Source organism: Streptomyces zinciresistens K42, from assembly GCF_000225525.1.
Taxonomy (GTDB): Bacteria; Actinomycetota; Actinomycetes; order Streptomycetales; family Streptomycetaceae; genus Streptomyces; species Streptomyces zinciresistens.
Genome location: NZ_AGBF01000047.1, coordinates 1 through 41,558, shown reverse-complemented (window position 1 = coordinate 41,558; position 41,558 = coordinate 1). Strand labels below are relative to the sequence as shown.

At 73.0% G+C, this 41,558-nt stretch carries 38 protein-coding genes and 7 pseudogenes; 29 read left to right on the top strand and 16 right to left on the bottom strand.

Annotated features, from left to right (window positions below; translation table 11 throughout):
* The 4 genes and pseudogenes from SZN_RS40050 to SZN_RS16295 form a co-directional block, all read left to right on the top strand.
* A pseudogene (locus SZN_RS40050) lies at nt 1-170 on the top strand (biotin synthase BioB); the annotation flags it as partial.
* The gene (locus SZN_RS16305; RefSeq protein ID WP_007496289.1) at nt 163-1,443 is read left to right on the top strand and encodes an adenosylmethionine--8-amino-7-oxononanoate transaminase; all 1,281 of its coding nucleotides are present in this window, start codon (nt 163-165) and stop codon (nt 1,441-1,443) included. The pseudogene SZN_RS40050 and the gene SZN_RS16305, both read left to right, overlap by 8 nt.
* A 1-nt stretch (nt 1,444) precedes the next feature.
* Nucleotides 1,445-2,164: a dethiobiotin synthase gene (gene bioD / locus SZN_RS16300; protein ID WP_007496288.1), complete on the top strand. Its 720-nt coding sequence runs from the start codon at nt 1,445-1,447 to the stop codon at nt 2,162-2,164.
* Between the two features lie 336 nt (nt 2,165-2,500).
* Entirely contained in the window at nt 2,501-3,187 is a 687-nt protein-coding gene (locus SZN_RS16295; RefSeq protein WP_007496286.1) for a class I SAM-dependent methyltransferase, read from the top strand.
* A gap of 27 nt (nt 3,188-3,214) precedes the next feature.
* On the opposite strand, the gene SZN_RS16290 is transcribed toward SZN_RS16295, so the two are convergent.
* Together SZN_RS16290 and SZN_RS16285 are read right to left on the bottom strand one after the other, a co-directional pair.
* Complete coding sequence (locus tag SZN_RS16290) at nt 3,215-3,589, bottom strand: hypothetical protein (protein WP_007496284.1); 375 nt, start codon at nt 3,587-3,589, stop codon at nt 3,215-3,217.
* A gap of 4 nt (nt 3,590-3,593) precedes the next feature.
* Nucleotides 3,594-3,833, bottom strand: a complete 240-nt coding sequence (locus SZN_RS16285; RefSeq protein ID WP_043731044.1) for a hypothetical protein — start codon at nt 3,831-3,833, stop codon at nt 3,594-3,596.
* Between the two features lie 206 nt (nt 3,834-4,039).
* On the opposite strand from SZN_RS16285, the pseudogene SZN_RS43610 reads away from it, so the two are divergent.
* The 7 genes and pseudogenes from SZN_RS43610 to mug form a co-directional block, all read left to right on the top strand.
* Nucleotides 4,040-4,240 (top strand): annotated as a pseudogene (locus SZN_RS43610) (ABC transporter ATP-binding protein); the annotation flags it as partial.
* Between the two features lie 400 nt (nt 4,241-4,640).
* Complete coding sequence (locus tag SZN_RS16280) at nt 4,641-5,066, top strand: GNAT family N-acetyltransferase (RefSeq protein ID WP_007496280.1); 426 nt, start codon at nt 4,641-4,643, stop codon at nt 5,064-5,066.
* A 176-nt stretch (nt 5,067-5,242) separates the two neighbouring features.
* Nucleotides 5,243-6,598, top strand: a complete 1,356-nt coding sequence (locus SZN_RS16275) for a hemolysin family protein (protein ID WP_007496279.1) — start codon at nt 5,243-5,245, stop codon at nt 6,596-6,598.
* Nucleotides 6,595-7,608 carry a hemolysin family protein gene (locus tag SZN_RS16270; RefSeq protein WP_007496276.1) on the top strand — a complete coding sequence of 338 codons (1,014 nt, stop codon included), beginning with the start codon at nt 6,595-6,597 and terminating at the stop codon, nt 7,606-7,608. Before SZN_RS16275 ends, SZN_RS16270 begins: the two co-directional genes overlap by 4 nt.
* 71 nt (nt 7,609-7,679) lie before the next feature.
* Nucleotides 7,680-8,522 (top strand): SGNH/GDSL hydrolase family protein, encoded by an 843-nt coding sequence (locus SZN_RS16265; protein WP_050815074.1) that lies wholly within the window; start codon nt 7,680-7,682, stop codon nt 8,520-8,522.
* A 73-nt stretch (nt 8,523-8,595) separates the two neighbouring features.
* The gene (purB, locus tag SZN_RS16260; protein ID WP_007496272.1) at nt 8,596-10,038 is read left to right on the top strand and encodes an adenylosuccinate lyase; all 1,443 of its coding nucleotides are present in this window, start codon (nt 8,596-8,598) and stop codon (nt 10,036-10,038) included.
* Between the two features lie 13 nt (nt 10,039-10,051).
* Nucleotides 10,052-10,631 (top strand): annotated as a pseudogene (gene mug, locus SZN_RS16255) (G/U mismatch-specific DNA glycosylase).
* A gap of 36 nt (nt 10,632-10,667) precedes the next feature.
* On the opposite strand, the gene SZN_RS16250 reads toward mug, so the two are convergent.
* Both SZN_RS16250 and SZN_RS16245 read right to left on the bottom strand, forming a co-directional pair.
* Entirely contained in the window at nt 10,668-11,387 is a 720-nt protein-coding gene (locus SZN_RS16250; RefSeq protein WP_007496270.1) for a 5-formyltetrahydrofolate cyclo-ligase, read from the bottom strand.
* A 13-nt stretch (nt 11,388-11,400) separates the two neighbouring features.
* Nucleotides 11,401-12,558, bottom strand: a complete 1,158-nt coding sequence (locus SZN_RS16245; protein WP_007496268.1) for an NsdA family TPR-like regulatory protein — start codon at nt 12,556-12,558, stop codon at nt 11,401-11,403.
* A gap of 219 nt (nt 12,559-12,777) precedes the next feature.
* On the opposite strand from SZN_RS16245, the gene SZN_RS16240 reads away from it, so the two are divergent.
* The 5 genes and pseudogenes from SZN_RS16240 to SZN_RS38705 all read left to right on the top strand — a co-directional run.
* Nucleotides 12,778-13,122: a recombinase family protein gene (locus SZN_RS16240; RefSeq protein ID WP_007496266.1), complete on the top strand. Its 345-nt coding sequence runs from the start codon at nt 12,778-12,780 to the stop codon at nt 13,120-13,122.
* Nucleotides 13,119-13,730 carry an ATP-binding protein gene (locus SZN_RS16235; RefSeq protein ID WP_007496264.1) on the top strand — a complete coding sequence of 204 codons (612 nt, stop codon included), beginning with the start codon at nt 13,119-13,121 and terminating at the stop codon, nt 13,728-13,730. The genes SZN_RS16240 and SZN_RS16235 overlap by 4 nt, the downstream gene beginning before the upstream one ends.
* Nucleotides 13,731-13,785: 55 nt before the next feature.
* Nucleotides 13,786-13,947 (top strand): hypothetical protein, encoded by a 162-nt coding sequence (locus tag SZN_RS41420; protein WP_007496262.1) that lies wholly within the window; start codon nt 13,786-13,788, stop codon nt 13,945-13,947.
* Between the two features lie 196 nt (nt 13,948-14,143).
* Nucleotides 14,144-15,613, top strand: coding sequence for an IS1380 family transposase (locus SZN_RS16230; RefSeq protein WP_341865582.1), 1,470 nt, complete (start codon nt 14,144-14,146; stop codon nt 15,611-15,613).
* 174 nt (nt 15,614-15,787) lie between these two features.
* Nucleotides 15,788-16,042, top strand: a pseudogene (locus tag SZN_RS38705) (transposase family protein); the annotation flags it as partial.
* A 37-nt stretch (nt 16,043-16,079) separates the two neighbouring features.
* Here the strand turns inward: SZN_RS38705 and SZN_RS16220 are convergent.
* The gene (locus SZN_RS16220) at nt 16,080-16,487 is read right to left on the bottom strand and encodes a transposase family protein (RefSeq protein ID WP_007496257.1); all 408 of its coding nucleotides are present in this window, start codon (nt 16,485-16,487) and stop codon (nt 16,080-16,082) included.
* Between the two features lie 35 nt (nt 16,488-16,522).
* On the opposite strand from SZN_RS16220, the gene SZN_RS16215 reads away from it, so the two are divergent.
* Complete coding sequence (locus SZN_RS16215; RefSeq protein ID WP_007496256.1) at nt 16,523-16,795, top strand: hypothetical protein; 273 nt, start codon at nt 16,523-16,525, stop codon at nt 16,793-16,795.
* Between the two features lie 348 nt (nt 16,796-17,143).
* Here SZN_RS16215 and SZN_RS16210 read toward each other — a convergent pair whose 3' ends face one another.
* The 3 genes from SZN_RS16210 to SZN_RS16200 are packed head-to-tail and all read right to left on the bottom strand — an operon-like array spanning nt 17,144 to nt 19,247.
* Nucleotides 17,144-17,557 (bottom strand): hypothetical protein, encoded by a 414-nt coding sequence (locus tag SZN_RS16210; RefSeq protein WP_007496254.1) that lies wholly within the window; start codon nt 17,555-17,557, stop codon nt 17,144-17,146.
* 41 nt (nt 17,558-17,598) lie between these two features.
* Complete coding sequence (locus SZN_RS16205; protein ID WP_007496253.1) at nt 17,599-18,324, bottom strand: ABC transporter permease; 726 nt, start codon at nt 18,322-18,324, stop codon at nt 17,599-17,601.
* Nucleotides 18,321-19,247, bottom strand: coding sequence for an ATP-binding cassette domain-containing protein (locus SZN_RS16200; protein ID WP_007496252.1), 927 nt, complete (start codon nt 19,245-19,247; stop codon nt 18,321-18,323). The genes SZN_RS16205 and SZN_RS16200 overlap by 4 nt, the downstream gene beginning before the upstream one ends.
* Before the next feature lie 107 nt (nt 19,248-19,354).
* On the opposite strand from SZN_RS16200, the gene SZN_RS16195 reads away from it, so the two are divergent.
* Complete coding sequence (locus tag SZN_RS16195; RefSeq protein ID WP_007496251.1) at nt 19,355-20,527, top strand: sensor histidine kinase; 1,173 nt, start codon at nt 19,355-19,357, stop codon at nt 20,525-20,527.
* Between the two features lies 1 nt (nt 20,528).
* On the opposite strand, the pseudogene SZN_RS38700 reads toward SZN_RS16195, so the two are convergent.
* A pseudogene (locus tag SZN_RS38700) lies at nt 20,529-21,488 on the bottom strand (IS481 family transposase).
* Between the two features lie 132 nt (nt 21,489-21,620).
* Entirely contained in the window at nt 21,621-22,103 is a 483-nt protein-coding gene (locus tag SZN_RS16190) for an SRPBCC family protein (protein WP_007496250.1), read from the bottom strand.
* Nucleotides 22,104-22,207: 104 nt separating this feature from the next.
* On the opposite strand from SZN_RS16190, the gene SZN_RS16185 reads away from it, so the two are divergent.
* The 3 genes from SZN_RS16185 to SZN_RS16175 all read left to right on the top strand — a co-directional run bounded on the left by SZN_RS16185 (nt 22,208) and on the right by SZN_RS16175 (nt 25,009).
* A complete protein-coding gene (locus SZN_RS16185; RefSeq protein WP_244313367.1) occupies nt 22,208-22,951 on the top strand; it encodes a TetR family transcriptional regulator in 744 nt (247 codons plus the stop codon).
* An 83-nt stretch (nt 22,952-23,034) separates the two neighbouring features.
* Complete coding sequence (locus SZN_RS16180) at nt 23,035-23,700, top strand: response regulator (RefSeq protein ID WP_007496248.1); 666 nt, start codon at nt 23,035-23,037, stop codon at nt 23,698-23,700.
* A 151-nt stretch (nt 23,701-23,851) separates the two neighbouring features.
* Nucleotides 23,852-25,009 (top strand): ROK family protein, encoded by a 1,158-nt coding sequence (locus SZN_RS16175; protein ID WP_007496247.1) that lies wholly within the window; start codon nt 23,852-23,854, stop codon nt 25,007-25,009.
* Between the two features lie 58 nt (nt 25,010-25,067).
* On the opposite strand, the gene SZN_RS16170 is transcribed toward SZN_RS16175, so the two are convergent.
* Complete coding sequence (locus tag SZN_RS16170) at nt 25,068-25,829, bottom strand: GntR family transcriptional regulator (RefSeq protein ID WP_043731036.1); 762 nt, start codon at nt 25,827-25,829, stop codon at nt 25,068-25,070.
* A gap of 242 nt (nt 25,830-26,071) precedes the next feature.
* Here SZN_RS16170 and SZN_RS16165 point away from each other — a divergent pair, with 242 nt between their 5' ends.
* The 5 genes from SZN_RS16165 (at nt 26,072) to SZN_RS16145 (ending at nt 34,821) form a co-directional block, all read left to right on the top strand.
* The gene (locus tag SZN_RS16165) at nt 26,072-26,902 is read left to right on the top strand and encodes an alpha/beta fold hydrolase (RefSeq protein WP_007496245.1); all 831 of its coding nucleotides are present in this window, start codon (nt 26,072-26,074) and stop codon (nt 26,900-26,902) included.
* A gap of 403 nt (nt 26,903-27,305) precedes the next feature.
* A complete protein-coding gene (locus SZN_RS16160; protein WP_007496244.1) occupies nt 27,306-28,880 on the top strand; it encodes an alkaline phosphatase D family protein in 1,575 nt (524 codons plus the stop codon).
* Between the two features lie 207 nt (nt 28,881-29,087).
* Nucleotides 29,088-30,494 carry an SWIM zinc finger family protein gene (locus SZN_RS16155; protein ID WP_078508646.1) on the top strand — a complete coding sequence of 469 codons (1,407 nt, stop codon included), beginning with the start codon at nt 29,088-29,090 and terminating at the stop codon, nt 30,492-30,494.
* Nucleotides 30,494-33,157, top strand: a complete 2,664-nt coding sequence (locus tag SZN_RS16150) for a DUF7825 domain-containing protein (RefSeq protein ID WP_007496240.1) — start codon at nt 30,494-30,496, stop codon at nt 33,155-33,157. Before SZN_RS16155 ends, SZN_RS16150 begins: the two co-directional genes overlap by 1 nt.
* Nucleotides 33,158-33,294: 137 nt before the next feature.
* Nucleotides 33,295-34,821, top strand: coding sequence for a GNAT family N-acetyltransferase (locus SZN_RS16145; protein WP_050815070.1), 1,527 nt, complete (start codon nt 33,295-33,297; stop codon nt 34,819-34,821).
* A gap of 517 nt (nt 34,822-35,338) precedes the next feature.
* Here SZN_RS16145 and SZN_RS16140 read toward each other — a convergent pair.
* Nucleotides 35,339-36,538 (bottom strand): trans-sulfuration enzyme family protein, encoded by a 1,200-nt coding sequence (locus tag SZN_RS16140; RefSeq protein ID WP_007496236.1) that lies wholly within the window; start codon nt 36,536-36,538, stop codon nt 35,339-35,341.
* Nucleotides 36,539-36,648: 110 nt separating this feature from the next.
* On the opposite strand from SZN_RS16140, the gene SZN_RS16135 reads away from it, so the two are divergent.
* Nucleotides 36,649-37,155: an Lrp/AsnC family transcriptional regulator gene (locus tag SZN_RS16135; protein WP_007496234.1), complete on the top strand. Its 507-nt coding sequence runs from the start codon at nt 36,649-36,651 to the stop codon at nt 37,153-37,155.
* 64 nt (nt 37,156-37,219) lie between these two features.
* Nucleotides 37,220-38,908: a DUF885 domain-containing protein gene (locus tag SZN_RS16130; protein WP_043731049.1), complete on the top strand. Its 1,689-nt coding sequence runs from the start codon at nt 37,220-37,222 to the stop codon at nt 38,906-38,908.
* A gap of 21 nt (nt 38,909-38,929) precedes the next feature.
* Here the strand turns inward: SZN_RS16130 and SZN_RS16125 are convergent, their stop codons facing one another.
* The 3 genes and pseudogenes from SZN_RS16125 to SZN_RS42595 form a co-directional block, all read right to left on the bottom strand.
* The gene (locus SZN_RS16125; protein ID WP_007496229.1) at nt 38,930-39,763 is read right to left on the bottom strand and encodes an SDR family oxidoreductase; all 834 of its coding nucleotides are present in this window, start codon (nt 39,761-39,763) and stop codon (nt 38,930-38,932) included.
* 92 nt (nt 39,764-39,855) lie between these two features.
* The gene (locus SZN_RS16120; protein WP_007496227.1) at nt 39,856-40,371 is read right to left on the bottom strand and encodes an immunity 21 family protein; all 516 of its coding nucleotides are present in this window, start codon (nt 40,369-40,371) and stop codon (nt 39,856-39,858) included.
* A gap of 57 nt (nt 40,372-40,428) precedes the next feature.
* A pseudogene (locus tag SZN_RS42595) lies at nt 40,429-40,708 on the bottom strand (rhodanese-like domain-containing protein); the annotation flags it as partial.
* Between the two features lie 11 nt (nt 40,709-40,719).
* On the opposite strand from SZN_RS42595, the pseudogene SZN_RS42590 reads away from it, so the two are divergent.
* Nucleotides 40,720-40,878, top strand: a pseudogene (locus tag SZN_RS42590) (Lrp/AsnC family transcriptional regulator); the annotation flags it as partial.
* Here SZN_RS42590 and SZN_RS16110 read toward each other — a convergent pair.
* Nucleotides 40,872-41,558 (bottom strand): SbcC/MukB-like Walker B domain-containing protein (locus SZN_RS16110; RefSeq protein ID WP_007496224.1); only part of this gene is annotated, 687 nt, incomplete at its 5' end. The pseudogene SZN_RS42590 and the gene SZN_RS16110 overlap by 7 nt on opposite strands.

Here is a 41,558-nt window from a genome sequence, read left to right as displayed (position 1 = left end):
GCGGGGGATGCGGGACGCACGAGGGCACGGGCACGGGGGTGTGCGGGACGCACGAGGGCACGGGGGTGTGCGCGGCGGCGTCGGCCCCGGCCCCCGCCGGTGAGGCGCGCACCGACCTGGTCGCCGTGCGCCGCCGCGGCGCCGGTACGGACCTCGCGCCCAATGCCTGACCCGACCGTCGCCGACCTGCTGGCGCTCGACCGGCGGCACGTGTGGCACCCGTACGGTCCGATGCCCGGCCGGATCGAGCCGCTCGTCGTGGAGTCGGCGAGCGGCGTGCGGCTGCGGCTCGCGGGCGGCGCGGGCGAGCTGGTGGACGGGATGTCGTCGTGGTGGTCGGCCATCCACGGCTACAACCACCCGGTGCTCAACGAGGCGGCGCGCGAGCAGCTGGCGCGGATGAGCCATGTCATGTTCGGCGGACTCACGCACGAGCCCGCCGTACGGCTGGCGAAGCTCCTTGTCGACATGTCACCCGAGGGGCTGGAGCACGTCTTCCTCGCCGACTCCGGTTCGGTGTCGGTCGAGGTCGCGGTCAAGATGTGCCTGCAGTACTGGCGTTCGATGGGCCGGCCCGGCAAGCAGCGGCTGCTGACCTGGCGCGGCGGCTACCACGGGGACACCTGGCAGCCGATGTCCGTGTGCGACCCCGAGGGCGGGATGCACGAGCTGTGGAGCGGTCTGCTCCCGCGGCAGGTGTTCGCCGATCCGCCGCCCGCGCAGTACGAGGAGTCCTACGCGGAGCACCTGCGCGCGCTGGTCGAGCGGCACGCCGGCGAACTGGCCGCGGTCGTCGTCGAACCGGTCGTGCAGGGCGCGGGCGGTATGCGGTTCCACTCCCCCGGCTATCTGCGGGTGCTGCGGGAGGCGTGCGACGCGCACGGCGTGCTGCTGGTCCTCGACGAGATCGCCACCGGGTTCGGCCGCACGGGCGCGCTGTTCGCGGCGGAGCACGCGGGCGTCACCCCGGACGTCATGTGCGTGGGCAAGGCGCTGACCGGCGGCTATCTGACGATGGCCGCGACGCTGTGCACGTCCCGGGTGGCCGACGGCATCTCGCGGGGGGAGGTGCCGGTGCTCGCGCACGGGCCGACCTTCATGGGCAATCCGCTGGCGGCCGCCGTCGCCCGCGCCTCGATAGAACTGCTGCTCGCCCAGGACTGGCGGGCCGAGGTCGGCCGGATCGAGACGGGGCTGCGGACGGGGCTCGCGCCCGCGGCGGACCTCCCGGGGGTCAAGGACGTGCGGGTCCTGGGCGCGATCGGGGTGGTCCAGCTGGACCACGAGGTGGACATGCGGGCGGCGACGGCGGCCGCGGTGCGCGAGGGCGTGTGGCTGCGGCCGTTCCGCGACCTCGTCTACACGATGCCGCCGTACGTCACGGGCGACGCGGACGTCGCACGGATCGCCCGCGCGGTGTGCGCGGCGGCGCGGGAGGGCTGACATGGCGGTACTGGTCGTCACGGGCACGGGGACCGAGGTCGGCAAGACGGTCACGACCGCCGCCGTCGCGGCGGCGGCGGTGGGCGCCGGGCGCTCGGTCGCGGTGCTGAAGGCCGCGCAGACCGGTGTAGGGCCGGACGAGCCCGGGGACGCGCAGGAGGTCGCGCGGCTCGCGGGCGGGGTCACCGTCGACGAACTCGCCCGCTACCCGGAGCCGTTGGCGCCGGCCACGGCGGCACTGCGAGCGGGACGCGCCCCGGTCCGCCCGCGCGAGATCGCCGAGGCCGCCGCGAAGCTGGCCGCCGGGCACGACCTGGTGCTGGTGGAGGGGGCGGGCGGGCTGCTGGTCCGCTTCGACGCGGCGGGCGGCACGCTGGCGGACGCCGCCGAGCTGCTGGCGGCGCCGGTCCTGGTGGTGGCGTCGGCGGGTCTGGGCACCCTGAACACCACGGAACTGACGGCACGTGAACTGCGCGGCCGGAACCTCGACCTGCTGGGCCTGGTGATCGGCAGCTGGCCGGGCACACCGGACCTGGCCTCGCGCTGCAACGTGGCGGACCTGCCGGAGGTGGCGGGGGCGCCGCTGCTGGGCGCGGTGCCCGCGGGCGCGGGCGCGCTGGCACCGGCCGACTTCCGCACGGCGGCGCCGGGCTGGCTGGCCCCGCGGCTGTTCGGCACCTGGGACGCGGACGGGTTCCGGGAACGCGCGGCGCGGCACTGAGCCCGGGGACGTACGGGCGGGTGGAGGCGCGTCCCTCGCGGCCGACCCGGCAGAAGGACCTGGCGCGGCCGGCTCCGCCGACGGACCCCGCACGGGCCGGCGCCCTTCGGCGGGCGGGCTTCCGGCCGGCCACCGGGCCCGCGTTCCAGGGGCCGGTGGCCGGAACGGGCGGCTCAGGGGAACCCACCGTCCGTCCACCGCCCGGCACCCCGCGAGCCGCCGCCCCGCCCGGGGTCGCACCTCCGGGCGGCGCACCCGCCCCCGCCACGGCGGGGGTGCGGCGGGGCCGGTACGGGGGAGAATCGGAGGGAGACCCGACCTGCCCGGGAGGTTCCCATGGCCCTGCGGTCCGCCGGCTCCGGCAAGGCGTCGCCGGACGCCGTGCACCATCCCCTGTTCGCCCGCTGCTACGCCCGGATGAGCGTGAGCGCGGAGACCCGGATGGGCATGGGCGACCTGCGCGCACGACTGCTGGCCGGGCTGTCCGGCCGGGTGATCGAGATCGGCGCGGGCAACGGCCTGAACTTCGCGCACTACCCGCGTACCGTCTCCGAGGTCGTCGCCGTCGAACCGGAGCGCCTGCTGCGGAAGTTGGCGGTCGACTCGGCGCTGCGCGCGGCGGTTCCGGTGGACGTCGCGCCGGGCACGGCGGAGGCACTGCCCGTCAAGAGCGAGCGCTTCGACGCGGTCGTGCTCTCCCTCGTCCTGTGCAGTGTGCGGGACGTACCGCGGGCCCTCGGCGAGGTGCGCCGGGTGCTGCGGCCCGGCGGCGTCGTACGGTACTTCGAGCACGGCCGGGGCGGCGGGCGCGCGATGCTGCTGACCCAGCGCGCACTCGACCGTACGGTGTGGCCGCTGATCAGCGGCGGCTGCCATGTCTCGCGCGACCCGGTCGGGGCACTGCGGGCGGCCGGCTTCGAACTCGGCCCCCACCGGCGGGTGATGATGCCCGAGAACGGGCCCGTGCTGCCGTCGTCGTACTGCTCGCTGGGTACGGCGTGGCGGCCCGCCGCGGGCGGCTGACCGCTCGTCACCGCCGCCGCCCGCTCCTCACAGCGTCCACTGGCGCAGTTCGCCGGCGATGTCCTGCACGGACGCGTCGCCCGACTTCACCAGCCGTGCCAGGTCGCGCACCCGCTCCGGCGAGGTGACCACCTTCAGGCCGCCGGCGACGAGGCAGGCGTAGGCGACGGCGGAGGCGAACAGGGCGTTGGAGCGCTCCAGCGCGGGGACGTGGATCAGCAGTTGGAGCAGGGCGGCGGCCCGGGTGTGCGGGGTGTCGTACACGGGGACGTCGAATATCTCGGCCTCATGCCGTGCGACCGCGGCGACGAGGGCTCCCCAGTCGGTGACCCGGGGGTCCCCCGGCGTCCGCTTCTCGGCGAGCATGAGCAGCCAGGCGAGGTCGATGTTCAGCCGGCTCAACGGATCAGTGGCGACCTTCGCTCGTGTCCTCGCGGTCGCCGCCGAACTCCTCGGCGAACACCGCCTCGTACTGCTTCATGAAGTCGGCCGCGGCCTCGACGAAGGTGTGGCCGACCTCGCCGGTGTCCTGTCTGACCAGTTCCTCGATGTAGCGGTTGACGCTCATCCCCCGGGCTCCGGCGCGTTCGCGGGCGGCGCGGGCCGTGCCCTCGTCCACTCGCACGTTCAACTGGGTCTTCGCCATACCCCGACGCTAGCGCGACAGTGCTAGCACCGGCAAGGGGTGCGCACGGCGACTCGGCACGTGCCCCTCGCCGCCCTTCTCGGGGCCCGGCCTGGGACGGAGAACCGTCCGGGACCTCCGGGGGGTAAGCGGTGTGCGGTGCGTCACACCACGCTCGGCCGTTTCGAGCGATCCGACGTCCGCGAGGAGGCGGCCTTGTCGACAGCATCTGCCCGCTCCACCCCGGCCCCGGGGCCGCCGACCCCATCGCGGTCCCCGCCCGGGGACTGACCAAGGCGTACCGCGCGGGCGAGACGGCCGTCCTGGCACTCGACGCGGTGGACATGGAGAGCGCGCGGGGCCGCTTCACGGCCGTCATGGGACCGTCGGACTCCGGCAAGTCCCCCCTCGTGCACTGCGCGGCGGGCAGGACCGTCGCCTTGGCGGCCCACGACCCGGGCGCCGCCGCCCACTCCGACCTGGTGCTCTTCCTGATCGACGGGCGGATCGCCGACACCGTGGAGCGGCCGGCCGCCGATGCCGTCCTGAGGGATGGAACGGTTCGACAGGAGCCGCGCGCCGTCCGCCGACGACGCCTGGTCCGCGCCGCGGGAGACGCCCGCGGAGGGTTCGCCCACCGGGGACTGATCCGGTACTCAGGGCGACGCCCGCGCGGCCTCCGATCCCCGCGGCCCGCCCGGAACCCCTCCCCCGGGCCGCCGCGCGGTCGCCCCGGCCCGGCGACCGCGGCACGGCCGCCGACCGCCCCGTACCGTCCGCATCGCGGAATTCCGCATCCACCGCGGCGCCCCGTGGTGGGATCGCGCCATGGACGAGCTGCGCGTACGCCCCGCGACCACCGACGATCTGGACGCCGTACTGGCCTTCTGGAAGGTGTCCGCCGAGGGCACCAGCATCACGGACGACCGCGACGGCGTGGAGCGCCTGGTCGCGCGCGACCCCGGAGCGCTGCTGCTGGCGGAGCTGGACGGGGAGGCGGTCGGCACGGTGATCGCGGGCTTCGACGGCTGGCGCTGCCATCTGTACCGGCTGGCCGTGCACCCGGGGTGGCGGCGCCGGGGCGTCGGCTCGGCGCTGCTGGCCGCCGCGGAGGCCCGGTTCGCGGCGCTCGGCGGGCGCCGGGGCGACGCGATGGTGCTGGAACGCAACACGGACGCGCATCATGCCTGGCGCGCGGCGGGGTACACGCCTGAGGACCACTGGCGGCGGTGGGTGAAATACCTCACCGACTGACCGCTTTGCCGATCCTTTACGATTGACCGACCACTTCGGTACTCCCGTGACTTCGAAACCCCGCGACTTCGGTCCTCCAGTGAAAGGTGTGAGCGTCCGCCCATGGGCGAGCCTCCCAGTCCAAGACATCGCGCGAACCTCCCCGCCCTGCCCGACCATGGGACGGAGGTGACCCGATGACCGAAGTGCTCCTCCTGCTGCTCGCGATCCTGCTGTCGTTCACCTGCGGTGTCTTCGTCGCCGCGGAGTTCTCGCTCACCACCGTCGAACGCGGCGAGCTGGAGCGGGCGGTGGAGCGCGGCGAGCGCGGCGCCTCCGGTGCCATGAAGGCCGTACGCAATCTGACGTTCCAGCTCTCCGGCGCGCAGCTGGGCATCACCGTGACCAACCTGGTCGTCGGCATGCTCGCCGAGCCCTCGATCGCCAAGATGCTGGCGGGCCCGCTGCGGTCGCTCGGCATCTCCGGCTCCGCGGCGAGCACGGTCGGGCTGGTGATCGGTACGGCCATGTCGACCGTCTTCCTGATGGTCGTCGGCGAGCTGGTGCCCAAGAACTGGGCGATCTCCGCGCCCCTGGCCGTGGCCAAGCGGGTGGGCAACGCGCAGCGCTGGTTCAGCGCCGTCTTCCGGCCGCTCATCGGCCATCTGAACAGCGCGGCGAACCGCATCGTGCGACGCCTCGGCTTCGAGCCGACCGAGGAACTGGCCGCCGCGCGCGGGCCGCAGGAGCTGGCCGCCCTGGCCCGGCACTCCGCCCGGGAGGGCGCGCTGGAGGCGGACACCGCCGAGCTGTTCGTGCGCACCCTGAACCTGGCCGACCTGACCGCGGAGAACGTCATGACGCCGCGGGTCCAGGTCGTCGCCCTGGAGGCCCAGGCGACCTGCGAGGACGTGGCGAACGCGACCCGGGCCACCGGCCTCTCCCGGTTCCCCGTGTACCGCGGCAGCCTGGACTCGGTGGTGGGCACCGCCCACATCAAGGACGTCCTGGCGGTGCCCGCCGAGCGCCGGCCCCGGGTCTCGGTGGCCGAGCTGATGCGCGAGCCGCTGCTGGTGCCCGAGACGCTCACCGTCGACCGCCTGCTGGACCGGCTGTCCGGCAAGCGCACCATGGCCGTCGTCATCGACGAGTACGGCGGCACGGCCGGCGTGGCCACGCTGGAGGACATCGTCGAGGAGGTCGTCGGCGAGGTCCGCGACGAGCACGACCCGCACGAGACGCCCGACATCGCGCCCGCGGGCAGCGACGACGAGGGCCGCACACTGTTCTCGGCCGACGGCTCCGCCCGGACGGACCAGCTCGCCCGGGTGGGCCTGCGGGCGCCGGAGGGGCCGTACGAGACCCTGGCCGGCCTCGTCGCGGCCGAGCTGGGGCGCATCCCGGAGGTCGGCGACCGGGTCGAGGTGGCCGGCTGGCGGCTCGACGTGGTGGACGCCACGGGCCGCCGGGCCGCGCGGGTGCTGCTGCACGCGCGCACGGACGACACCGCCGAGGACGGGACCCTGGACCACGAGAAGGAGGACGGACGATGACCGCCGTCCAGCTGTTCATCGCCTTTCTGACGCTCGTCGTCAACGCCTTCTTCGTCGGCGCCGAGTTCGCGCTGATCTCGGTGCGCCGCTCGCAGATCGAACCCCACGCCGAAGCCGGCGACCGGCGCGCCAAGAGCGTGCTGTGGGGCCTTCAGCACGTGTCCGCGCTGATGGCGGCCGCGCAGCTCGGCATCACGCTGTGCACCCTGGTGCTGGGCGTCGTCGCGGAACCGGCCATCGAGCACCTGCTGGAGCCGCTGTTCCACGCGGCGGGCGTGCCGAGCGGCGCCGGGAGCGTGATCTCGTTCGCGCTGGCGCTGTCCCTCGCGACGTATCTGCACATGCTGCTGGGTGAGATGGTGCCGAAGAACATCGCGCTGGCCGAGCCGGTGCGCACCGCCCTGGTCCTCGGCCCCCCGCTGGTGACCCTGTCCCGCGCGCTGCGGCCGGTGATCTTCACGATCAACGCCTTCGCGAACACGCTCCTGAAACTGCTGCGGGTCGAGACCAAGGACGAGGTCACGGCGACCTTCTCGGACGCCGAGCTGGCCCGGCTGGTGCACGACTCCGGCGAGGCCGGGCTGATCGACGACCGGGCCCGGGAGCGCCTCAACGACGCCCTGGAACTGGGGCGCCGGCCCGTGCGGGACGTGGTCCTGCCGCTGGAGGGCGTCGTCTACACGCGCGTGGGCGTGACGCCGGAGGAGCTGGAGCGGCTGTCCGCCGAGTCCGGTTTCTCGCGCTTCCCGGTCGTCGACGAGGGCCGGCACATCGTGGGCTATCTGCATGTGAAGGACGCGCTGGACGCCTCTCCGAGGGACGTGCCGTTCCCGGTGACGGAGATCCGGCCCGTCGCCCGGGTGCGGGAGGCCACGCCGCTGGACGACGTCCTGACGGCGATGCGCGGCAGCCGCACCCATCTGGCGGCCGTCCAGGGCGCCGACGGGCGGCTGGCCGGGCTCGTGACCATGGAGGACGTCCTGCGGGTGCTGTTCGGCCAGCGGGCCTGAGCGGCCGCGCACCGGTGCCCCGGGCCCGACCGACCGGCGGGTATGGAGCCCGGGTTACCATGTGCGACGCCATGCAGACGAACCCCACCTACAGCAGCCTGGTCGCGGTCGGCGACTCGTTCACCGAGGGCATGTCGGACCTGCTGCCCGACGGCTCCTACCGGGGCTGGGCGGACCTCCTCGCCGGCCGGATGGCGGCCCGTACCCCCGGTTTCCGGTACGCCAACCTCGCCGTGCGCGGGAAGCTGATCGGGCAGATCGTCGACGAGCAGGTCGACGCCGCGGCCGCGATGGGCGCCGACGTCATCACGCTCGTCGGCGGGCTGAACGACACCCTGCGGCCCGCGTGCGACATGGGGCGGGTGCGCGGCCTGATGGAGGAGGCCGTGGAGAGGCTGGCGCCGGCGTGCCGGCGGCTGGTGCTGATGCGCAGTCCGGGCCGGCAGGGGCCCGTCCTGCACCGGTTCAGGCCGCGCATGGAGGAGCTGTTCGCCTGCGTCGGCGAGCTGGCCGAGCGGCACGGCGCCGTGGTCGTCGACCTGTACGGGGCGCCCTCGCTCGCCGATCCGCGCATGTGGGACGTGGACCGGCTGCATCTGACGGCCGAGGGGCACCGCAGGGTCGCCGAAGCGGTGTGGCAGGCCCTCGGGCACCCCGCCGAGGACACCGAGTGGCGCACCCCGATGCCCGCCACGCTGCCGCCCGGGTGGGTGAACCGCCGGGTGGCCGACGCCCGCTTCGCCCACCGGCACCTGCTGCCGTGGATGGCGCGGCGGCTGACGGGACGCTCCTCGGGGGACGGGCTGGCGCCCAAACGGCCCGCCCTGCTCCCGTACGAGCCGCACGTGCCGCTGCGCCCGGACGGCCCGGCGCACCTAGCCGGCGGCGGGGACGGCGCGGGCCGCGACAGGTGACGTGCGTCTCGTAGGTTCCGCCGAACCGGACCGGGGCGCCGGCCTGCACGAATCGCCAGTAGAATCTGGACACGTGACTTCTGCGCCCGCCAAGCCCCGCATCCCGAACGTCCTCGCCGGACGCTACGCCTCGACCGAGCTCGCCACGCTCTGGTCGCCCGAGCAGAAGGTGAGGCTGGAGCGGCAGCTCTGGCTCGCCGTGCTGCGGGCCCAGAAGGACCTCGGGATCGAGGTGCCCGACGCGGCGATCGCCGACTACGAGCGGGTCCTCGACACCGTCGACCTCGCCTCGATCGCCGAGCGCGAGAAGGTCACCCGGCACGATGTGAAGGCGCGGATCGAGGAGTTCAACGACCTCGCCGGGCACGAGCACGTGCACAAGGGCATGACCTCCCGCGACCTCACCGAGAACGTGGAGCAGCTCCAGATCCGGCTCTCCCTGGAGCTGATGCGGGACCGTACGGTCGCCGTACTGGCCCGCCTCGCCAGGCTGGCCGGCGAGTACGGCGAGCTGGTCATGGCCGGCCGCTCCCACAACGTCGCCGCGCAGGCCACGACCCTGGGCAAGCGGTTCGCGACCGGCGCGGACGAACTCCTCGTGGCGTACGGGCGCGTCGAGGAGCTGCTGGGCCGCTATCCGCTGCGCGGCATCAAGGGCCCGGTCGGCACCGCGCAGGACATGCTGGACCTGCTCGGCGGGGACGCGGCGAAGCTGGCGGACCTGGAGGACCGGATCGCGGCCCACCTCGGCTTCGCGCAGGCGTTCACCTCGGTCGGCCAGGTCTACCCGCGCTCGCTCGACTACGAGGTCGTCACCGCGCTGGTGCAGCTCGCCGCGGCGCCGTCCTCGCTGGCCAGGACGATCCGGCTGATGGCCGGGCACGAGCTGGTGACCGAGGGCTTCAAGCCGGGCCAGGTCGGCTCCTCGGCGATGCCGCACAAGATGAACACCCGCTCCTGCGAGCGCGTGAACGGCCTCATGGTAGTCCTGCGCGGCTACGCCTCGATGACCGGTGAGCTGGCGGGCGACCAGTGGAACGAGGGCGACGTGTCCTGCTCGGTGGTGCGCCGGGTCGCGCTGCCCGACGCGTTCTTCGCCCTGGACGGCCTGCTGGAGACGTTCCTGACGGTGCTCGACGAGTTCGGCGCCTTCCCTGCGGTCGTGGCCCGTGAGCTGGACCGCTACCTGCCGTTCCTCGCCACCACCAAGGTGCTGATGGGCGCGGTGCGCGCGGGTGTCGGCCGCGAGGTCGCGCACGAGGCCATCAAGGAGAACGCCGTGGCGTCGGCGCTGGCGATGCGCGAGCGGGGCGCCGAGCGCAACGAACTGCTGGACAAGCTGGCCGCCGACCCGCGCATCCCGCTCGACCGCGCCCGGCTGGACGAGCTGATGGCCGACAAGCTGTCGTTCACGGGCGCCGCCGCCGACCAGGTCGCGCTCGTGGTGGGCCGGATCGAGGAGCTTGTGAAGCAGCGCCCGCAGGCCGCGGGGTACGCGCCCGGCGCGATCCTCTGATCCTCCGCCGGCCATGGCACGCTTCACCGCCGCGCACCCGGAGGCCGCCCGCGACCGTCTCGTGCCGGACGCCGTCGCGGACGGTCCGCGGGTGCTGTTCTGCGGCGTCAACCCGGGCCTGACGTCGGCGGCGACCGGCCATCACTTCGCCCGTCCGGGCAACCGCTTCTGGCTGGTGGTGACCGGCCGGGGTTCACCCCCCGGCTGTTGAAGCCCGTCGGAGCAGGGGGAGTTGCCCGGTCTCCGGCTCGGCATCACCCACATGGTGGCGCGGGCCACCCGCGCGGGCGGACGAGCTCAGCGCCGAGGAGTACCGCGAGGGAGGACGGCTGCTGGCGGCCAAGGTGGCACGGCTGCGGCCGCGTTGACTGGCCGTCGTGGGGGTGACCACCTACCGGGCGGCCTTCGAGGACCGCAGGGCGGTGGTGGGCCCGCAGGAGCGGACGTTCGGGGAGACGCGGGTGTGGGTACTGCCCAACCCGAGCGGGCTCAATGCGCTGTGGACTATACCCAAACTGACGGATGCGTTTCGTGCGTTTCGGCTGGTCACGGGGCTACCCGACGCGTCGTGTGCGGGTGGCCCCGAGGACTAGTCTAGCCGTCTAGTGACCCCCCAGGGACGGCTACGGCTATCCCCGCCCGGCCCGTGCTGCCAGTACCGGAATAGCCGCGATCTTCTCGGGTGTCAGGTCATCCCACACCAAACCGCGTGGCCGTCGTCGGTTGGTGCACGGGATCACCTCGTCGGGCGTGACGATGTAGTCCACGGAGAAGTCATGCTCGGTCTCGGGGATGTCTTCCTCGACGACTTGCAGGGCATGAACCGGCGCGACGATCACCGTGCTTTCGGTCACCAGGCCGGCTTCGATAAGAAGCGCCACTTCAAGGTCGGAGTATCCGGCACCCTTCCCGATGCGTGCTCCCGAACGGTTCACGGCGACACTGCCGCACACCACCACGTCGATAGGTTCCATCGACTCTGGCGCAAGCCGGCGGGCTACCTGAGCCGCGCCCTTCTTCTCGGCGGCCTCCTCCGGCGGAAGCCCGAGGTTCTTAGGGTCGAGCAAGTAGAAGGGTTCGAGCGACGCCATGCGCGGCACGGCCATGTAGAGAAGCTTGCCGTCCTTGAGGGTGCGGACACGTACCGGCAACTGCGCCCAATCAGGGTTCGCCTTCACGGTGGTGGCCTGCTGCCAAAAGTCCTGGCGGGCCAACTGTTCCGCGGTGCCTTCAGCACCGTAGAACCCAGGAATCTTGCCGTACGAGTCGGCGGGTGCACCGCCACCGTCGATGAGGCGACGCCATACCTTCTCGCGCAGTTCCTGCTTGGCCTGGTCGATGTCCGTCAACGTCCCACCCGTTCTACATCAGGGCGAGCAGCCGATCGTTGATCTCCTGCGCCCAAGGTTCCGTCCGCCACTGCCGCAGCTCACGCCCAGCAGAGAACGCCAGGTTAAGACCGCCGCCGCCACGCGTCAGCTCCACGGCGTCAATCGTGCGGTGCATGGTCGCGGCGGCCTCGTCGAGCTTCCGCTGTCGGATGAGCGCAAGGGTCAGGTTCCCCAGCGCGATGGCTTGAGACTTCTTCTTGCTGGCCAGCGCTCGTGAAGTCGTACGGAGGATGGGTTCGGCACGTTCAGGAAGATCGAGAAACAGGTAACACGAGCCAGCCAGCCGGTTGTACTCGTTCACCGTGTAGAAGGGTGCGGTCAGATCATCGGGGTGCACGCGGTCGAACTGAGCGTCGGCCTTCTTCAGCGCCGCTTCGCACTCGGTGAGCGCGCCGGTCATGGCGTGCCCCTCGGCGACATGAAGCAGGCTCAATCCCGTGAGTGACGGACTGACGGCTTGAGCGGCGTCGGCTGCCTGCTCGGCGAGCGTCACACCGCGCACGGGGTTTTTCTCGCCGTAGAGCGCAACGAAGCTCATCCGCAGCGTGGCGTACGACTCCGTCGAAGGATCGCGGGCATGACGAGCAGCGTCGACGGCTTCTTTGAAGTACCCGACCGGAGCGTGGTGGTCGCGGCGCTGTGAAACATCCCAAACCAGTTGCCCCATGAGCGTGCTTGAGTCGGCCTCGACTTCGTACAGTGCCCGGCGCACGCGCGGGCTGGCGACGTTCTCGCGGAGGAAGCGCACCTGGCCGTGAAGTTGACCAGCGCGACCAAGCAGCGCGGTCGACGCCTCTTGGTCGTACGACTCATCCAGCTTGCGAAGCTGCTCGTGGAGGTAGGCGACCACCATGAGGTCGGCTGACGCTGGATTCTCAAGGGCATACGTCATCCGCTCGCTGGGACGCGGGTCGGTGATCGTGACGTCGTCAAGCAGGGCTTGAAGTTCGTCAGCCGACACCTTGAGCGCACGCGCCAGTTTTGGCCGCAACCATGCTTGCGGTTCCGTCTCGGCTGACTCCCAGCGACCTACCGTCGAACGCTCGACCCCGAGGAACTCGGCAAGGCTCTCTTGGGTGTGGCCAGCCGCTTTGCGCCGCCGGACGAGTCCCATCCGCTTCGCTGCCATCGCCCATCCCTCCGTGCGGGGGCGAACCTTCACCATAACCGTGCAGGTGACATCCGTGCAGGCCAGCACGGTGAATCCCGCATGAATGCGGCAAGAGTGCCGCACGTTTGCTGTGGTGTCTTTGCAGGTCAACCCGCTTCTCTGACAGGCAGGTTGGCGAGCAGATGGAACTTCCCGTGCCACTGCTCGCCAACCGCTCCAGTCCCCCAGGAGGAACGGATGCGACCGCTCATGTACGGGTACATGCGACTCGCCGCCAGTGATGATCCAGATGAAAACGCGGCAATCGAAGTGGAGTTGGGCCGCTACGCCCGCCGCGAGGGCTACGAGTTGAAGCGGCTGTTCATCGAACAGCTCGGCGTCAGCGATGAATCGGTCTTCCTCGCACTCGTCGATGCCCTCAAGAACGCCGACGTCAAGCACGTCATCGTGCCGTCGCTGTGGCACTTCGCCCGGCTGCCGGGTCTGCAAGCCGCGATGAAAGACCACATTGAAGGCGAATTGGGCGCACGGTTGTGGATTGTCCAAGGTGCTGTCGTCCAGCGGAGGGGCGTCACGTCATGAACGCCGACGACGTGAACCCCATCCCCCTGCTGGTGGCGACGGCCCGTTTGGTCGCAAAGCCAACCGCCGTTGCCGTGGCCCGGATGTACACGCGGTACACGCTGACCCGCTGGGAACTGGGCGAGCAGATCGACACGGCGACACTCGTCGTGAGCGAACTTGTCACCAACGCCGTGCTGGCAACGGAAGCCAGGCCGCAGCCGAGGAACGCCGTCACCAAGACCACCGGCGTTGTCGGAGTGCAGCTCCGTGCCATCGAGGCCAGCCTGTTCATCGAGATTTTCGATGCCACCGACGAGAGCCCGGTACGCAGAAGCCCTGCCCCCGAAGCAGAAGGCGGACGCGGCTTGCTGCTCGTCGACGTCCTGGCGAAGCGGTGGGACATTCACCGTTCGCGCGTCGGCGGGAAAATTGTCTGGGCTGAACTGCCGCTGGGGCTACCGCTCATGCCGTCGCCCTTCGACACGATGCCGGTTCCCCTCCAACTGCCTGCGGGGAGCCGTGCCGAGCGTGGGTCGGAAGACGAACAAGCACGCATGGCGCTGTTCGACAGGTTGTTGGACACAACCGCCTCTGTGATGTGCGCGCGGGTGAACGATGGCACCTGACCCTCGTGGCCGGCGTGCGGTAGAACCCGACGACCAACCAGAGGACGGCCGCTCGATGAAACCGCAACAGGTCTGGGACTTGTTCCAGTGGTATCGCGGTGCTTGCTTCCGCTGCGAAACCGTTGGGGTTCCGGTGGCTATCGTCGGCGACATTGCAGCGCAGGACACCACGCTGCCGCTGTACGCCTGTCATCTCTGTATCTTCCGGATGCAGTAGTCTCACTGGTTCCGAACGACCAGCCGGGCATGGCTCCTTGAGCGGTTGCAGCTCCCACCAAGGGAAGGCAAGCGAGCCGGGAGGACGGCGGCACTCAGATGGTTGGGCTACCGAAAATTAACCCTGGGTATTCAGCGGAATTGGGTGATCTGACGCCCCGATAGCAGAAAGGTGCCGTTGACCTGCAAGGATGTGAGTGTCTAGGTCATATCCGCTGCGGGAGCAAGGCACCTTTCTGGTGGTCGAGAGTACAGGGTGGGACCGTCGGCTGTCCGTGGTGGCTGACGGGAAGAGACTGATCGGGCATGCCGGGGCGGTGCTGCTGCGCCGATGCGCGGACCGCACGGGGCTGACGGACGCGTTGGCCGGGGTACTGCCGTCCAGCACCGCAGCCGGCTGGCGGGACCGCGCCGGGGTGCTGGTGCACCTCGCGATCGCGATCGTGCTCGGGGCGGCGAACCTATCGGAGGCCGAGCAACTCCAACTGCATCACCGGCCGTTGTTCGGGCCTGCCGCCTCGGACTCCACCACGCGGCGCACGCTGGCCATGCTCGACGTGGCCACCCTGGCGAAGATCGCAAAGGCGCGGGCGAAGGTGCCCCGGCAGGTGTGGAGTCTGCTGCATCTGCGGCCGGGCGGCTTCCCGTGGCTGACGGTGGCGGGCAAGCGGCTGACCGGCTGGATCGTCATCGACCTCGACGCCACCGTCATCACCGCCGCATCGAAGAAGGCCGGGGCAGCGGTCACCTTCAAAAAGACGTTCGGGTTTCATCCGCTGGCCGCGTGGTGTGCCAACACCACCGAGTCCCTGGCCATGCTCCTGCGGCCGGGGAACTCCGGAGCGAACACGGTGACCGACCACATCGCCGTTCTCACCGAGGCCCTCGCGCAGATCCCCGGATCGTCGGCCGCGAAGATCCTCGTCCGGGTGGACGGGGCCGGGGCCACCCACGGACTGCTGGAACACCTCGAAGCGTTGAACACCACGCGGCGCACGGTCCGCTACACCGTCGGCCGGAAGATCACCGAAGACGACGAGAAGGCCATCGCCCGCCTGCCCGAGGCCGCCTGGGAGACCTCCCTGCACCAGGACGGCAGCCTCCAAGAAGGCTACTTCGTCGCCGAGTTGACCGGCCTGAACACCCGTGAGGGCCGGCCCGAGGGCATGCGGCTGATCGTGCGCCGGGTGCGTCCGACCCGGCGGCACCTGAAGAAGCTGACCGCGTTCGAGAAGAAGACCGGCTGGCGCTACTGCATCACCGCGACCAACATCCGTCACATGTGGGGCATCGCCGGCTCGGGCCACGCCCAGCTCCTGGACGTGCTGCACCGCTCCCACGCCGGCGTGGAAGACCGAGTGCGCACCAACAAGGCCATGGGACTGGACAACCTGCCCTCCGCCTCCTGGGAGGTCAACCGCGGCTGGACGCTCGCCGCGAACCTCGCCGCCGATCTCGACACATGGCTGCGGCTCCTGGCTCTGCACGACATCGAAGACCTGGCCGACGCCGAGCCGGACACCATGCGTTTCCGCCTCTACCACCTGCCCGCCCGACTCGCCGACCACGCCCGCCGCCGCTGGCTGCGCATCGAGCGGACCTGGCCCTGGGCAACCTCGTTCACCACCTGCTGGCAGCGGCTGACCGCACTCCCGGCCATCACCTGACGACCGGCCGCCAGACCCGACGAAGACCAGGAAGGAGCAGGACCAGCACACTCCGGGAGCCGTGGAACCCCGGCGCAGCCGCAGCGACACGCGAAGGCCCCACCCGCGATCACGCGGAACAAACAGGGCGAACCACCGACCTGGTCATGCACTCACGACCTCTGAAGAATCGAGGTCAACTGCTGGGCGGACAAGGGCTACCAGGGCGCGGGCGGCACGGTCCGCCTCCCTTACCGCGGCCGATGGGACAGCCTTTCCGCCGGCCAGCAGGCCGTCAACCGGGCCCACGCGAAGGTACGAGCACTGGTCGAACAGGCCATCGCCACCATCAAGTCCTGGCGGCTCCTCCGCAAGCTCCGCTGCTCGACCACCCGAATCACAAGCCTCGTCCAAGCCGTCCTCACCCTCCACCTGGCCAGCTCAGACTGAGGATGGAAAAGGCTCAGTGACTTGCCGTCGACGGCGATCACCTGTCGCTTCCCGAGACTGTTCCCGCGGTGTTCCGGGCGGTGAGGTAGGCGCCGACCGCTTGGTCCAAGGCGTCACCGTCGACGGCCGCGAGCACGCGGCCGATCGTGGTCCGCGAGGGGGCACGGCGCCACCTGAGCGGATGCCGGCGGACTCCGACGGCCGTCAGCACGGTGTCCGAGGCCCGTGCCGCCCACTCGGCGATCTCATCCACACTCCTCATTCCGGAGACGGCCGCGCAGGCACAGACGAGGAGGATCGCGGTCAGCGAGTACCAGCGGCCCCGCCTCGCCCGCGGGTCGGGCACCCGCTCCAGAAAGGGCCGCAGGTCAGCGACTTGACTGGCATCCAGCGGATCCAGCTTCACCAGCACCGGCGGGATGAGAGAAGATGCAGCGGCAGGCACGGGCCACCTCATGATCGTTGAGCTTCGACACCCCAATGATCACGAAGCCCGTGCCTGCTCTGCTATGCACCCCAACCGGTCACGGCCCGACCAACCGCCCGACCCCGGAACTCGCCCAAGCCCTGGAACTAAGGGAGGCCACGGCGAGCAACGCGCGTTCGACCGTCACGTTCCAAACGGCGGTAAGTGACGCCAAGGACCTTGCCCGCCAGTTCGGCCGCAGCGTCACGGAAGACGACTTCATGAACCTCGACCGGTTCGAGGTCATCATGCGGTTGGCCACGACGGGCGGCGTGAGTTCCCGATGACCGGTGTCACGCTGCCGCCCGTTGATCCGACCGGCTTTGCCGACGAGGGCCGTCGGCTTTCCCATCAGGCTTACGGGCGGCCGGTCGGCGAGGTGGAGGCGGAGATCCAGCGCCGCCGCGGCGGACAGCCGGCCCCGGAGCCTTCTACGAAGCGGCGCCGGTTCGGTGGGCCCCGATGACCAACTGGGGCGTAGCTGCGGCTGAGTTGTACGCTCACCTGTTCACTCACCAGACCAGAAGGAGACAAATGGGTAGTTATTGGAATATTCAGAGGGCTCAACGCGCACTGGACCGTGGCGGCCATGGCGCAGGAGTACGGGCGGCTGCGGGCCGCCGAAGACTGAGCCCTCAGGGCGGGTCGATGTCCGTGACCATCAGCAGCAGTGCGGGCACGGCCTCGGGGTCCCGGTCGGCGACGGCCAGGCTGACCCAGCGGCCGGTGCCCGCCGCCTCCCAGGTGCGCAGGTCGTCCGCGCGGGAGGCGAACAGGGCCCAGGGCTCGGGCAGTTCCTCTCCGCGCGCCGCGCGCTCCAGGAGGGTCGCGCTCCCCCAGCGCGAGCCCTCGCCCCAGCGCTCCTCGAACCGCTGGACGAGAGCGGCCTCGTAGGCGTACAGATCCTCGGGGCCGTGCCGGGAGCCCGCGCTCAACTCGACCATGAACCAGCCGGGCCCGCCCGCCCCGGCGTCCGGCCCGCCGCGCTGAGCGGGAAACGCCCGCGCGCACAGCCGCTCGGTCAGGGCGAGATCCTCCGCGATGTCCATGTGATCCAGTATTGCCGCCCCCACTGACAATTGGCGCCCCGTCAGGCATCCCGCCGCCGCACGCACCAGGCGCCGGCCAGGAGGGCGCCCGCGGTCCACAGCGCGGTGACCGCGAGCCCCGGCCAGGGGCCGAGGACTCCGTCGTAGGCCGAGCGCAGGACGGCCTGGCCCGCCCTGTCCGGCAGCAGGTCGGCCACCGTCCCGGCGGAGTCGCCGACGACGAACGACACCACGAGGACGAACGGGACCAGGATCGAGAGCGCGGCCACACCGCTGCGCAGCACGGCGGTCAGACCCGTCGCGAACAGCGCCATCAGGGTGAGGTAGATCCCGCAGCCCGCGACGGCGCGCGCCGCTTCGGCCGCGGTGATGGCGCGCGCGGCGGCCCCGAGTCCGGCGCGTCCGGCGGCGAACGCGGCTCCCGCGGTGACCAGCCCGACGAGCAGGACGTGTCCGGCGACGGCCGCCGCCTTGGCGGCGAACCACAGCCCGCGCCGAGGCATCGAGAGCAGGGTCACCCGCAGCGCGCCGCCCCGGTATTCGCCGGACACGGCCAGCGCGCCGAAGGTGATGGCCGCGATCTGCCCCGGCAGGACGCCGGACAGCGCCGAGAACAGCGGGTCCGCCTGCGGGCCGGTCCCCTGGTCGGCGCCGGCCACCGCGGAGAAGGCCGTGGTCGCGGCGAACAGCGCCAGAAGGGTGCCCGGAAGGGACCTGAGGGTGCGGATCTTGAGGCATTCCGCGTGGAACGCGGGGCCGAAGGTCATGTGCGGGCCTCCTGCGGCGGGGCGGTGAACTCGGTCTCGCCGGCGGTCAGATCGAGGTAGGCCCGCTCCAGCGTGGCTTCCTCGGCGGCGAGTTCCAGCAGGGGGATTCCCGCCCGTGAGGCGAGCACGCCGATGGTCTCCACGCGTGCGTGGCGGACGGTCCAGTGCCCGTCCTCGTGGCGCACGCCCTCGTGGCCGTTCGCCGCGAGCGCGGCCCGCAGCGCCCCGTCGTCGGTGGTGCGCACACGCACGCGGGGCTCCACGCGCGCGTGGATGAACTCCCGCAGGGGGGTGTCCGCCAGCAGTCTGCCCCGGCCGAGGACGAGGAGGTGATCGGCGAACGACGCGGTCTCGTTCATGAGATGGCTGGAGACCAGCACGGTCCTCCCCTCGTCCGCGAGGCGCCTCAGCAGTCCGCGGATCCAGATGATGCCTTCGGCGTCGAGGCCGTTGGACGGCTCGTCGAGCAGGACCGCGCCGGGATCTCCCAGGAGCGCGGCGGCGATGCCGAGCCGCTGGCGCATGCCCAGGGAGTACGTCCCGACCCGGCGCCCCGCCACGGTCGCGAGTCCGGTCTCCTCCAGCACCTCGTCGACGCGGCGGCGCGCGATCCGGTTGCTCGCCGCGAGGACGCGCAGGTGGTCACGGCCCGTCCGGGACCCGTGCGGGGCCTGGGTGTCGAGCAGCGCGCCCACCCGGCGCAGGGGTTCGCCGAGGGCGGCGTAGGGGCGTCCGCCGACGGTCGCGGTGCCGCGGGTCGGCCGGTCGAGCCCGAGCACGAGCCTCAGGGTGGTGGACTTTCCGGCGCCGTTGGGGCCGAGGAAGCCGGTGACACGGCCGGGGCGGACGGTGAAGGTGACGTCGTCCACGGCTCGCCGGCCGCCGTACTCCTTGGTGAGGGACTGGACTTCGATGCGGGTCATGGGATCAGCGTGGCCGTCCCGGCGGGCCGCGGCCTCCCCCGCGCGCGGGGGCCGTCTCCCCCGCGCGGGGGAGGGCCGCTGTCGGTGGGGCCTGCGACGATGAGCGCGTGCCCCGCTTGCTGCGCCCCTTCACCCGGGCGGTGACGTACACCCGGCTGCTGCATCTGTGCGTGGCCGTGGTGTGGCCGGCGATGCTGATCTTCGTCAAGGAGGCGTGGTGGATCTGGCCGGTGGCGGCGGTGGTACTCCTCCCGGCGGCGCTGGTGCCCGCCGTGCGCACGGTGGAGGGGCTTCAGGCGCGGCTGCTGCTGATGGGCCGCAGTCACGACGACCGGGCCGCGGGGATCGTCGTGGCGCCGTCTGCGACCTGGGGCGACCGGGGACGGCTCGCGGTGTGGCTGCAGGCGCGGCTGCTGCTGGGCTCTCTGACGGCGGCGGCGGTCAGCCGACTGGTCTTCGCGCTCTGGGACATGGCGTGGTCGGTGTTCGGCGCGCGGCGCCCGGACGGCCCCCCGCCCCTCCCCGAGGGCGCCCTCTGGTGGCACGTCCCGCTCGTGGCGCTGCTCCTGCTCGTGCTGCTCGCGGTGACCGTCCTGGCCGCGGGCCGTCTGATCACCGCCCTCGCCCTGCGGCTGCTGGGGCCCTCCCCGGCGGAGCGCATCGCGGCGCTGGAGGAGCGCACCGAGCGGCTGCTGGAGCGGACCCGGATCGCCCGCGAGCTACACGACTCGATCGGCCATGCCCTCACCGTGGCCGTCGTCCAGGCGGGCGCGGCCCGCGCGGCCGGCGATCCCGCCTTCACCGAGCGGGCGCTGGGCGCCATCGAGGAGACGGGCCGGGCCGCTCTGGAGGATCTGGAGCGCGTCCTCGCCGTGCTCCGCGAGTCCGAGCGGCCGCCCGGCACCCGGCCGGCCCTCACCGACGCCGGACGTCTGCTGGCGTCCGCGCGGGCCTCCGGTACGGAGGTCGACCTGGACATGAGCGGGCCCCTGGAGAGCGTTCCGGGCCCGGTCTCCCGGGAGGGCTACCGGATTCTCCAGGAGGCGCTGACCAACGTGCTGCGGCACGCGGGACCCGTACCGGCGCGGGTCCGGGTCGCCGTCGAGGACGGCACGCTCACGCTGGACGTCCGCAACGCCCTCGCCGCCGGCCCGCCCGGATCCGGGGGCGGCAGCGGTCTGCGCGGCATACGCGAGCGTGCCGCCCTGCTGGGCGGACGGGCGCGGACCGGGCCCGCCGCGGGTGAATGGCGGGTGCACGTCGAGCTGCCGGTGAGGTGATCTAGGTGTACCGACCCGAGGGGCTGGGGACGCGGCCGGCGGGTGGCAGCCCCTTCAGGGCGGTGTGTCTCCGGTGGTGGTTGCGGTCGTGCGGCCACGCGGGGAACGTGTCGCGGCGTTCCCGTTCGCCGACGTGGGGCCTGGCGTGGGCCCGTTCGCCAAAGAGGGTGGGGTTGAAGCGTTCGTTCGACCTTCCCGTCGGTCTGTGAGCGGTAGAGGCGGGTGCGTCTGCGGGTGATCCCCGCGTCGGCCGACGTGATTGCCCAGGTGCGTGAGCGGTGGCAGGAGCCGTTGTCGGTCAGGACCCGCTGGGACGGTGATGCCGGTCCGGCTGAAGAAGTCCTGTGCCCGGGTCCGGAATGCGGATGCGGTCTCCTTCTTCTGATCGGCGAGGATTTCGCCGTGGGCCGAGCGGGAGTGATCGTCTACGGCGTTGTGGAGGTAGCTGCAGCCCCGGGCGATGCGGTTCTTTCGGCCGGCCCGACGCCCAAGCACCTGGTGGCCACCGCAGTCGGGGATGTTGCCGGGCTTCTCGATGTCGACATGGATCAGGTCGCCCGGTGCGGCGTGCTCGTACCGTCGGACGACGCGTCCGGTGGCGCGGTCCAGGTACGACGGACGGGCGATGCCGCACCGGCTGGGTACGGGGTGCACGGTGGACGGATTGAGACCGAGCAGGTAGGCAATCCGAGCTGGGCCCCAGCGGCGGAGAACGCGAACCGTGATGATGCGCCGCTCCTCCCGGGTCGGTGTGCGGCGCGTGCCGGAGTGAGGGCGGCTGGAGCGGTCCGCCATCCCCTCGGGGCCACTCTCCCGGTATCGGTCCGCCCACCGTTTCGCTGTGCCGGGTGAGACGTGGAAGCGTTCCGCGGCGCGGCGGAGCGGCCATTCGTCGTCGACCGCACACTGGGCCCGACTCAGGCGGCCGGTCTCCGGTCAAGGGTGCGTTGTGGTGGACCATGCGGGTCCTTCTGGTGCTGAGGATGCCGATGGCCGGGGCACGGCCGGTGTCCCGGGGCGCCGGCCGTCGAGCGGGCGCTGACGAACGGTGAGACGCGGAAGTGGCCGATGTCCAGCGGATTGTCGCGCCTGCTCAGGTCCGCTCGGGGCCCAGGGGGCTTTCCGGGCGCAGGTTGCCCTGGTCGTCGAGGCCGTTCAGCACCGCAGGCAGGCCCTTGGTGAGCATCTTGGTGCGGACGGCGCCGAGGATCTTGGCCATGAGGTAGCCTCCGGCCCCGGTGAAGCCGGTGTGGTCGTAGGTGAAGGAAGTTCCGTCGCCGTGCGGCGCGATTCGGTAGGCGACCTCGGTCACCTCGCCGCCGCTTTCGTCCTGCCACGAGTAGCGCAGCAGCGAAGGCTCGCGTACCTCCAGCACCTCGCACACCACGACGCCGCTCCAGCCCGGCTTGGGCTTCGCGATGAACTTGAACTTGGTGCCGACCGTGGTGGCGAAGCCCTCCGGCCGAGCGCCGGCGCCGGTGGCCGTCCACAACGGAACCAGCGCCGGATCGGTGACCGCGCGCCAGACCTTCTCCGGTGGATGCGGGTAGTCGCGGACGATGCGGACAGCGCTCATCGAGGGCTCCCTTCGCATGCAGGCGTCGAAGCCGGCACATATTTTTAGAGACTGTAAATTTACAGTAGCAGAAAATATCCGGGGCGCCGGACTATGCTTCAGTGATGACCATGCGCACTGTGGATTGGACGGCCCTGCGCCCGCCCGGCGAGGTACCCGCCGTCGAGGGGCTACGGGAGCGCAAGAAGCGGCTTCTTCGACGGCAGCTGTCCGACACGGCCACCGAGATGTTCATGGAGCGGGGCTTCGACGCGGTACGGGTCGCCGAGATCGCAGAAGCCTGCGGGGTCTCGGAGAAGACGGTGTTCAACTACTTCCCGACCAAGGAATCCCTCGTCCTCGACCTGGGTGAGGTCACAATTACCTCACTGAGGGCCATCCTGGCCGATCCAGACCTGTCGCCGGTCGACGCGGCATTGAAGATCCTCTCCAGCGAGCTGGCCAATCTCACGACATGGCTGAGCGCTCAGAACGACCCGGCCGAGGCCAAGGCCACGCTTCTGCGCTTCGGCATGCTGATGGGATCCACTCCGTCTCTGCGGGCCTATCAGCGTGACACCGCCGACAAGCAAGTCGCCGTAGCCGCCGAAATCTTGGCCCGGCGAACCGGGATGAGCTCGGACGACCCCGAATCGCAGATCGCCGCGACCGCCCTCCTCGCCCTGTGGTCCATCCAGTTCCGGGCGCTGCGCAAGCACCTGAACCGCACCCAGACCTTCGACGAACTGCGCGACGCGGTGAGTGCCGACGTCCAACGCGCGGCCCGACTCATCGACATCGGACTCAACTCGCTGGAGACCCGGCCAGAGCAGTCAGGGATTCGGACGTCCGGCCCCGGGGCGCCGTAAGCCACAGCGCCGCGACCGTGGCTTCCCCTGGTCGACCCTGCCCCGTCACCGACCTCTGCGGACAGAACATCTAGGCTGGCCGGGTGCCGGTCACCGTTCTCCTCGTCGACGACGAACCCCTCGTACGCGCGGGGCTGCGGGCCGTTCTGGACGCGCAGGCCGACATCGAGGTCGTCGGGGAGGCGGCCGACGGGGCGGCGGTGATCCCGCTGGTGCGGCGCCTGCGGCCGGACGTGGTCGCCATGGATGTCCGGATGCCGCTGATGGACGGGATCGAGGCCACGCGCGCGGTGCTGCGCACCGTCGACGAACCGCCCAAGATCGTCGTCGTCACGACCTTCGAGAACGACGAGTACGTGTACGAGGCGCTGCGCGCGGGCGCCGACGGCTTTCTGCTGAAGCGCGCGCGGCCGGCCGAGATCGTGCACGCGGTGCGCCTGGTGGCGGCGGGCGAGTCGCTGCTGTTCCCGGCGTCGGTGCGACGGCTCGCCGCGCGGTACGGCGACGGCGGCCGCGGGAACGTGCGGGCGCGTGACGTGCTGGAGCGGGCACGGCTGACCGGCCGGGAGGCGGAGGTGCTGCGGCTGATGACGCGGGGGCTGTCGAACGCCGAGATCGCGGCGCGGCTCGTGGTCGGCACGGAGACCGTCAAGACCCATGTGGGTGCCGTGCTCGCCAAATTGGGGGCACGGGACCGCACCCAGGCGGTGATCACGGCGTACGAGTCGGGCTTCGTGACGCCCGACTGACCCGGCCGGCGTGCGCGCCGCGGGACGGCGCGCACGGCCCGGAGAGCCGGCGGGCGGACCGGCTCACCGGTCGTCGCCGCCCGCGACTCGCCGGGGCCCTCCCCGGCGAGTAGCATCCGCCGCACACGCGCACGAGCTGGAAGGACGGACGTTGGGGCAGCTGACCGGCGGGGATCCCTCGCTGCTGCGACGGATCAACTCCGCGGTGGTGCTGCACGCGCTGCGTGCCACGGACGCCGCCACACTCACCGAGGTCACCCGGGTGACCGGGCTGTCCCGGCCCACCGTCGAGGGCGTCGTCGAGGGGCTCATCGAGGCGGGTTACGTCGTCGAGAAGGCCGCCGACGACAGCGTCGCGCGCCGGCAGGGGCGGCCTGCGCGGCGGTTCCGGTTCCGGGCCGAGGCGGGGTATCTGCTGGGGCTGGACATCGGCGCGCACCGGGTGGCGGCGCTGCTCGCCGACCTGGACGGCCGGGTGATGGGCGCCATCGCCAAGGACGTGGAGGAGACGGCCGGCGCCGACGAGCGCCTGGAGAAGGTGCGGACGGGCGTGGCGGAGCTGCTGCGCAGGGCCGGTGTGCCGCGCGGGTCGCTGCGTGCCGTGGGGGTGGCGACGCCCGGCATCGTGGACGCCGAGGGCACCGTGCGGCTCGGTGCCGCGCTGCCCGAGTGGACGGGGCTGCCCCTGGGCGAGCGGCTGGGCCGGTCGTTCAAGTGCCCGGTGCTCGTGGAGAACGACGCCAACGCGGCGGCCGTGGCGGAGCACTGGAAGGGTTCGGCCACGGAGTCCGACAACGTGGTGTTCGTACTGGCGGGGCTGAGTCCGGGTGCGGGCTCGCTGATCGGCGGGAAACTGCACCGGGGTTTCGGCGGTGCGGCCGGGGAGATCGGCGCGCTGCATCTGCTGGGCCGCGAGGAGACGCCGGAGACCCTGCTGTCCACCACGGACGAGCCGCTGCGCCCGCTCGACGAGCACGCGGTCGCCAAGGTCTTCGCGCAGGCCCGCGACGGCGACCAGGAGGCGCGGGACGCCGTGGACCGCTTCATGCAGCGCCTGGTGCACGACGTGGCCGCGCTGGTCCTCGCCCTGGACCCCGAGCTGGTCGTGGTCGGCGGCTGGGCGGCCGGTCTGGACGGCGTCCTTGAACCGCTGCGGCGGGAACTGGCCCGGTACTGCCTGCGGCCGCCGCGGGTCGCGCAGTCGCTGCTCGGTGAGGCCGCGGTGGCGACCGGTGCCGTGCGGCTCGCGCTCGACCACGTCGAGGAGCAGCTGTTCGCCGTGGAGGGCACGGTCACCGGCCGGCGCTGAACGTCGCCGGAACGGCCCGTGCCCCGGAGCCGCGCTCCGGGGCACGGGCGTCAGACGGTCAGGACGCCCGGCGTTCGGGGTCCTGGTGGACCACCACGCCGCCGGTGTCGCCGAAGGTCAGCCGGCAGGTGTCCGCGCGGTAGGTGGCGACGGAGAGGGCGGCGGCGCGCCCCTCGGCGATGTAGCGGGTCGTCACGACGAGGACCGGCGCCCCCGGCAGCCGGTCCAGTTCCTTCGCTTCGCCGGCGCGGGCCGAGCCCAGTTCGACCGCGCTCTCCTGACCCTCCAGCTCCAGGTGCTGCAGCTCGCGCAGCACGGCCCGCGCGCGGGCGGGTCCGGACGGGGCGTCGATGGCGGTGAGGCCGGGCACCGACTCCCGCGGCACGTAGAGCAGTTCGGCGGCGACGGGCTGGCCGTGGGTGACGCGGGAGCGCCGCACGGTGTGCACGGCGTCGTCGCGGCCGCTCTCCAGGGCCTGGGCGACGGTCGCGGGCGGGACGGCCAGGGTGCAGTCGGCGGGCTGCCAGACGTCGTCGGCCGAGCCCGGCCAGGCGTGCTGCTCGGTGCCGACGGCCACGCCCACGCGCGGGGGCGCGACGGTCGTGCCGACGCCGCGGCGGCGCTGCAGCCTGCCTTCGAGTTCGAGCTGCTCCAGCGCCTGGCGGAGCGTGGCACGGGCGACGCCGAAGCGGGCCGCGAGGTCGCGTTCGTTGGGCAGGATCTCGCCCACCGAGAACTCCGATTCCAATGCCTCAGTGAGCACGGTCCTCAGATGCCAGTATTTCGGTTCCGGCACCGATTCCAGTTGCGTGGTCCCCACCCTGTCCTCCGCAATCGCCCTGGCCCGGCGGCGTTTTAGCGCCCTTGTTTATTAAAGGTTGTTGCACTTATCAGCGACCATAGGACGGCCCACACCCTTGGTCAAGACCAATCGGCGCGAACGTTCCGGGGGGCCGCACCGGGCCCGGCCGGGCCGTCGCCCCGGGGGTCTACCCGTCGGTAGCAATTGCTGACAAGCTGTCCACGGCCGTCCTTCAGCGTGTTCAGACGAGGAGCACCGTCATGTCCGCCACCGTCTCCTTCCAGGTCGCCTCGCCCGTGGGACCGCGCGACGTGAGCGTCGACTACGCGCGCGTGGGCAGCGGCGAGCCCCTGCTCCTGCTGCACGGCATCGGTCACCACCGGCAGGTCTGGGATCCGGTCGTGGACGTCCTCGCGGGCGAGCGCGACGTCATCTCCGTGGACCTGCCCGGCTTCGGCACCTCCCCCGGGCTTCCGGACGGACTCGGCTACGACCTGGCCACGACCACGGCGGTGTTCGGCGCGTTCTGCGCGGCGCTGGGGCTCGACCGCCCGCACGTGGCGGGCAACTCGCTGGGCGGTCTGATCGCCCTGGAGCTGGGCCGCGAGAAGCGCGTACGGTCCGTCACCGCGCTCTCCCCCGCGGGCTTCTGGTCCCCGGCGGAGCGGCGCTACGCCTTCGGCGTGCTGCTGGCCATGCGGCACATCTCGCGCCGGATGCCGCTGCCGCTGGTGGAGCAGCTCTCCCGCTCGGCGGCCGGCCGGACCGTCCTGACGAGCACGATCTACGCCCGCCCCGGCCGCCGTTCGCCCGAGGCCGTGGTCGCGGAGACGCTCGCCCTCGCGGGCGCCACGGGGTTCGACCAGACCCTCGCGGCGGGGCGGACCGTGCGGTTCGGCGACGACGTCCCCGAGATCCCGGTCACCGTGGCCTGGGGCAGCAGGGACCGGCTGCTGGTACGCCGGCAGGGCGTGCGCGCCAAGCAGATCATCCCCCGGGCCCGCCTGGTGCGGCTGCCCGGGTGCGGCCACTGCCCGATGAACGACGACCCTGCCCTCGTCGCCCGCGTCATCCTCGACGGCAGTCGCTGACCTGGGGGTGAGGGCGCGGGGCGGGTCGGGGCACCGGGGTGTCCCGGGAGGGGGTGGGCCACCGGGAGGGGCTGCACGGACGTACGGGTGCGGGGGCGGGTCGCACCGTCCGGGGCTGCGGGAGCGGGTCGCGCCACCCGGGGTGTCCGCAACCGCCCGCGCGCGTGCGGGCACGGTGAGCCGGCGGTGCGCCCGCCGGACCCGAGAGCGGACCGCCCTCCCGCGCGCGGGGCACGGGTCATCTCGTCGGTGATGGTGACGTTGGTCTTGGACCGCCCTCCCGCGCGTGGAGCACGGTCTCCCGGCGGGCGCGGCCAGTTGTTCACCTGCGGTTTGCGTGTGCGCTGCGGCGCACCAGTAGTTGTGGCACTGCGCACTGGCCGGATCCCGCCCTGGAGGCTCCATGTCACACCGTCCCTTCCCGGCTCGCCGCAGTGTCCTGCGCGGCTCGCTCGCCGCGTCGGCGGGGCTCGCCCTGCCCCCGGCACTCGGCTCGGCACCGGCCCTCGCCCTGTCCGGGCGCCCACGCGCGGGCTGGGGCGTGCAGACCGGCGACGTGACCCGTGACTCGGGGCTGGTGTGGGTGCGGTCGGACCGCCCGGCCCGCATGATCGTCGAGACGTCCGCGACCGAGTCGTTCCGCTCGCCCCGCCGTTGGCACGGCCCGCTGCTGGGCGCGAAGACCGACTTCACCGGCACCACGCAGCTGCACGGGCTGCCGTCCGGTGAGCAGATCCACTACCGCGTGCTCCTGGCCGACCCCGACGACCCGCGCCGTACCGGCGAGCCGGTCACCGGCACCTTCCGCACCGCCTCCGCCAAACGCCGCGAGGGGGTGCGCTTCGTGTGGTCGGGCGACATCGCCGGGCAGGGCTGGGGCATCAACCCCGACCTCGGCGGCTACCGCATCTACGACGCGATGGCCGCCCTGGACCCGGACTTCTTCCTGTGCAGCGGCGACAACGTCTACGCGGACGGGCCCATCTCGCCCACCGTGGCCCTGCCGGACGGCAGCACCTGGCGCAACGTCACCACCGAGGAGAAGTCCAAGGTCGCGGAGACCCTGGCGGAGTTCCGGGGCAACTTCCGGTACAACCTGCTCGACGACAACCTGAAGCGGTTCAACGCCCAGGTGCCCTCCATCGTCCAGTGGGACGACCACGAGGTGGTCAACAACTGGTACCCGGGTGAGATCCTCACCGACGCCCGCTACACCGAGAAGAGCGTCGACGTCCTGGCCGCCCGCGCGCGGCAGGCGTTCTCCGAGTACTTCCCCATCTCGACGCTGCGCCGCCCCGAGGGCCGGGTCTACCGCGTGGTGCGGCACGGTCCGCTGCTGGACGTGTTCGTGCTGGACATGCGCACCTACCGCAACGCCAACTCGGCCAACAACCAGCCCGCCGACGCCGAGGGCGTCCTCGGTGCGGAGCAGCTGGCCTGGCTCAAGCGGGAACTGGCCTCCTCGCGAGCGGTGTGGAAGGTGATCGCGTCGGACATGCCGCTGGGCCTGGTCGTACCGGACTCCGGCGACGGCAGGCCGGACTACGAGGCCGTGGCCCAGGCCGACCCCGGGGCGCCGCTGGGCCGGGAGCTGCAGATCGCGGAACTGCTGCGTTTCGTCAAGCACCGCAGGATCACCGGCACGGTCTGGCTGACGGCCGACGTCCACCACACCTCGGCCCAGCACTACCAGCCGTCACGGGCCGCGTTCGCCGACTTCGAGCCGTTCTGGGAGTTCGTCTCGGGTCCGCTGAACGCGGGCGCCTTCCCGGCCAGCGCGCTGGACGGCACCTTCGGGCCGGAGCGGGTGTTCGTGAAGGCGCCGACGGCCTCGAACGTCTCCCCCGCCGGGGGCTACCAGTTCTTCGGCGAGGTCGACATCGACGGCGGCAGCGCGGAGTTGACGGTACGGCTGCGGGAGGCCGACGGCACCGTGCTGTTCACCCAGGTGCTCCGGCCGGGCAGGGTCGGCCAGTAGTCCCCCTCGGCCGTGCGGCGCGCCGGAGCACTCCGCTCCGGTGCGCGGCACGGTCGTCGGCGAAGGGCCGGGAAGCCGCCCCCGGCCCAAGGCGGGCAACCCCCGGCCGCCCGCCCCGCGTCCTCGCCGCGCTCCGTGAACTGCTCGCCGTGAAGAGCGTTTTCGCAGGTCGGACGGATTGTCAGTGGTCGCCTCTACGGTTTTTCCATGACGCGATCCTTGCAGGCCGTGGCCTATTGCCGATCTTCCGTGCTGGAGTCCTCGGCGGACGGACAGCGCCTGGGACTGGAGACCTCCCAGGGTGCGACACCCTCGGGTGTGCAGGACCATCCCCGCTTCTTCGCCGGCTTCCTGACGTCTCCGCAGATCGCCTCCGCGGGGCTGCTCGCGGTGGCCGACGTGGCCGCCGCCCGCTACTACCAGCAGCAGCTGCGCGCCTCCCTCGACCCCGTGGTGACGGGCAACGGCGACAGGCTGCGCTTCGAGTCGTTCTCCGGCTGCTGCGGGGTGTACGCCCGCCTGGACGTCCTGGAGCCGGGGCTCGACGGGGGCGAGGTGGGACACGGCACGACGAACGTCGACGTCAACAACCCGCTGCGCGAGGCCCTGTCCAGGATCGGCTCGGACGACCCGCTCCATCTGCGGGTGGGCCCCGAGGAGCTGGCCGTGACCACGCTCGACGGCCCGGTCGTCGAGAAGAAGGTGCCGCTCCCGGACCGCTGGCTGCGGGGCTTCGCGGAGGCGCAGGTGATCGCGGCCGGCTTCGATCTGCGGGCCGAGCTGCCGGCCGCCGAGGCGGTGCGGTTCCTGCGCTCCCTGCCGCGGGGCGGGGGGCGGGGGGCCTCGGGCGGGGCCCGCTGGGTGGTGCCGTCGGGCCGGGGCCTGCGGCCGTCCACCCGTCCGGTGCCGGGCGCGGTCTGCCTGCCGGGGCCGGAGCGGCTGGCTGCCCTCCAGCGGGTGCTGCGGCACGCCACGGCCCTGCGGGTGTACGGTCCCGCGGTCACGGCCGGGGCGGCGGCCACGGCGAGCGCGTGGGAGGCGGTCCTGCCGGGGATGCGGCTGACTCTGACGCTGTCACCGGACGCGTCGCGGGGGTTCTCCGGCGAGGGCGGCGTCCTGGACGCCCTCGCGACGGACGAGGCCGGTGAGGACGCGGAGCTGATCGCGGTCCTCCTCGCGTGGGAGCCGCGTGTCGACGTGGCGGACCTCGCGGCGTCCTCGGGACTGGCGCCCGAGCGCGTGCGGGCGGCCCTGGTCCGGCTCGGCACGTCCGGCCGGGTCGGGTACGACACGGCGGAGGCGGCCTACTTCCACCGGGAGCTGCCGTACGACGCGGAGCGGGTCGAGCGCCACAATCCGCGGCTGCGGTCGGCGCGGGCACTGGTCGCGGCGGGCGCGGTCACACTGGGCGGCTCCGTCGGGACGGTGACGGCCGAGGACGGGCACGTCCACCGCGTGCGCGACGAGGCGGGCGTCCTCAGCTGCAGCTGCGTGTGGTGGGCGAAGTACCGGGGCGGGCGCGGGCCGTGCAAGCACGCGCTGGCGGTGCGGATGGTGCGCCGGGGCGACGTCCCGGCGGAGCGGGACATGGCGGGAATCGAGGAGAGCGCGTGATGAGTTCACTGGTGGCGGCGGTGCGGGCCGGGCGGACGGCCGAGGTGGTGAGCCTGCTCGACGGGATGACGGAAGCCGAACGCCGCGCGTGCTTCCCCGAGTTGCGGGCGCTGCGCAAGGAGCTGCGGGCGGACCAGTGGAGTTCCCAGTCGCGCCGCGCCTATCCCGCGCTGCACGCCGCGGGCACCGCGTGCCAGACCGGTGCGGCGGGAGTGGCGACCTGGATCGCCGCGGCCGACCTGCGCTGGCAGCCGGTGTCCCCCGGGGTGCTGATCGACCTGCTGGGCGATCGCTCCCCCGCTTGGCTGGCCGAGCTGGTGCGACGGCTCGCCGAACGGCCGCCGGCCACCGAGGTGCCGTACGAGCTGATGGCGGGGCTGGTGCGCCTGTCGGGCTGCCCGGTGCCGACCACGGAGGCGTACGTCCACGGCTGGGCGGAGCACGTCGGCGGGCTCTGGCAGCGCGGCGGCACGCTGCTGGACCGGCTCCGCAAGGACCCCCATCTCGCCACGCTGACGGCGGCGTTGTTCGAGACCGAGGACATCGGCGGACGCCTGTCGTGGCCCGCGACGGAGGGCGAGGACAGCTGGAGCGGGGCGCTCGCGCGGCTGACCGCCGAGGGCGCCCTGGACCGGCGGGCGACGGTCGCCGCCTGTGTGGCCCGGCTGCTGCGCGGCGGCCCGGTCGCCGACCAGCGGTTCTTCCTGCGGATGCTCCAGACGTTCGCCCTCACCCGCGACGAGGAGCACGCGCACATCGCCGACTGGCTGGCACTGGCCGGCGACGCCCCCTCCCCGGTGGCGGCCCACGCCCAGTCGGTCCTCGCGTCGCTGGCCCTCGACGGCCGGCTGAGCACGCGCCGGCTGGCGGAGATGTCCGGCGCGGTCCTCTTCCGCCCGGAGAAGAAGCTCGTACGCTCCCAGCTCGTCCTGCTGGGCAAGGCGATCACGCGGGACCCGGGGACAGCCGACGAGCTGCTGCCCGTCGTCGCCCAGGCGTTCGAGCACGAGGACTCCGATGTGCAGGAGCGGGCGCTGAAGCTGGTGGAGCGGCATCTGCGCAAGGCGGCGACCGCCGAGGCCAGGGAGGAGGTCGCGGCACTCGCCGGCCGGCTGATCCCGACGCTGCGCAAGCGGGCCGCCGAGAGCCTCGGGGCCGCCCCCGAGGCGGCGGAGCCGGCGGCGTACGAGGAGATCCTGCCCCCCGCGCCGCAGCCGGCCAGGCTCGCACCGGCCCCCGAGTCGGCGGTGGAGCTGGCCGAGGAGGTCAACGTGCTGCTCGCCGCCGACGGTGACGTGGCGGCGTTCGAGCGGGCTCTGGACGGGCTGGTCCGGCACGCCCACCTCGACCGGGCGGCACTGCTGGAGGCGCTGGAACCGGTGGTCGCGGGCCGCTGGTGGAGCAAGGACGACCCCGCCCGCCACTACGGCACGGACGACTACTTCACCCGCCAGGGCCTGGTCGGCGCGGCGCACGGTCTCGAACTCCTGATGGCGACGCTGCTGGGGAAGGTGTCCACCACCGCGCTCCACCGGGCCGTCCGGCTCGGCACGGGCACCGGCACCCGCGAGTGCGGCCACCAGCCGCTCACCCGCGCCTTCGGGGCCCGGTTCTGGGAGGTGGCGTACCGCCTGGGCACCGAGCCGCTGCCGTTCCTGCTGTCCACGCCCACCTGGAGCACGGGGCTGCTGGAGCCGGACGACCTCGTGGCCCGGCTCGGCGAGTACCGCCGCCTGGGCGCACACGTCTCGGCGGCCGACTTCGCGCAGGCGCTGCTGCGGGTACGGCGCGCCGACCGTGCCGCGGCCGGAGCGGCGGCGCGGCGGGCGGTGGCGCTCGGCACGGTGGAGGGCGCCCGTCTCGCCGCATGGCTGGGCGGCGACGCCGTCGCCACTCCGGTGGTCCGGCGCACCGTGCACAGCCGCCTCCTGGTCGAGACCGGCGAGATCGCGGAGCTGCGGGACGTCCTGCCGGCCGCCTTCCGTCCGCTGGGAGAGCCGGTGAGCGTCTACAAGAACCGCTGGTACTGCTTCCACGGGGGCGACTCGATGCGCCGGCACTGGCTCGCACTGCTGCCCGAGCGGCGTGAGTTCGTGGCGGCCAGGCTGCTGCACGGCATCTCCTCGACCGCCATGGACGACACCCGCGGCGAGGCGGTGATCCTGCCGCTGCTCGCCGAGTCGGAGGGCGAGGCCGGTGAGGCGGTGCACCTGGCCGTGGCGTACGGGCTCGGCGCACGGCACCCCGAGGACCGGCTCGCCGCCGCGGACGCCCTGCTGGTGCTGGCGGCGCGGGGGCAGCTGGACGCCGACCGGCTGGGCTCGGATCTGGGGCAGTTGATACGGCGCGGCGCCGTGAAGCCGTCACGGCTCGTGGAGTCGATCCGTACGGCGGTGGACACGGGGGCGTACGGAACGGTCTGGGCGATACTCCGGCAGACCCTGCCGATCCTGCTCGCGGACCTCGCGGCGGCGACCTCGGGCACGGCCGCTCCGGCGCGCGGACTCGCCGATCTGCTGGGCATCGCCGCGGAGTGTGCCGAGCGGACCGGGGTCCGCGAGGAGTTGCCGCATCTGTCGCGGGCGGCCGAACGCCGGGGCACGTCGCGGCTGGTGAGCCAGGCCCGGCGGCTGCACGGCGCGCTGGAGGGGACCGCCGCGTGAAGGGGAGGGTACCGAGCGGGCGGCGGATGGTTGTGCGCCGCAACTGTAGAAAGCGGTATGAAATGCCATAAGCCTTCTTTACCGCCCGGTCACAAAGCGTTCGTGATCACGCAACACGATTCCTTCACAGTGACTGCATGAGTCGAGACTTGTCTGATGTGACCCGTGCCCGGCACGGACGCCCCGTCCACCACGGGCGGCGCCGGGCCGTGACCCTGGCCGCACTCCTGACAGCGGTCGCGGTGGCCGACACCGCGGCGCATCCGCTCGGGCACGGACCCGGGGCACCGGCGCTGCTGGTTCCGGCGGGGCTGCTGGTCGCGGCGGCAGGATGGCCGACCCGGTGGACACGTCGCCACGGTCACGCGCCTCCGGCAGGCGATACCGGTGCCCGGCCGCGCTCCGAGACGCCGGCCGGGCCCCCGCAGCCGTCGGGATTCCCGCGGCGTCCCAAGCCGTCCGGGCCGGCGGGGAGTTCGGGCGCGACGGGCCACTCGGGCTCTTCGCGTCCTTCGGGCCCCCCGGGTCCCTCGGGTGAGGCAGGCGGGGCGGGTCCCGGGCAGGAGCCCGGCCTGTGGCGGATGCGGACGACGGTGCGGGACGAGCCCGGCTCCCTGGCGGCGCTGTGCACGGCGCTCGCCGGGCTCCGCGTGGACATCCTGAGCCTTCAGACGCATCCGCTGGCCGACGGCACCGTGGACGAGTTCCTGCTGCGGGCCCCCGGCGGGCTCGACGCGGCGGGGATCTCGCGGGCGGTCGCGGCGGCGGGCGGTACCGGCACCTGGAGCGAGCGGGCCGACGCGCACGATCTGGTGGACGCGCCGACCCGCGTGCTGGCACTGGCCACCCGTACCGCGCTGGACTCCGCGGAACTGCCGCTGGCGCTGCGGCAGTTGCTGGGCCGGTGCACCATCCGGTCGCTGCCCGCCGGGGCGGCCCGGGGCGGGGCCCCGGTGGAGGGGGTGCTGGAGGACACCGTGATGCGCCTGCGGGCACCGGAGGGCGGGGTGATCACGGTGGAGCGGCCGTATCTGCCGTTCACGCCGACCGAGTTCGCCCGCGCCCGCGCGCTGGTGGAGCTGGACGCCCGGCTCGGGCCGCGCGTGCCGCACGGCCCGGACGTGCTGACCCTGCCCGAGGGGAACGACATCACCGTGCGCCGGGCCGACCCCGGCGACCACCGCGCCGCGAAGGAGATGCACACGCGGTGCTCCGCGCGGACCCTGCGGATGCGGTACCACGGGCCGGTCGGTGACGCCGACCGCTATCTGGGGCATCTGCTCAGCCCGCGCCACGGCCGTACGCTCGCCGCGCAGACGGCGTCCGGACGCGTCGTCGGCCTCGGCCATCTGCTGTGGGACGGCGACGAGACGGAGGTCGCGCTGCTCGTCGAGGACGCCTGGCAGCAGCGCGGCATCGGCGGTGAACTGCTCGTGAGGCTGGTGGCGATGGCGGTCGAGGCGGGCTGCGAGAGCGTGTACGCCGTGACGCAGTCCTCCAACACCGGCATGGTCGCCGCGATGCGGGGCCTCGGACTGCCCCTCGACTACCAGATCGAGGAGGGCACCCTGGTCATCACGGCCCGCCTGCCCGCTCCCCCGTCCGGACCGGCCACGGAACAGCTGTCGGGCACGAGCGAACGGGGCGGCGCCCCGGCACCGTGACCGCCCCGGGGCCGTCCTGGGGCCGCCCCGGGGCCGTCCTGGGGCCGCCCTGTCCGGCACACCGGCCCTCAACTCCGGCCGGGGCGCGAGCCAGTGGGCTCCGGCCGGGGCCGGGGGCCTCACCGCCGGGCGGGGGCGGTACGTTCACCTCCGTCCGCGGCGCGCGCCCTTCGGCGCGAGTCCAGTCCGGGGCGTGGGCCTCAACCCCGTCCAGGCTGTTCGCGGGAGCGTTGACGCGATGTCGCCCGTACCGATGAGTCTGATGCCGACCCGAGGTCGATACTCCTGGTTCAGCGGTCGGGGCTCCTGGATCGACGGACGAGGACGGGCCCCTGTGCCGGGGACGCCACATGCCTTCGCAAACGCCCCGCCCCGCCCCGCCGGGCACCCGTACCCGCCCGCTACGGGAGAGCGGACGTGTCCGCGGCCGGGAAGCCCGCGGTTTCCCGCGGGCTTCCCGGACCACGGCCCCGCCCCCGCGCCCCCGTGCGCGCGGGTCCTCAAGGCGGAGGGGCCCTCACCCCGCCGCGACCGCCACCGTGTGCCCCGGCGTCTCGTCGCCCCCGGCGGCGGCGCGGTGAAGGGCCTGGTCCAGGTCCGTCCACAGGTCCTCCACGTCCTCCAGGCCCACCGACATCCGCAGCAGCCGGTCGCTCACCCCGGCGCCCCGGCGGGCCTCGGCGTCCACGATGCGGTGGCTGATGGACGCGGGGTGCTGGATGAGGGAGTCGACGCTGCCGAGGCTGACGGCGGGCGTGATCAGCCGGACCCCGGCGATGACCTCGTGCGGGTCGCCGTGCACCTCGAAGGCGATCATGGCGCCGCCGATGCGCGGATAGCGGACGCGGGCGACGCGCGGGTCGGCCGCGAGGCGGCGGGCGAGTTCGGCGGCGTTCTCCGAGGCGGCCCGTACCCGGACCGGCAGGGTCGACAGCCCGCGCAGCAGCAGATAGCCGGCCAGCGGATGCAGCACGCCGCCGGTGGCGAACCGTATCTGCCGCAGCTGTCCGGCGAACTCCTCGTCGCAGGCCACCACCCCCGCCATCACGTCCCCGTGCCCGCCCAGGTACTTGGTGGCGCTGTGCAGGACCAGCCGGGCGCCCCGCTCGGCGGGACGCTGGAGCACGGGTGTGGCGAAGGTGTTGTCCGCGAGCAGGGGCACGGAGCCGCAGGCGTGCGCCAGGGCCCGCAGGTCGACCTCGGCGAGGGTCGGGTTGGCCGGGGACTCCACCATCACGAGCCCGGTGTCGGGCCGCAGCGCCGCGGCCGTCCCGGCCGGGTCGGTCCAGGTCACCTCGGAGCCGAGCAGCCCGGCGGTGAGCAGGTGGTCGCTGCAGCCGTACAGGGGGCGTACGGCGACGACATGGCGCAGCCCCGCCGCGGCCCGTACGAGGAGCACGGCGCTCAGGGCCGCCATCCCGCTGGCGAAGGCGACGGCCGCCTGTGTGCCCTCCAGACGGGCGAGAGCGGTCTCGAAGCGGGCGACGGTCGGGTTGCCGAGCCGGGCGTAGACGGGCGGGCCGTCCGGTTCCGCGCCGGTGGCCGCGAAGGCGTCGATGCGGGCGGCCTCGCCGCGGCTGTCGAACGAGGGGTACGTGGTCGACAGGTCGATCGGCGGGGCGTGCAGGCCCTGCCGGGCGAGGTCGTCACGGCCGGCGTGCACGGCCTCCGTGGCGAGCGCTCTCGTCGTGGTGCGTGCGTCGTCGTCACCGGTCATGCGGCTCTCCGCCTCCCTGCTCTCTGCGTCACCGGGCTTCCTGCGCCCTGGACGCACACAGTGAACAATGACCGGATCAGGGCGATCGGACCTCGTGTTACGTTCGCCGCATGACCGAATCTGTCGTACTGGATCCGGTCGATCTGCACCTGCTGCGGCTTCTGCAGAACGACGCCCGGACCACCTACCGGGACCTCGCCGCACAGGTCGGCGTGGCGCCCTCGACCTGTCTGGACCGGGTCACGCGGCTGCGCCGCTCGGGCGTCATCCTCGGCCATCAGCTCCGGCTGGACCCGGCCAAGCTGGGCCGAGGTCTTCAGGCGCTGCTGTCCGTGCAGGTCAGGCCGCACCGCAGGGAGCTGGTCGGGCCGTTCGTGGAGCGGATCCGGGCGCTGCCGGAGTCGCGCACCGTCTTCCATCTGACGGGTCCTGACGACTATCTCGTCCATGTGGCGGTCGCGGACATGACGGATCTGCAGCGGCTGGTGCTGGACGAGTTCACGGCGCATCGCGAGGTGGCGCGTGTGGAGACGCGGCTGATCTTCCAGCAGTGGGACTGCGGTCCGCTGCTGCCGCCCGGCGCGCCGAGGAGCACGCCCTCGGCGAAATCGGGCTGACGGCACACGGCACCCGGGGGAACCGGAATGACGCGGCGGCGGTCCGCGTACGAGGATGGTCGGCATGTCCGAGATCAAGACTTCGCTGCCCCGCGGTATCGCCGACGCCTACGTCGACGACCTCATCGCCCTCGACCCGGTCACCGGGACCTACCTCGGTGTGCAGGAGAGCAACAGCAGGCTGCCCGATCTCTCGCCCGCGGGCCAGGAGGCGGTCGCCGAACTCCAGCGGGCCACGCTCGCGCGCCTCGACGAGGCCGAGCGCCGGCGCGGCGCGGACAGCGACATCGAGCGCCGGTGCGCGCGCCTGCTGCGCGAGCGGCTGACCGCCGAACTCGCCGTCCACGAGGCCGCGGAGGGCCTGCGGGCGGTCGGCAACATGGCCACGCCCGCCCACTCGGTGCGTGAGGTGTTCACGGTCACCCCGCAGCAGACCGACGAGGACTGGGCGGCGATCGCCGAGCGGCTGCGCGCGGTGCCGGCGGCGTACGCCGGCTATCGCGCCTCCCTCGAACTGGGGCTGGAGCGCGGGCTGCTCGCGGCGCCGCGGCCCACCGCCACCTTCGTCGGACAGCTCACGCAGTGGTCGGGTGCGGGTGAAGGGCGCGGCTGGTTCGAGGAGTTCGCCTCCGCCGGGCCCGAGTCGCTGCGCGCGGAGCTGGACGAGGCGGCCCGGACGGCGACGGCGGCCGTGGTGGAGCTGCGGGACTGGATGCGCGAGGTGTACGCGCCGGCCGTGCAGGGCGCGCCGGACGCGGTGGGCCGCGAGCGGTACGCCCGCTGGGCGCGCTACTTCAACGGCACGGATCTCGACCTGGACGAGGCGTACGCGTACGGCTGGTCCGAGTACCACCGGCTGCTCGGCGAGATGCGCAAGGAGGCCGAGAAGATCCTCCCGGGCGCCGCGACGCCGTGGGTGGCGCTCGCGCACCTCTTTGAGCACGGCAAGCACATCGAGGGCGTCGACGAGGTGCGTGACTGGCTCCAGGGCCTGATGGACGAGGCCATGGAGAAGCTGGACGGCACGCACTTCGAACTCGCCGAGCCGGTACGGCGGGTGGAGTCCCGTATCGCGCCGCCCGGCGGAGCGGCGGCGCCGTACTACACGCCTCCGTCGGAGGACTTCTCCCGTCCGGGCCGGACCTGGCTGCCGACGATGGGGCAGACCCGCTTCCCGGTCTACGACCTGGTCTCGACGTGGTACCACGAGGGCGTGCCCGGCCATCACCTCCAGCTCGCGCAGTGGGCGTACGTCGCCGGGGACCTGTCCCGCTACCAGGCCACGATCGGCGGGGTCAGCGCCAACGCCGAGGGCTGGGCGCTGTACGCGGAGCGGCTGATGGACGAGCTCGGCTTCCTGACCGATCCGGAGCACCGGCTCGGCTACCTGGACGCGCAGATGATGCGGGCCGCCCGTGTCATCGTCGACATCGGCATGCACCTGGAGCTGGAGATCCCCGGGGACTCGCCGTTCCACCCGGGTGAGCGCTGGACCCCGGAGCTGGCGCAGGAGTTCTTCGGAACGCACAGCAGCCGTCAGGCGGACTTCGTGGAGAGCGAGCTGACGCGGTATCTGACGATCCCGGGCCAGGCCGTCGGCTACAAGCTGGGCGAGCGGGCGTGGCTGCTGGGCCGGGAGAAGGCGCGCGAGCGCCGCGGCGACACCTTCGACCTCAAGGCGTGGCACATGGCGGCCCTGTCGCAGGGCTCGCTCGGTCTGGACGACCTGGTGGACGAGCTGGCCCGGCTCTGACGCGGGCGGGGCGGCTCCGGCTCACCGCCGGAACCCGCCCTCGGAGTTGATGACCTCACCGGTGATCCAGGCCGCCTCGTCGGTCGCCAGCCAGGCGATGAGGCGGGCCGGGTCGTCGGGCATGCCCCACCGGCCCGCCGGGAAGCGGGCCGCGACGGCCTCGTACGCCTCCCCGGTGGCGTAGTCGGTGTCGACGGGGCCGGGGTTGACGGTGTTCACCGTGATCCCCCGCCCGGTCAGGGTGGTGGCGAGGGAGCGGGTGATCGAGGCGAGGGCGCCCTTCTGGAGGGCGTAGGCGATCTCGCCGGGCATACCGCCCGCGATGTCCTGGCCGGAGGTCATCATCACGATCCGGCCGCCGGGACCGGGGGGCCGCAGCCGGGCGTGCGCCTGGACCAGGAGCAGCACCGACCGGGTGTCGACGGCCCAGTGCGCGTCGAGCAGAGCGGCGTGGATCGCGTCGAGGGGGCCGTCGGAGCCGCTGAGGGCGTGGTTGGCGACGAGGATGTCGAGCCGGCCGCCGAGCGCCGCGGTGGCCCTCGCGACCAGTTCCGCGGGCGCGGACGGATCGGCGAGGTCGCCGGGCCCGTGCACGACGGGTGCGTCCGGGTCGCCGAGCGCGTCGCGCACGGAGGCGGCGACCTCCTCGGGCCGGTCGGCTCCCCACGGCATCGCCTCGTCGTGCGGCACGTGGTGGTGGAGGTAGACGCCGGCGCCGTGCGCGGCGAGCCGGCGGGCCACGGCGTGGCCGATGCCGCCGCGCCGGGCGGCTCCGGTGACGAGGGCGGTACGGCCGCGCAGCGGCAGGGGGTCGCGGCGCAGGTCCTCGGGGGCGGGGTGCGGAAGTCGGGGCATGGCAGGTCATCATGGGCGACCACCGGGCGCCGCGCACCCGGTTATGCGCACCCGGCTGTCCGCGCGCGGTCGTCCGTGCCCGCCGGGGGCCGTCAGTGCGGCAGCGGCCTCAACCCGACGAGTACGAGCCAGGTCTCGGGGCCGGGCCGCACGTGCGCGGCGCGCACGGCGTACGCGCCGGGCGCCAGCGTGACCTTCAGGTGCTCGGTCCGCTCCGTCTCCCGTCCCGGCCAGGCCGCGTCGAAGAGGACCACAGGGCCGGGGACCTTCCAGCGCACCTCGGCTCCCCACTCCGCGCCGGCGAGCGCGTCCGGGACACGGGCGAGCACGTCCTCCTCGGAGTCGGCGGCGCACCAGCGGACGAAGACGCCGTGGTCGGGGAGGTACGCGGTGGCTGCGGGGTCGTCCCCGAGCACCAGGGCCGCGCTGTCTCCCACCGGCAGCAGTCCGACGGCCCCGTCGATCTCGCAGGCCCGGTCGTAGTCCGAGGCGGTCTCGTCGCCGTCGGCGCCCGCCCAGAACGGCAGCACCGTCTCCGGGACAGCGATCAGGGGGCCGCCGCCGGACTCGATCCACTCCACCGTGCCGGGTTCCGCGTGTCTCACCATGAGAGCAGAACCTACACGCCCCCCTCCTTCACCCTGCCACCGCACTCAACAGCCCTCTCAGCAGTCGCAGTTGTGCACGCCGGCCGGTGCCGTGAGCGGGTCGGGGGGCGGTTCGCGAGGCCCTGCCCGGTCTCGGTGGCGCAGCCCTCGCGCACCCCGTACGCGAAGCCGCCGAGCATCTCCTCGACCCGGCAGCCGGGTTCGGCGAGGGCGGGGGCGGCCCGGGTCGCGCCGTCGCAGCCGGGGCTCCGGCAGTACGTGGCGACGGGCACCGCCGGTCCAGGAGGCGGCCGGCCCGCTCGGGGACACGGGCGGTGGGGAGGTGGACGGCGCCCGGGTTGCCTGAAGACCCGCCACGTCACCGGGGACGACTGCTTCGTCATCGGGGTCACGGCCCGTTCCCTGCGGCACCCGGAGGAGGTCTCGGGCCGGAGCGGCGCGCTCGGCTCGGTGACGACGAGCGTCGTCTGCTCGTCCCCGCCGCCGCGCCGGCTCCTCGGTCAGTGACCCCGCTGGCGCAGCTCCGACCCCGATCTCCCCTTCACGACCTCCAGTTGGGCGTGGATACGGCGGCGCAGGTCGGCGACATGGCTGACGATGCCGACGCTGCGGTCGCGTTCGCGCAGCGAGTCGAGGACGTCGAGGACCTCGTCGAGGGCCTGGTCGTCCAGGGTGCCGAAGCCCTCGTCGATGAAGAGGGTGTCCAGGCGCACGCCGCCCGCCTCGTCGGTGACGACGTCGGCGAGGCCGAGGGCGAGGGCGAGGGACGCGAAGAAGGTCTCGCCGCCCGAGAGGGTCGCCGTGTCGCGTGCCCGGCCGGTCCAGGCGTCGACGACGTGCAGCCCGAGCCCGCTGCGGCCGCGGCCGGACCGGTCGTCGGAGTGGACGAGGGTGTAACGGCCGGACGACATGCGCCGCAGCCGTACGGTCGCGGCGGCGGCGACCTGCTCCAGGCGTGCCGCGAGGACGTACGACTCCAGGCGCATCCGGCGTTCGTTGTCGGCGGAGGTGCCCGCGGTGAGGGCGGCCAGCCGGGCCACGCGGTCGTAGTCCTCACGCAGCGGCCCGAGCCGGCGGACGGCCGTGGCCGCCCGCGCGGAGAGGCGGTCCAGCTCGGCGCAGCGGCGCCGGGCCGCGTCCCGCGCGGAGGCGGCGTCGCGGGTCCGCCGGGCGGCCTCGGCCGCGGT

What these genes read in the sequence shown, in the direction of transcription:
- SZN_RS16150 (WP_007496240.1), top strand. Translation starts at nt 30,494, where the DNA reads ATGAGTTCACTGGTGGCGGCGGTGCGGGCCGGGCGGACGGCCGAGGTG.
- SZN_RS16145 (WP_050815070.1), top strand. Translation starts at nt 33,295, where the DNA reads ATGAGTCGAGACTTGTCTGATGTGACCCGTGCCCGGCACGGACGCCCC.
- SZN_RS16265 (WP_050815074.1), top strand. Translation starts at nt 7,680, where the DNA reads ATGCAGACGAACCCCACCTACAGCAGCCTGGTCGCGGTCGGCGACTCG.
- SZN_RS16185 (WP_244313367.1), top strand. Translation starts at nt 22,208, where the DNA reads ATGACCATGCGCACTGTGGATTGGACGGCCCTGCGCCCGCCCGGCGAG.
- SZN_RS16215 (WP_007496256.1), top strand. Translation starts at nt 16,523, where the DNA reads ATGATCACGAAGCCCGTGCCTGCTCTGCTATGCACCCCAACCGGTCAC.
- SZN_RS16275 (WP_007496279.1), top strand. Translation starts at nt 5,243, where the DNA reads ATGACCGAAGTGCTCCTCCTGCTGCTCGCGATCCTGCTGTCGTTCACC.
- SZN_RS16135 (WP_007496234.1), top strand. Translation starts at nt 36,649, where the DNA reads ATGACCGAATCTGTCGTACTGGATCCGGTCGATCTGCACCTGCTGCGG.
- SZN_RS16235 (WP_007496264.1), top strand. Translation starts at nt 13,119, where the DNA reads ATGAACGCCGACGACGTGAACCCCATCCCCCTGCTGGTGGCGACGGCC.
- SZN_RS16205 (WP_007496253.1), bottom strand. Translation starts at nt 18,324, where the DNA reads ATGACCTTCGGCCCCGCGTTCCACGCGGAATGCCTCAAGATCCGCACC.
- SZN_RS16120 (WP_007496227.1), bottom strand. Translation starts at nt 40,371, where the DNA reads ATGGTGAGACACGCGGAACCCGGCACGGTGGAGTGGATCGAGTCCGGC.
- SZN_RS16285 (WP_043731044.1), bottom strand. Translation starts at nt 3,833, where the DNA reads ATGGCGAAGACCCAGTTGAACGTGCGAGTGGACGAGGGCACGGCCCGC.
- SZN_RS16160 (WP_007496244.1), top strand. Translation starts at nt 27,306, where the DNA reads ATGTCACACCGTCCCTTCCCGGCTCGCCGCAGTGTCCTGCGCGGCTCG.
- SZN_RS16245 (WP_007496268.1), bottom strand. Translation starts at nt 12,558, where the DNA reads ATGGCAGCGAAGCGGATGGGACTCGTCCGGCGGCGCAAAGCGGCTGGC.
- SZN_RS16200 (WP_007496252.1), bottom strand. Translation starts at nt 19,247, where the DNA reads ATGACCCGCATCGAAGTCCAGTCCCTCACCAAGGAGTACGGCGGCCGG.
- SZN_RS16155 (WP_078508646.1), top strand. Translation starts at nt 29,088, where the DNA reads ATGACGCGATCCTTGCAGGCCGTGGCCTATTGCCGATCTTCCGTGCTG.
- SZN_RS41420 (WP_007496262.1), top strand. Translation starts at nt 13,786, where the DNA reads ATGAAACCGCAACAGGTCTGGGACTTGTTCCAGTGGTATCGCGGTGCT.
- SZN_RS16305 (WP_007496289.1), top strand. Translation starts at nt 163, where the DNA reads ATGCCTGACCCGACCGTCGCCGACCTGCTGGCGCTCGACCGGCGGCAC.
- SZN_RS16295 (WP_007496286.1), top strand. Translation starts at nt 2,501, where the DNA reads ATGGCCCTGCGGTCCGCCGGCTCCGGCAAGGCGTCGCCGGACGCCGTG.
- SZN_RS16270 (WP_007496276.1), top strand. Translation starts at nt 6,595, where the DNA reads ATGACCGCCGTCCAGCTGTTCATCGCCTTTCTGACGCTCGTCGTCAAC.
- SZN_RS16165 (WP_007496245.1), top strand. Translation starts at nt 26,072, where the DNA reads ATGTCCGCCACCGTCTCCTTCCAGGTCGCCTCGCCCGTGGGACCGCGC.
- SZN_RS16140 (WP_007496236.1), bottom strand. Translation starts at nt 36,538, where the DNA reads ATGACCGGTGACGACGACGCACGCACCACGACGAGAGCGCTCGCCACG.
- bioD (WP_007496288.1), top strand. Translation starts at nt 1,445, where the DNA reads ATGGCGGTACTGGTCGTCACGGGCACGGGGACCGAGGTCGGCAAGACG.
- SZN_RS16190 (WP_007496250.1), bottom strand. Translation starts at nt 22,103, where the DNA reads ATGAGCGCTGTCCGCATCGTCCGCGACTACCCGCATCCACCGGAGAAG.
- SZN_RS16130 (WP_043731049.1), top strand. Translation starts at nt 37,220, where the DNA reads ATGTCCGAGATCAAGACTTCGCTGCCCCGCGGTATCGCCGACGCCTAC.
- SZN_RS16240 (WP_007496266.1), top strand. Translation starts at nt 12,778, where the DNA reads ATGCGACCGCTCATGTACGGGTACATGCGACTCGCCGCCAGTGATGAT.
- SZN_RS16280 (WP_007496280.1), top strand. Translation starts at nt 4,641, where the DNA reads ATGGACGAGCTGCGCGTACGCCCCGCGACCACCGACGATCTGGACGCC.
- SZN_RS16210 (WP_007496254.1), bottom strand. Translation starts at nt 17,557, where the DNA reads ATGGACATCGCGGAGGATCTCGCCCTGACCGAGCGGCTGTGCGCGCGG.
- SZN_RS16125 (WP_007496229.1), bottom strand. Translation starts at nt 39,763, where the DNA reads ATGCCCCGACTTCCGCACCCCGCCCCCGAGGACCTGCGCCGCGACCCC.